Here is a 54778-nt window from a genome sequence, read left to right on the forward strand (position 1 = left end):
ATGAAGACGCTTGCCATCATTTCCCAGAAAGGCGGCGTCGGAAAAACGACGCTCGCGACCGCCCTCGCTGTCGAGGCGGGCCGTGCCGGCAAAAGCACCGTCGTCTTCGATCTTGATCCTCAGGCAAGCGCGTCGTTCTGGAAGGACACCCGCAAGGACGAACTGGTCGCCATGACCGCCATTCCGGCCGCACGCCTGGGCCATGTGATCAAGGCGGCCGATGCGGCTGGCTGTGATTTCGCCATCGTCGACACCCCGCCGTTCTCGAAGGACATCGCCTATGAGGCCGCTCAGCACGCCGACTTCGTGCTGATCCCTACTCGGCCGGCTGTGCTCGACGTGATGGCGACCAACAAGACGATCGAGCTGTTGCGCCACTACGGCAAACCATCCGCCGTGATCCTCACCTTCTGCCCGCCGATCGGCCGTGAGGTCGACGACTCCGTGGAGGCGGTCAACGCGCTTGGAGCCCGTATCTGCCCGGTGCGGATCGGCAACCGCATCGCATTCAGTCGCGCACAGCAGACCGGCCAGGTTGCCCAGGAGATTGAACCCGAGGGCAAGGCGGCGCAGGAAATCCAGCGCCTATACTCGTATGTGTGTATGCACTTAAACAACTCGGAGAGGAGCACGGCTGATGGCCGGAAACGCGTTTCAAGCCATACTGGATAAGGCGGCACGCGAGCCCGCGCCGGAACCCGAGCGTAAGCCTGCGGCGCGGCGCGCGCCCAAGCCTGCGAACCGATCGGCTGAGCCGGCCCCTGCCCCGGCTCCCGAGGCCAAGAAGTTTCATCGTCCGTCGCGGGACAACCGGCGCTTCGTGGGTGGCCACTTCGAGCCGGCCGTGGGCAAGCAGCTGCGCATGATCGCGGTCGAGGACGACACGACCGTGCAGGCTCTCCTGGAGGAGGCTTTGGACCTCCTGTTCGTGAAGAAGGGCCGGCAGAAAATCGCCGACCTGGCTCCACGCACCGATATTGGTATGTAGCCACAGGGGCATACGTGCATACACCAAAATGACGCGGCGGCAGTACATCGATCGGCAGTTTGACCTCTTCCTGCCCTACATCTCCGATCTGCCGCTGCGCGATCAGCGGGAGACGATGGAGCGGCCGTTCTTCAGCCTGTCGAAGAACAAACGGCTCAAGCCGATCGAGTACACCAGCCCAGACGGCAAGGTGTTCGTTAGCGTCTACCCGAACGAGAAGTTCGGCATGGCGACGATCTGGGATGCAGACGTGCTCATATGGGCTGCATCGACGCTCTCACGGCTCAAGAAGGCCGGGATCAACGACATTCCCCGCACGCTGCATTGCCAGCCCTACGACATTCTCAAGACCATCGGCCGCGCGACCGGCGGCCAGGAGTACAGGCTGTTGCGCGAAGCGCTCGGCCGCCTCCAATCGACGACGATCATCACCAACATCCGCGCCGAGCGTACCAAGACCAAGAAGCGGCAGTTTTCCTGGATCGAGTCCTTCACGGATCTGGTCGACGAGGAGACGCAGCAGAGCCGCGGCATGAGCATCACGCTTGCCGACTGGTTCTATGAGGGCGTGGTGATGGACGGGGGCATCCTGTCGATCGACCCGGCTTATTTCACGATCAGCGGCGGCCGTGAGCGGTGGCTTTACCGCGTCGCCCGCAAGCACGCCGGCGGCGCCAACGCCGAGGGCTTCGCGATCCCGCTGCGCACCCTGTTCGAGAAGTCCGGCGCCGAAGGCGAATACCGGCGGTTCAAGTTCGAGCTGCAGGCGATCGTTCGCCGCAACAACGTGCCCGAGTTCGTGTTCCGCCTCGAGGAGGACGAGCGGGGAGGGGAGCCGCTTCTGCGTATGGTGCGCCGCGACCTGATCGGCGACATCGCGGACATGCCCAAAGCCCCCCGGCGCCGGAAGGCGAAGACGCCGGCTACGTCCCCTGCACCTAGCGTATCCAAAGGCCATGTGGCGGCCAGCCTGCCCCTGTTCCAGGCGATCACGGACGAGACGATCGCAAGCGTGCGGCGCGATTTTCCGGGTTGGGATGTGTATGCCCTCAAGGGCGACTTCGATGCCTGGATCGCAGAGAACCCGTCAAAGCTGCCGGACGACTACAACGCGGCTTTCTATGGTTTCGTGAAACGCTACCACGCCCGCAATCGCCATCAGCTGCGCGGCTGATCCCGTTCCCGATATCCCGACAGGCGCGTCCGCCTGGGCAGCAGAACGAATCGCTAAGCGCCTGCATCCCTTACAATATTACATATTGTCATGTCTGGGGACGACGAGTCACGCACCCGCGCTATCGGGAGATCAGGAACGCTCTTCGGGAGATCAGGAACGGATCGACGGGAGATCAGGAACGCTAAGTTCGGGAGATCAGGAACAAACCGTCGGGAGATCAGGAACGAAGCGGCCGCACAAGCAGCTGTAAAATAAGGACGATTCAGCGCGAATCAGCTCCTTAACTCTTTAACTGATTCATATTTAACTCTTTAACCCGCAAACCGGGCCCAAACAGACCACGGTGCGTTCCTGATGTCCCGAGAGATGCGGAATGGCCTACGGCCATGCTCTGTCGGTGTCGCTCGCAGAGGCGAGCGACAACATTCTTCCCGACCAAGTGAAGGATGCCATCGTGCTCACTCCGGGGAAGCCCTCCCTGCGGCCACCCATCCGCTGCGCGGACGGGTCCCTGCGCCTCGGGATCGCGCTACGCGCGACAAGGGGCTTCCCCTACGCTGCGCGCGGCGGCCTGCCTGAAGGCAGGTCGGGACGAAGGAATGGTCAGATTCCCGCCTCCGGCGGGGTCGAACAAAGGAATTGGCTTGGCGGGGATGGAGCTGCCTCGCCGCTGAGCCCTACAGGAGGCCCGTGGAAGGGGTCCAACCCCTCGGAGGGGGGAGAGGACCAAAAAACGATCCAGGCGCTTCAACGGCCACGCTAAGCCCGGGAAAGGGCTATCCGGAGTGACGCCATCGTCCGACCGTGATCGGAATGTCGGAATCGTATGGCCTGCGCAAATTCAGAATCTTGGGGTCAACGCGCGGGAAAACCTTGCCCAAGTGGTAACACCAGAGTCACCATCGGCGCCTGGACGATCCACCGATGCCGCTGACACGCACATTCAAGAAAACCATTCAAGCCCGCGCCGAGCGCGATGCCGCCTTCCGCGAAAACCTTCTCACCGAAGGCGTGCAGGCGCTTGTCGCCGGCGACCTCGAGACAGGGAAATCTGTGATCCGCGACTACATCAACGCCACGATCGGCTTCGACCAGCTCGCTGCCGCGACAGGAACACCGTCCAAAAGCCTAAAGCCGTGGCCCGCTTCAGGATCTCGCGTTCCTGGCGCAACACCTCGTTCTCCCGCCGCAGCCGCTTCAGCTCGGCGGCCATGTCCTCCTGGCGGTCGGAGGGCGGCGCCTCCATCTCGCGATCGCGCTGTCCGTCGATCCAGTGGCGCAACGTCGAGAGGCCGATGCCGAGATCCTCGGCGACCTCTCGGCGGCTGCGCCCGCTCGTGTGAGCAAGGCGCACGGCTTCGGCGCGAAACTCAGGGGTGAAGCGCTTCTTCGGTTCTCGCATCGGGAACCTCCTCCCTCACGGAAAGAGCTCTCCACTTTCCCGAAGCAAGTCCAATCGGCGTCTCGCGCTGGGAGCGGTAGCCGAGCCTGTGAGCCTGACGCGACGCGAAGGTCAGGGCACCGCCCGGGAGATAAAGCTTGGCGACCCGCGCGCCGGTGCGGGGGCATATGAACCACCAGCGCCGCCCGCCGAAGGGCTGGGTCGTGGTGGTGAGCTCGATCCAGTCGTCCGAGTGGCGCTTCTCGCTGTTCGAGCGCGTGGTGGTGAAGTGCAGGCGCAGGCGGCCGTGTTCGGCGCCGAGATGGGCCTCGTAGGCGATGGAGGCGAGTTGGGCGCCGGTGCGGGTGTTGGTCCAGGTCAGGGTGCCGGCTCGGCTCTGGCCCGGTCGGCAGATACCGTCGCGCAAGAGCTTGCCGAGGGTGAGGGTCAGCCCGCTCTCGACGGTTGGCCGACCACCCCATTGTCCGCTTCCGACGCCGCCCATTTTCCGCATTCGCCTTTCTGGATTTTCCGAAATCTCGTGTGAATTTTGGTTGTTTTCAGCCGCCGGCCGGGTGGGTGGGCAGGCCCAAGCGAGAGGGCTCTTCTTGAACGGGGAGGCGCCGCCAATTACGCACTCGACCGTGTGCGGCGACCGAGGCCGATGCTCTTGGCGAGCTCGGAGCGCTGGGCGGCGTAGTTCGCCGCTACCATCGGGTAGTCCGACGGCAGACCCCACTTCACCCGGGTACTGCTCGGGCGTGAGGCCGCGCGTGTTCAGGTGGCGCCTGAGCGACTTGTAGGGCTTGCCGTCCTCCAGGCTGATGATCGCGTCCGGCGTCACCGTCTTCTCGACCTGAACCGCCCCGGTTTTTCCGGCAACTGTAATCAGGCGGCAGCTGCCCCGGCGCGGATGTCGCGCGTCGGCTTCCCGCCCGCGGGTCACGCCTCGTCGAGCCGGCAAGTCGCTCCATCGCGGCGCCCGGCGGCCGCGTCGCAGCGCGCGACGAGCTGGTCGAGTTGGAAGATGATCACCGCCCGGACTATGTCGGGCGCGGGCGCGGGCGCGGGCGCGGGCGCGAGGGCCCGGGCCGCCCGGGCGCGGGCGGCGGCCTCGCCGGTCCGGCCGACGACGAGCAGGGCCCGGGCGGCGGCCTCCGCGAGCTGCATCCGCTGGTCGGTGCGAGTCACTTCGCCGGAGGCCTCCGCCCGGGTGATCGCCGTCAGCGCCAGGGCCGCGGCAGCCGGAGGCCAGTCTGGCGCCCCCGTGCCCTGCTCGGCCGCCTCGGCCAGCATGGTGCCGAGGTGGATGAGCGGTTCGATCTGGTCCGCGACGACCGCCCCGATCAGGTGCCGCGCGTAATCCAGGGCCGCCGCATCGCGAGCGGGCAGCAGCAGCAGCGCGAACTTATGCAGACCTCGGAGCGGCTCGAGGCCGGGATCGGCCGCGAACGCGGCGTCGTAAGCCTGCAGGGCGCCGCTGCGGTCTCCCGCGGCGAGATGGCGCTCGACGGCCTCCTCCAGTCTCCAGAGCTCCCGCACCTTGTCGCGCTGCAGGACCGCCTCCTGCGCCTCCCGGGCCGCCGCGAGGTCCCAGCGCCCCTCGACCACCGCGGCGAGCGGGCCGTCGCTCTCCAGGGGATCGCCGATCCAGGCGATCCGGCCGTCGCGATCGATGATGAAGGCGGTTGGGACGTCGGTATTATAGGCCGCCTGGCACCAGGTCCGGTCCATCGTGCCCTGACGCTCGCCGGGCGAGAGCGGCAGATCGGCCGCGATCCGGTAGCCGATCGCGTCGCCGTGATCGCGCACGAAGGCCGCGAGCTCGCCGAGATCCGTCCATGTGACGGCGACGCCGATGATCGGAACCTGCGGATGCCGGACCTGCAGGGCGGTGAGATGCGAGAAGGCCACCTTGCAGGAGCCGCACCACGGTGCCCAGAACACGACCACATGGACGCAGCCTTGCGCGAGGGCCGTGATCGGCTCGCCCTTCAGGAAGGTCTGGACGCGGATCTCCGCGGCGGGGTCGCCGATCAACCGTTCTGTCTGGGGCATGGAAGATCTTCTCGTGCGAGTGTGGGTGGGAATGCCGGGCGTGTCGCAAAATTCGAGGACTGGCCCGTCGTATCGACCTGCGGCAATCGGGCTTGATTCAGATCATGGCCCGACGGCCAGCGCTCCGCGGCCTCTGGAGAGGACTGGCCCGGGAGAGCGCCGCGATGGGTGGCGCGGGCAATCCCGCGGCAAGGGCCGAGTCTATTTGTCTGGCTATTCGCAGCCACGACAACCTTGAGCGCTCCGGGTTAGGCTGCTGCAGCAGGGAGGCGCTCTCAGAGTTCAGGGGGCGCCACCCCGTCCGCCGCCGCCGCCGGGGCCACCAATCCCGCCGCGGACACCGTCACCGCCGCCGCCGCCGGGGCCACCAATCCCGCCGCGGATACCGTTACCGCCGCCGCCGCCGGGGCCACCAATCCCGCCGCGGACACCGTCACCGCCGCCGCCGCCGGGGCCACCAATCCCGCCGCGGATACCGTTACCGCCGCCGCCGCCGGGGCCACCAATCCCGCCGCGGACACCGTCACCGCCGCCGCCGCCGGGGCCACCAATCCCGCCGCGGATACCGTTACCGCCGCCGCCGCCGGGGCCACCAATCCCGCCCTGACCGACGGCGAAAGCCTGCTGAGAGATGGCGAACATGCCGACTGCTGATATGGTCATTATTATCAACTTCTTCATGGTGCTCTCCACTCTTCGTAAGCGTGAACGCCTATCTGCTTGCGGGGGGCTCACTATTTTAGACCCCAGCCGATCTTCACTTCTTTCAGGCGAGTCATTTCGACCTGAAACAGCCGCCGCACTCGATAGCCAGAGCGTCAAGACGACCGCGAGCGGCGGCCCACGCCGCTATGACGCGGGAAAGAAGATGTCCTTCGACAAACTCAGGATGAGGGGGCCGCAAGCGTCAGGCCCTGGTGGACACGGACGGCCGCGCCCTTGTGCTGGAGCCGCCGCCCGCAGACGTTCAGGATCGCGATGGCGCTGGACCGGTGCTGCGCCTGTCGCGCCGCTTGTTCCCGTTCATCGCTACGGCGTTTGCCGACACGGGCTACGCTGGTGACGCGCCGGCCAGCGCCACGATCATCACCGTCGAGATCGTGCGCAAGCCGTCTGGGCAGGTCGGTTTCGCCGTGCAGCCCCGCAGGTGGGTTGTGGAACGCTTCTTCGCCTGGATCAGCCGCAACCGGCGCCTTTGGAAGGATCCTGAGGCGCCCCTCGCCTGGACCAAGGCCTTCTTCTGCGCCACTGCTGTCATGATCCTAGTCGAGCCGGCTCCGAGAATCATATGTTTCACGCGCGTCTCATGGTGCGCCCGATACCCGTGCGTCCACATCTGCTCTTCTCTCCTTTGGATTGTTAACTATATTATAGGTTGCGCCATTTGATTGGGGTCTTGGTCTTGGTCTTCGTCTTGGTCGTAATTCCTGTACTGATTTTCGGTGTCAAAGTCTTTCTCGTACCTTAGCCTCTGGCATTTCTCGTAGTCTAGCCTCAGGCAGGAGCTACCGATCTCGCCGGTATATTCGTGTCTTGAACTATTATGCGAGCGCCCATGAAGAGTGCCCGCCATAGCTGCCGAATAGGCTATCACAGCGCTCACAGCAACAATTGAACCCAGAGCCACCTTCTTCATATCGCAGTTTTTCATCATTATGCTCCATATTTTCTCAGCACCTGTTGGCTGTAGAGCTATCAGCGTTCTGGCGACAGGATGAAATCACATGCGCAGCAACAGATTTTATTCATGCGTCAGCATGCTGGACAAATTGTTATGATGTCAAGTAGGTATAATCAGATTTTTTGGGGAATTTTCTCTATGTAAGAATTTGGCGGCGGAAATCAAAGCTTGGACAGAAGGTGTAGATTTGCCTTGTCAAAAGCAGGATGTCCCAGGACAAGAGAGCTTCACCAAGCTAACGTTGGGCCCAGGTGAAGAACGCGATCGGCGGGCGCCTCAGCGTCTCGGCGCAGAGCGTCATGCGCTGGGTCAGGGATCACGCCCGGGCATTGCCCCAAGCCGGAGCCGATCGGCCGGGCGGTCGTCGTCGAGATCGACAAGGTCTGGCTCTTCGTCAAAAAAAGACGCGCAAACTCTGGATCTGGAAGGCCCTCGAGCGCGCGACCGGCTGGAGCCCTGGGACGTGCGCCTGTTCTGCACCGACAACTATGCGCCCTACGCCGCCGCCCTGCCCGCGGGTCGGCATCACGTCGGCAAGGACCAGACGCAGCTTGTCGAGAGTAACAATGCCAGGCAACGGCACTGGTTCGCCCGCTTCCGCCGCCGCACTTGCGTCGTCTCCAAGTCGGTTGAGATGGTCGAGGCGACCATGGCGCTCTTCGCCTTCTACCACTGCAACGGGAGCGAACTCACCTCAGCATTAGTCGGGTGAAACCCTCGGACAAATGGCAGTATCCGACTACGCGTCTCGGCAATCCTGAATTTCCTCTTGCGTCGAAGGGGCGTCCACAGCGATGGGAAAGGACCTGACCAGCGCGTGGGCCGGCGAGGGCCAGGTCGCGACGTTCGTGGCCGTCCTGGCGTTCCTCGGAATCGCGAGTTCGCCCACTTTCGTGCGCGCCGCCCGAGGGCAACGGCTGCGCCGAGCGCTTCATCCGCACGCTCAAGGAGAACCTGCCCTGGGTGGAGCGCTTCGGCACGGTCGAGGAGCTCCGCCGCGCGCTTCTGGTATTTCGTGAGACCGACAACGCGACCTGGCTGATCGAGCGCCGCGGTTTCCGACCACCGGCAGCCATTCGCGCCGCACAGCATTCATCCGCCGCCCTGGCAGCGTAGGCCCCAAATCGGGGTCTCATACCGACGCGCTTATGAATTGATTTGTTGCAGGTAGGGATAGGCGCAGAGGGACTTGATGCGTCCGGTCTCTGCCGCGAGCGCATTCCAGGCCCGGCAGCACGCCTCGACCACGGCCTTGTAGTCAGCCAGGAGCCGATGAGAGAGGGAGCGCTCGCGTAGGTAGAGCCAGACGCGCTCGACCGGGTTCAACTCCGGGCTGTAAGGCGGCAGCGGCACGAAGGTGAGGTTGGGCGGGAGCGTGACCGCGCGCGGGTCGTGCCAGCCCGGCCAGCCCCTCGGCGTTGAACCGGATCACCGCGTCGCGCAGAGCTTGGCGCTCCATGCCGGCCGCCCGGGCCGCGTCGGCACGGCTCATGCCCTCCAGCGCGTTGGCCACGGCCAGGAGGCGCTGCATCGTGCGGCGGCGGGGCTCGCGCCGGGCCAAGCGACGCAACTCAGCGGGGCTCGCGAGATCGGTGCGGATCGTCAGGCCCGGTCGTGCCATCGCGGCCTCCTGCTGCACAGGCAGCAGGCCAGCACAGACGCGCCTCACAACCAACTCACGTTCGAGTCACCGACAAAGCGCGGCGGTATCACAAACCGCGGGCGGTACACTTGCGGCCTATCACCGGCCTATCACCTTCCTGTCAGCATCGGAGCCGCACCCGCTCTGCGGCGCGTCGCGCTTCACCGATTGTGCATCGACGATCGCGAGAGTTGGGCTGTCTTCTCTCCCCGCTTTTTCTCAATAGCGCATCACCAGATGATGGGTAACCCGCTCCAGGCCGCCACTATCGGTCAGTACGCGCCAGCAATCGAAAGAGATGCTCGCGGCGGAAAATCCCTTAGAATCGTATTGTAATCTCTTCAGCACCTCATGCAGCCTTTTTCCATAGAACACGCATGGGTTTCCCAGTATTCCTCTTGATAAACATCTCGCTTCAGGTCAGGGTGTACACTGACCAATCCTGATAGATGCCGGGAGCGGTCTGACACAAGGGGCATGCAATGTCGCGTGCCCCAGTCGCGAGTGGGCGCAGACCAGTCTAATCGAAACTGGTCGCGATCCTCTCCGCATGATGTCTTGGACAGCAAGTATGCCTAAAATCACGAGGATCGGCTTCAACTACGCGGAGCTTGAAAGCAGTGTGGCGAAAGAGGCGCGCGACACCGCGCATCGCCTTCGCGAGCAGGGGAATGCCTTCATCATCGAGGTTGGTCTCACTCTTCTCCGCATGAAGGGTCTCCTCGGCCACGGTGCGTTCGGCCCCTGGGTCCGCACAGAACTCCGGTGGACCGATCGCACAGCGCAGAACTATATGCGTGCGGCTGAGGTCTTCGCCGGCAAATCCGAAATCATTTCGCATTTGCCGAGCACAACAGTGTATGACCTCGCGGCCAAGAGCGTACCAAACGACCTCCGGAACGAGATCATCCGTGAGTTCCAGGAGAGCGGCTGCACCGACAAGGACGTGGCCGCCAAAAAGATCCGGGATTTCAAGCTCTCCACGAAGAAGACAGTCGCCCCGAACAAGCGGGAGAAACACCAAGCGGGAGAAACACAATGCTGTGTCTCGCACCCCACAGAGGGAGGGCGGCAGAAGACGCCGGGGGCCGCCGCGGAGGCCGCAGCGCTGATTGTCGAAGCGCTCGGGGACGGCACCGACCATCTCTTCAGATTGATGGAGAAGGCGTCCTGGAATGATATCAAAGCAGAGTTGATGGTGCTTATCAGCAAGCCGAAGCAGCCCGAGCCCCAGGCTTCCTCGCGGGTCAGCAAGCCGAAGCAGCCCGAGCCCCAGGCTTCCTCGCGGGTCAGCAAGCCGAAGCAGCCCGAGCCCCAGGCTCCCTCGCGGGTCCACTGACGCATCAGGGGGGCCCACATTGGGGCTGTGGCCTCGCTGCGCCCCGTCCTGCGCATCTGGAGGCGCACCGCCCACAGCTGCCCTGGGTGCGCAGCTTCAGGCGCTCAAACGAGCTTGCCTTGCTGAGAAGGGGGGAAGGGCACCCGTCGATTACGGTCGATGGGTGCCCTGCATCGTCGGCTTGTCTATGATCCGCCAGCCACGTGGTGGCACTTTCTTTTGTGCGTGCGAGAAAAATGGCCCAGATCTTGTCGAAAAATCTACCGCAACATAAATTAAAAGCACATGCTTTGCTATGTTCCATTATGTGGCGCATTTGTCCTGGGACATCCTGCTTTTGACAAGGCAAATCTACACCTTCTGTCCAAGCTTTGATTTCCGCCGCCAAATTCTTACATAGAGAAAATTCCCCAAAAAATCTGATTATACCTACTTGACATCATAACAATTTGTCCAGCATGCTGACGCATGAATAAAATCTGTTGCTGCGCATGTGATTTCATCCTGTCGCCAGAACGCTGATAGCTCTACAGCCAACAGGTGCTGAGAAAATATGGAGCATAATGATGAAAAACTGCGATATGAAGAAGGTGGCTCTGGGTTCAATTGTTGCTGTGAGCGCTGTGATAGCCTATTCGGCAGCTATGGCGGGCACTCTTCATGGGCGCTCGCATAATAGTTCAAGACACGAATATACCGGCGAGATCGGTAGCTCCTGCCTGAGGCTAGACTACGAGAAATGCCAGAGGCTAAGGTACGAGAAAGACTTTGACACCGAAAATCAGTACAGGAATTACGACCAAGACGAAGACCAAGACCAAGACCAAGACGAAGACCAAGACCAAGACCCCAATCAAATGGCGCAGCCTATACTATAGTTAACAATCCAAAGGAGAGAAGAGCAGATGTGGACGCACGGGTATCGGGCGCACCATGAGACGCGCGTGAAACATATGATTCTCGGAGCCGGCTCGCGAGTTCGCGAGCCCCCTGGAACGCGACGATCCACCGGCCAGCCGGGGGCGCGGCCGATGCGCCAAGTCGTAGCGGCCCTCGCCTCGCATCTGCGGGTGGGTTGGGTCCTGACGCGCCATTCCGAGGGGCATAAAGTTTACTGGCAGAGCAATCGGCGGTTTAATCCCAGTGCACTAACGCCTTCAAAACGTACAAAGCTCAGCGTGATTTCTCGCGCGCTCGCAAGCGGCTTAAGTTCTTCGTCCCATAATATGCGAAGAAGTGGCGCTTATTACCTACTTTACCTACCCATTGTTGGTCTGGGCTTCGCCGCCTCTGCGGCGGACCTGCCGCAGCTTACGCCACCCATGATGGCGTTCGCGCCACTGGTCACGCCGTCGTTCACATGGACCGGCCCCTATGCAGGCGTGTTCTTCGGCTACGGCTCGCTGGACGAGAGCGGCACCGGACGGTGCATCGGTCCGCGCTGTGTCCGGCTCCCGGCGTTGTCACCGGGCGCCCGGGCGGCCGATCTCTCGGCGGGAAGCGAGGTTGGCTACAATCTTCAAGCATCGCCGGGCTCTGGCCTCGTGATCGGTGCCGCCGTAGACTACCAGACGACCCGGCTACGCGGCTACGGCGAGAGCATACTCGTCCGCGAGGTCGACGAAAACTCTGATTTTGCTGCGTTTTATCATCTAGGCCAGCGCCTAGATACCTTCGGGGCAGTGCGCGGCAAGGCCGGATACGCTTTTGACCGCTTGTTTGTCTACGGCACCGGCGGCCTCGCCTATGGCTATGTCCGCATCGACGTTGGCACTGCCCTCACTGTCGGTGACCGCCAATTCGCGGCGCAGGGGCTCACGAGCGGATTTCGCCTCGGCTACGCGGCCGGCGGTGGCGCCGAGTACGCGATCAGCCCGCACCTGTCGGTCAAGGCGGAAGGTCTCTACTACGACCTCGGCCAGCGCACGGTCAGCATCCAGGCTGCCCTGCCCCGCTCCGTCTATGGAGGCACAATCGCCACGCACGGCTTCCTCGCCCGCGCCAGCCTGAACTATCGGTTCGGCGATGGCATCCCGGGCCTCGGCCTGCCGGAGCACATCCGCACTCTGCTGAACCCGGTCGCGTACACGCCGCTTCCGGCCTCGGATTGGGTGTTCGAAGTGGGAATACGCTACTTTTACAGCACCGGTCGGTCTAGCCTCCTGCTCGGCGACTCCGAAAACGCCGGGCATAAGAACTCGCGCGTTATCTACCACGATGTCGGCGCGCATGCGAGTGAAAACTTTGTGCGCGTCGACGACAATTCGACCGGACGGTTTGCCAAAGCTTTCGTCGGCTCCGGTATCATTACCTCCGGCCGCTTTACTGACGAGGACTTCCCTCCGAGAATGCCGCTCTACTCGCACACGATATCGAAGATCCCTGGCCGAGACATCGGCTACGCGGTCGCGGATGTCGGCTACAACGTCCTAGTCGGCGAAACGTACAGGCTCGGCGCGTTCGCCGGCTATCAGTACGTCTCGGAATTCGCCGACTCCTCCGGCTGCGCGCAGAAGGCCGACAACAGCACCTGCGGCTGGCCTTTTATACCGCGGAGTGTAGAAGTAGTCACCCACGATATGCATTGGCACGGCATGAGGATCGGTCTGGCGGGCGAGCTGCGCTACGATCGCCTGAAGCTTTCCGCCGAGGCCGCCTACCTGCCGATTGCGGATCTCTCAGGTTTCGACCATCACTGGCTGAGGCCTGACATCAACCCTTTGCCGGTGTATGGATTGGGTAACGGCTACTTTCTGCAAGGCGTGGTCTCTTACGACCTCACCCCGGAGATCAGCATCGGCGTCGGCGCCCGCTACTGGAAAATGGTAACCGACCGCGGTCACACGAAATTCCCGTATGCCGAGCCGAGCGCACTGCCGACCCCACTAAAGTACGAGAGCAGCCGTGCCGGCGTGTTCGTGCAGGCTTCCTACAAGTTCACCGACAACAGCTTCGATCTGGGCCCCTTCCTACGGTAGCCTTGAGAGTCCGTCCGATAACTCAGGCTGAGTGAGCGAGGCGTCGGACGAGGATCATGACAGCTGCCGCGTAGAGGAAGGCCTTGGCTGAGGCGAGGGCCGCCTCCGGATCCTTCCAGAGGCGGCGGTTGCGGCTGATCCAGGCGAAGAAGCGTTCGACCACCCACCTGCGGGGATGCACGGCAAAGCCGACCTGTCCGGGCGGCTTGCGCACGATCTCGACCTCGATGAGGGTCGCTGCTGCGGGCGGTACACTGGCCGGCAGCGTCCCGGCCGCGCCCATACTCCAGCCCGTGCGCGCCTTCAGCCGGGCGTAGATCCCGACGGCGGCGCTGTATGGGGTGCGCGTGGCGGGAGAGGGCTACAGGACGCGGCAGGACTACGAGAAGCAGCGCGCCGCGTGTGAACGGGGCGACTATGGCCCGGCCGGGCCTGCTGTCCCCTGTGCGCCTAAAGATCGTTAGACGGTAGCAAGTCGAGAACTTGGCTGCGGATGAGGTAGGTGAAAAACTCCTGATCCGTCATGCCGTGCGATGCGGCCACAGCTTCAAAGACTTTGCGGCCGCGCTCGCTCATCACCGGCTCAACGATACTGCCGCCGTCAGGCTCTTTGACGATGCGGATATCTCAATCTTCACGGGGCAGTCTTTTAAATACTGTGTCTAGGTCGGGCATCATGGGGCGAGTGCCGGGGGCGGTTCCTGCATCTCGCCCGGCTCCCATGCGTCCGGGTCGAACTCGCGTTCCTTCCGCTCGGTCGTGTCCATGTAGAACCGCAACAGGCCATTGATTTCCTGCGTTGTCGTTCATCGCACCGTGTCGAGTTCCTGCTTTCTACCCGGCCATAATACCATAAAAATCTAGGCGCTCATGGAAGAGCTGCCTCCCTCGAAGGCAATGGGGTGGTGCGGCCGGGTGCCGTTTCCGGCCGTTTTAAGCGGCCGTGGATGGCCTCCAGATTTCCGGGGGTAGTTGGCGTAGGGTCGGGAAGCGAGAGGCTATCAGGCGGCCCGGAAATCGGCCGCCATCCCCCTGCCCGCTTCCGGTGCTGCATGGGGGCTTCGGCACCGTTACCGGGGGCGGGTCATGCTGGCATGGGTAAGAGAGTGGTTCCGGGGCAACGCGGGCATCGGCGGCTGGTGGACGGCGGAGCGGCAGCAGCACGCGGTCGACGTGCTGGTGAAGGGCGGCGTCTCGGAGCTGGGCGCGAAAGCCCTGGTGGCGCGCTGGTCGGGCGTGTCGCAAACGTTCAACGCCCGAAAAAAATCGTCTCCGAACAAGGCGTGACGAGGCCTGCTCACCGCCTGCTGACCCCCTCCGACGAGGCTGGCGAAGCAGTTTGACGAGCCCGGTATCGGCCTGACGGACCGGTGTGCGCCTACGCGGGGAGCATAATTTTCTCCGCCAAAAATCTTTGCGACACGCCCCATAAGGACTGCGTGTCTTGTTTTCAGCGAAGGCTGACCAGCCAGGCGCGGTACGCACCCGGTACGCAGGCCCAACACACGCGACCGCGTACCTCAAATGTGGCGCCGTTCGGCCGGGACACGCATGGCGGCGGCTCTTGCGCTTCAGCGCAGCACACGTCCGGTTACAGCCGGGGTTACAGGCTGCAAGCGTAGGGAGGATGTAACCGTGGCAACCGAGATCCCGTCCGAAGCCCGCCGTCTGTGTTTTGCGTCACGGCAGTTCAAATCTGCCGCGACGCCTGGGTGGGGAGCGGACCGATATTTTCATGCTTTGAGTTTTGAAAACAATCAAAGAAAATCAAATCAGGTTCGACCCACCGGGGGCGAGTGATCCGCCTCACGGACAAGCGATTTATCAGGGCAGGTCAGGGCTTCCACTCTGCACGGCTCGGCGCCGAGCGCGCTGCGACGAGGCGCATTCTCGTGGTTGGTACATCATGAGGATGACGGTAATTCCCGCCTATGAAAAGGCTGCTCGTGCGAGATGCGATGAACGCGCGCTCGCGCTCGCTGATCAAACGGTTCCTCGATGCACCGCTCCCGCATCAGATGCGGACCCCCGAGCAGATCGAGGCGTACTGGAAGGAGCTGGGGGCGGAGATCGGCCCCGTCACCGAAACGCCGCGGTAACGCCCGAGGCCCCGCGAACGACAAAGGTCCCACCAGCGCGGGCCGGTAGGGCCTTCGTTTAGGGCCAGTCGCGTCAACGGCCGACCCCTTAGGTCCCCGAAGGAATGGTTAGTCCACCAGCTCGCGCTGGCGCGTGCGCGGACGGCCGCCGAGCTTCCCGTTCTCCCGGGAGGCTTGCGCCTTGCGCTCCGTCCGGGCGCTGCCGCCCGCGCGGCCGAGGTGCTGCGCCATCCACTTGCCCGAGCCTGTCACGCCCTCGATCAGTGCCGGCACGTACACGTCGGCGTCGAGGCGCGGGAAGTGCAGGCCGAGGCCGGCCGGCGTGACCTCGATCTCGCGCAGGTCCTCCGGCGAGGCGCCAGCCAGCCCCTCGATAATGGCGACGGGCACGCGCAGCTCGGCTCCCGTCGAGAGCCCCACGACAAGGCGCCCGCCGGCGGTCAGGTAGCGCGCAGAGGTCGCGTGCGGACCCGCCTGCCGGACGCGCTTCGCCCGAGCGGTGACCCACTCGAATGCAGCCTCATCCATGGATCTTCCTCCACTCCTCACAGAGGTGGGTGAGGTTCGCCTCAAGCTCCCGGGCGAGGGCCGCGGCGCGCTGGAGGGCGAACCCGTGGTTCTCTCGGATCTTGACCGGCCCGTCAGGGCAGTTGAGGTTGAACACCGCCTCGCAGTCCTCGCCGATGACGTGGACGTGCGCGGGGCGATGGTCGTTGGGGTAGATCACCACGCGGAGCGATTCGATCCGAAGAACCGTTGGCATGGTGATAGCAGAAACCCAACCGCTTAGGAACAGGCGAAACGTCGCGCGGTTCCCTCGCCTCAGGCGTTGGCCTCGCCGAGGAGGCGGTAGACGCTCGCCCGGCCGATGCCGAGGCGCCGGGCGATCTCGGCCGGGCCAATGCCTTCCGCCTTGAGCGCCCGGACCTGCGCCACGTCGATGGAGGCCGGGCGCCCCTTGTAGACGCCCTCCGCCTTCGCCTTGGCGATGCCCTCAAGCTGGCGCTCGCGGCGAAGGTTCGTCTCGAACTCGGCGAAGACGCCCAGCATGTCGAGGAACGCCTTGCCGGCCGCGGTGGCGGTATCAATGGGCTGTTCCGTGGCCTGGAGGGCCGCACCCTTCACCCGCAGGCTCCGCACGATGTCCTGGAGGTCCCCAATCGAGCGGGCGAGCCGGTCGATGCGGGTGACCACCAGCACGTCGCCTCGGCCGATGAAGTCGAGGATGGTGGCGAGTTCGGTCCGGCCGTTGGTGCTGGTGCCGGAGACCTTCTCGGACCGCACCACGTCACAGCCCGCGGCCTTGAGGCCGGCGAGCTGGAGGGCGAGGTCCTGGTCGGTGGAGCTGACGCGGGCGTAGCCGATGCGGGCCATGGAATGTCTCGGACGGGTCTAGACCCGGAGATTATAGCGTCTCATAAATGCGATATCAATCCATATGAGACGCCAAGAGTGTCTCACGCGGGCGTCTCGGATGGGTATACCCCAATGAGGCGGTCCTATCACGATCTCGGCAGGGTGGTGAAGGAGGCTGCCGTCATCGGCCTTCTGCAAGGCGTCGATCAATGCCACTCTGTCATCGGTTATCGGGCAGTGCTCCCGGCTTGAGTTGAAGTCCGCGAACTCCATCTTTGCCGCGCCGCCCGTCTTCTCAGAGCCTTGCCGGGGGTCAATCCAGCCCGAGCATCGCGAGGTGATGGAATGAGACGGCGCGAGTTTCTCATTTCTCTTGCGATGAGCGCGAGTGGGCTGCGCACCAGCCGGGCCGAGGCGGCAGGGGTCATCCGGGTGGGCGTTCTGAATACTGGACAAGAGAGCGCCGGTAGAAGGGCGCGTGCGGCAGCGCTTCGGCAAGGAATAGCAGAGCAGAGCCTTGCTTCTGATCGACAAATCGCTCTCGACTTCATCTGGGCTGGAGCGGAGCCTGAGGCTACACGCCTGGCAGCGAGAGCCCTTGTCGAGGCGCGAACCGAAGTGCTGGTCGGTGCGGGGACATCGGCTACTGCTGCGCTAATGCGGGAAACGCGCACTCTCCCGATAGTTTTCGTCTCCGTGTCCGACCCGATCGGTGAGGGATTTGCAGCGAGCTACTCCAAGCCTGGCGGTAACGCCACCGGACTATCTAACTTCGAGCCGTCTATGACAGCGAAGTGGTTGGAATTGCTCGAAGAGATCGCGCCGGGCACGACTCGTCCTGCGCTCCTGTTTCACCCTAAAACGGCGGCAGGGCAGGGTCAGTTCTTTTGGCGGCCCTTCAGTGCCGCGGCCGCGTCCCTCAATCTCGATCCCATTCCAGTTTCCGTGGACCGCATGGAGGACGTCGAAGCAGCGACCGTCGAACTGGCTCGACAACCCGGGACTGCTTTGGCGATCGCACCGAGCAGTTTCACAAGCCTTCACGGGCTTGAGATCGCTAGTTCAGCCAATCGCCGTGGCTTGCCCACGGTGTTTCCATTTTCTGAGTTCGCCAGGGGAGGAGGTCTGATCTCCTACGGGGCGCATGTCTTGGACTTGTTTCGACGTGCAGGAAGCTTCGTGATCAGGATCGCCAATGGGGAGCATCCAGCAGACCTCCCCGTCGAGGCACCGACGCATTTCGAACTGGTCGTGAACGCCAGAACCGCAAAGATGCTGGGCCTGGCGGTCCCGCCGCTGCTCCTCGCCCGCGCCGACGAGGTAATCGAGTAACGTCTCGGATGGCTGCTTCCGACACGTCTCAGAATTGAAGATCGGACCTCAACGGGACACATACGCCCGCTTGGGTATACCCATCGAGAACCGACGTGGCCGCATGGCTGGAGCCGGGCGGCAATCTCCGCAATGGCTCTACGATGGGGAACGACCGACACACTGCACGACAAATGTCTTAGATCTCTTCGACTATGGTTTTGTGTTTCGGTTTTGGTTGTCTATTGCTTTTCTTATAACTTTCCTAATATGTTCTCGAATTCGCGCGCTTCGCTCCGCTGAATTATCCGTCGCTTCATGGGTTTCGGGTTTGATCGGATCGCGCATCGATTGGGTTCCCGGCGCCAGAGAGCCTGCATACTCAACAAGGAGCCCAGCCTCTTAGGCAGGGCGGCATGTCGGTGTGACTACACAACCTACTCTGCCCTGAACCTGCTAGATAGTGCAGCGATCCCGAAGTCACGTAGTCATTATGCCCCACATTTGATCTTTCAGTTAATTTAACAAATATTCGGTAGGCATATTAAGCTTCCGTAAACCAAGTATGCGTATTTACTTGCTGTCGAATACGTAGGCTGCCGGACGGAGCCGCGCACTCCCGACCGCCCAGAAAAGGGTCACCTGATGCAGCGCTTCTACTTCGACCTCGCTGACGGGGTGACGACTATCCGGGATGACGTAGGGGTCGAGGCCGTAAATTTGGATGAGGCGCTGGAGGAGGCCGAAGCCGTGATCCGGGAGATGCGAGCCAATGGCGAGCTGGCGCACCTCGGAGACGGCTGGACCCTCTCCATCCGCGCGGAGGCCGAGACCGTCCTGGCGATCCTGCTCGTGGAGTAGCGGCTGGTCGCAGAGGGTGTGGTGCTCGACCTCGCGGCGATCCTGCTGGCGCGGCCCGCATAAGCCAGAACCCACGGCAAGCCCCACCACACCTCGGTGCCGTACCACCCCGTCATGCCGACCGCCGACCCGACCGCCGATCACTCCACCTTCGTCTCCGAGTGGAACCGCGGGCTCGCCTCCCTCTCGCCCGGGCAGCCGCCGTGCCCCGGCTTCCGCCCGGAGGACTGGGCCACCACCCTGGAGAACTGCCGCCGCTTCGTCGACGAGTTCGGCGCCGAGGCGGCCCGGCTCGGCTGGGACACGATCCTGCTGTTCGGCGTGCACCCGCAGGCCGGCATCATCCGGGGCGACTGGAGCGGGGTGATGATGCCGTGCTCCTACCCCGTGTTCGAGGTCACCGAGGCGTACCTGAAGAAGCACCTCTAGACGTCGTGGAAGCGCAAGCCGGGGCGCTACCGCGGCGTGCCGGTCTGGGAGTTCGGGAAGAAGACCTAAGCCCTGTTGTGGCGGCCGGACGGTGAAGCGCCAATCCGGCCGCCCACTGCGCCGCCCCGCAACCGGGTGAAGCACGACGATGCAGCGTCCGACACTGTAGGAACCAGCTACAAAGAAATCGTAGCGGGACCGCAAGCTCGGCCCTAGCCTGCACCGATTGTCAACGGGCTTCGAACCTTCCGCAATTTCGGGCGCGCAATTTTCCTCAGATCGGCGGGCTCGGCGGTCAGGCGATGCCGAGGTGAGCACCTCCATTCTTGGGCGGGCGTCCGCGCCGACGCGGAGGCGGGGCGAGCGGCGGAGCCTGCAGGGCTGCCTTCGAGCGGATGTGCTCGGGCATGAGCGCGGTGTGCTGGCGCAGCCGGTAGCTTGAGCCCTCGATCTGCACCACCACGGCGTGGTGAAGCAACCGGTCCAGCAGCGCGGTCGCCACCACCGGATCGCCGAACACCTCCCCCCACTCTGCAAAGCCGCGGTTCGAGGTCAGGACCATCGCGCCCCGCTCGTAGCGCGCGTTGACGAGCTGGAAGAACAGGTTGCCCCCGCCCGGCACCACCGGCAGGTAGCCGATCTCGTCCACGATCAGCAGCGCCGGCCGGCAGAAGTAGCGGATCTTCTCGCGCAACGTTCCTTCCCGCTCGGCCCGCGCCAGCGTTCCCACAAGGTCGGCCAGGGTGGTGAAGTACACGCTGCGGCCCGCCTTCACCGCCTCGACCCCGAGGGCCACCGCCAAGTGGCTCTTGCCGGTGCCGGGCGGGCCGAGGAAGTGCAGCACCTCGCAGCGGTCCACGAAGCCCAGCTCGGCCAGGGCCAGGATGCGGGTGCGGTCGAGCGAGGGCTGGAAGGCGAAGTCGAAGCCCGACAGCGTCTTGACCGTCGAGAGCCGCGCCATCACCAGCGCGGTCTTCACCCGCCGGCTCTCGCGTAGGCTCAGCTCCTCGCTCAGCAGGGCATCGACCGCCTCCAGCGCGCTGAGTTCGCCGCGCTCCAGCCGCCGCACGGTGGTGTCGACGATCTCCAGGGCGCGCGGCATCTTCAGCCCTACCAGCGTGGCCTTGATCCGCTCGACCAGTGGGGGGATCAGCTCGCCAGTTCCGCTCATGCCGCGTCTCCCCGGTCGGTCCTGGGCACGCCGGCTCCCGCGAGTTGGCGGGCTACGGCGTCGTAGATGGCCAGCGGGCGACGCGCGACCTGGTCGCCGGCGCGCCTGACGACCACCGGCTCGGCAGGGTCTCGTGGCTCGGGCGGGGGAGATCGCGGCCGCCGATGGGCTGGATCGACCTGCGTCAGCCCACGCCCTTCCAGGGGCAGGTGGCAGGCAACGAGCTCACCCGCCTCGTAGATGCGGATCTGATCGGCCAGCACGTGCACCTCCAGGGCGCGGCGGCGGGTGGTGTCGGGCACGCTGTAGAGATTGCCCGCCACCGAGACGAAGCCCTCGTGGGTGACGCGCCGCTCCAGGCTGAGCACGGCTTCGTAGGGCACGGGCGGCAGCGCCCGCAGCTGGCTGCGCTCCTCCGCGAAGGCGTCGGCGACGATCCGCTTGGTCGTGGCGTGCCGGCGGGCGTTGGCCACGGTGTCGAGCCAGTGCCGCAGCTGGTCGTTCAGGTCGTCGAGGTTGCGGAACGAGCGGGCGAGGAAGAAGTCCTCGCGCAGGTAGCGGAACGGGCGCTCGACCTTGCCCTTGGTCTTGGCCCGGTAGGGACGGCAGGCGCGCGGCAGGAACCCGTAGTGGCGCGCGAGATCGAGAAGGCTGCGGTTATAGATGACCAAGCCGTCGGGATCCTCGCCGATCACGGCGGTCTTCATGCGGTCGTAGAGGATCTCGCGCGGGGCGCCTCCAAGGGCCTGGAAGGCGGCGATGTGGCAGCGCAGGACCGTCTGCAGATCCTGGTGGACGACGAAGCGGGCCCAGAGATAGCGCGAGTGGCCCAGCACCATCGCGAACAGCCAGACGATGCGGGTCACGCCCGGCTCGTCGGCGAAGACGACCTCGAAGCGGGCGAGGTCGACCTGGGCCTGCTCGCCCGGCGGGGTCTCGAAGCGGCGCTCGATAGGCAGAGGAGCTGAGGGGCGAAGCAGGGCCACGGCTCGCTTCACGGCGGTGTAGGCCCCTGCGAAGCCGCGCTCCTTCAACTCGCGCCAGAGACGGACGGCCGTAAGCTGCGGGTAGGCGGCCAGGCGCTCGCGCAGGTAGGGCAGGAAGGCGTCGGTGGCCCGCGCGCGGGGGGATCGCGGTCCGTAGACGGGCGGCTCGAGGCCGCGGGCGATGTACTTGGCGACGGTCTTGCGGTCGAGGCCGAGCTGGCGGGCGATGGCGGTGACCGAGAGGCCCTGCCGGTGGAGGTCCAGGATCGTCATGAGTTCCCCGAGGCTGACCACCGCGCCGCTCCCTCCCGCCACGGGGACCAGCTTCGGTGAGACGGCCGCCGCGCGGGCATCCCGCCTCAAACAGGAGGCTCAGGGGCGGCCGGGAGGGTGGGGAAAATTGCAGGCCCACAAGTGAGGAGGATCCAACGCCCGCTCACACCGATCACAGCGTGACCGTGCCCATGCCGATCCGACCCGAGCACCGCGGCTTCTACCCGATCGACTGGCCCCAGCTCTCGGACGTGATCCGCTTCCGGCGCGCGGGCGGGCGATGCGAGGGCTGCGGTCGGCCGCACCTGCAACGGATCGCATGCTTGCCGGACGGGCGATGGTTCGACGCCGCCACCGACACGTGGCGCGACGGGTGCGGCCGGATCCTGCGCAGCCGGATGCTCCTGGAGAACCTGCTCTACACGGTGCGCTTCACCCGCGTGGTCCTGGCGACCGCGCACCGGAACCACGACACGTCCGACAACGCGCCCGGCAACCTCGCGGCGCTCTGCCAGCGCTGTCACATGATCCACGACCGGCCGGAGCACCAGCGGCGGCGCCGGTTCACCCTGTTCAGCCGTAAGGCGGCGGGCGACCTCTTCCGCGGTCCGTACCGTAAGCTTTAAGCGCAATACGATTATCCGCCGGCCCCGCCCTCAACGAGATCAATGATTGTCCGTATAGGAATAAGCATCTTTGGCGCAATATTGTCCCGAGTGTAGGGCTCAAAACCTAAACTCTCGTAGAACATGGTTGACTGTCTATCAATAGACTGTAAAGTAAGCGCATAGAGACCGGCAAGCAGGGAGACTTTATAGGCTTTATCTATAACATCCTTCAGTAAAATTGTTCCTACACCCTTTCTCTGATATTCTTTTTGCACTCCTAAGTACGCCAAATGCAGCGCCGGAAAAGCGGTATAATTCTTGGTGTGGTCGTCCGGCTTGTTCTCAAGTTCGGCCATGCTCTCGCTGCCTATCTGGAGAGCATGGAAACCGGCAACCGCATTCGTGTCTTCGTCTACAGCAATAGTAATGCGTGCTTCTGCGCGATCAGACCACTTCTTTGAGTGGTTTCTGTACCATTGATCAATACCCCTTCTGCCGCACTCGAATGTATTGCGAGAGCGGGTCCTATCAAACGGCTGTACAATAATTCTTCCGGTCAAGCGGCAGATGCTTTTTTGATAACTCTACCATCACGCTCAAGCTGGTCAGCTTTATTGTAAAGATCGCGAAGCTTTTGATTAGGTGCCCCGTTTTGATTATATATACGACGCACAAATTCGGCTGCTTCGCGCTGGCTCTTGAATTCTAGCTTCTCTGCCTTGTCGCTGGATTGGGTAAACCAGCGCAGAAATTCCCTGAAGGTATACATTCCGCGCCCCTGCCCCCAGACCTCTACCAGACTGCCGCCGATTGAGCTGTCAAGCAGTTAATCGCAGAACGGCCCATTTGTTCACATGTCGCTCCTACGCAGCGTGCGTACGCAATCGTCGCGCAACGAGCGAGGTCTACATCTCGGTGATGACCCGCCACCCGCGCCGCGCCCACGACGACCAGGGCCGCGAGATCCCGCCGCCCACGATCGGCTGGCTCCGGTCCGAGGAGGGCGACCGCACCGCCTTCGTCCACTGCAACGCGACCGGCTGCGGCCACGAGGCGACGATCAGCACCGATCCGTTTCCGGACAGCCTGCCCTTCCCCGACATCGCCTTGCGCCTGCGCTGCGCCGCCTGCGGGTCGAGGGAGGTTGGGGTCATGCGCGACGTCGTGGGGATCTACGCCCGGCTCGGACGGCGCACGGGGTGGAGCATGGGCGCGGCCGGGGCGCGGCCGGTCGCCCGAAGGGATGCGCCTGATCGCGACCGCCCCTGAAACGCAGAAAGGCCCGCCGCGGCCGGAGCCGGGCGGGCCGTGGAGATCCAACATGATCGAAAGCATCGAGAGCCTGCGCGTCAAGCGGGCGCACGGCGTGCCGCTGCCCCGGACCCGGATCTGCGGGGCCTAGCGCGGCCCCGCCTTGATCGAGCTGTCGACCTGCCGGCGCTGGGTGATCGAGACGTCCTTGAACAGATCGTCCATCGAGGCCCGGGTCGTGTCCCTGGTGGTGGTGTAGCTCGACGGGAGCGAGAGAGCCCGTCTGCGCGCCCTCCACAGCGCCGAAGCAGGCGGGATCTCTCGCGGGGTGGTCATCGGCGGTTGCCGGGTAGGGTCGGGGTGCGAGCACCAACCTCGAACCCGAGAGACCTCCGATGACCGACGAGATGATGAGCCTGCGCGGGCTGCTGGAGAAGAGCGCCGACGCCGACCTGCTGCGCGAGATGATCGGCTTTGCGGCCGAGCGGCTGATGGAACTGGAGGTGGGCGGCCTGACCGGGGCGGCCCACGGCGAGAAGAGCGCCGAGCGGCTGGTCCAGCGCAACGGCTATCGTGACCGGGATTGGCAGACGCGGGCCGGCACGGTCGAGCTGCGCATCCCCAAGCTGCGCAAGGGCTCGTACTTCCCGGCTTTCCTGGAGCCGCGCCGGATGGCCGAGAAGGCACTCACGGCGGTGATCCAGGAGGCGTACATCCAGGGCATCTCGACCCGCTCGGTGGATGACCTCGTCCAAGCCATGGGCGGCACGGGCGTGTCCAAGAGCCAGGTCAGCCGGCTCTGCCAGGAGATCGACGAGCGCGTGGGCGCGTTCCTCGACCGGCCGCTCGAGGGGGAGTGGCCCTATCTCTGGATCGATGCGACCTACGTGAAGGTGCGCCAAGCCGGGCGCATCGTCTCCGTCGCGGTGATCGTGGCGGTCGGTGTGAACAGCGATGGCCGACGCGAGGTGCTCGGCATGGACGTCGGCCCCTCCGAGGCCGAGACGTTCTGGACCGGGTTCCTGCGCAAGCTGGCGCGCCGCGGCCTGCGCGGTGTGAAGCTGGTGATTTCGGACGCCCACACGGGCCTCAAGGCGTCGGTCGCCAAGGTGATGAACGCGACTTGGCAGCGGTGCCGCGTCCACTTCATGAGGACCGTGCTCGCCCACGCTGGCCGCAGCGGGCGGCGCGTCGTGTCCGCCTTCATCGCCACCGCCTTCGCCCAGGACGACGCCGAGGCCGCCCGTCAGCAATGGCGACGCGTGGCCGACCAACTCCGACCCAAGGTGCCCAAGCTCGCAGCCCTGATGCATGAGGCGGAACCCGACGTGCTGGCCTACATGGGCTTCCCGGCCGCCCACCGGGTCAAGCTTCACAGCACGAACCCGCTGGAGCGCCTCAACGGCGAGATCAAGCGGCGCACCGAGGTGGTCGGCATCTTCCCCAATGAGGCGGCCATCACCCGCTTGGTCGGCGCGCTCCTGCTCGAACAGAACGACGAGTGGGCCGTCCAGCGCGCCCGCTACCTGACCCTGGAAAGCATCGCCCCGATCAGCGATGATCCTCTTGTCAGCCTGCCCACCCTGGCAGCCTGATCGTCCCGGCCCCGCCCGGTGACCGTGGCCGCCACGCCGCAGCTACACCACGCCTGGGGACACGACCGAGGCCCGGGCGCGCGTCCCGGTCGGGAAGCCGTCCATGGTGATGTGCAGGTGGCCCTTGCCGCTACCGGCCGAGGCGCCCGCGCTGTTGAAGCGGCGCTGCATCATGTCGTCGCCGACGCGCGACATCGCGATCTTCTGAGACGGCGGTCCGTCCTTGAGGTCGTTCACGACCTCGTCGTCGCGCAGGCGCGAGTAGCCACCGGCCTTGGACGGGTAGTAGCGGTCGCGCTTGTACCAGAGCACGTCGCCACCGCTCGCGACCTGCACCGGCTCACCCGGAGGGCCGACCTTCAGCCCCCCCATCGCCGCGGCCGTGCGGCCGGTGAACAGGTCGACGCCCGTGCGCGCGTTGTAGCCCTCCGCCCGCTCGAACATCGAAGCCCCGGTCGCGGCCTCGAACGGGGTCTTGGCGGAGTTGAGCTTCGCGAGCGCCCGGCGCTCGGTCGTGTGCAGCTCGTGCAAGGCGTGCCGGAGCTGCGCGTCGAAGTCGGTGTTGCCGCGGATCGGAGCCAGACGGTCCCGAGACAGCCACTGCGCGATCCCGAACGCGCCCGAGCGCGGGTTCACCGAGGTCGGGCCGCCGCGGGCCTCCACGGCTGACCAGCGGGGCGTGTCGCAAAGATTTTTGGCGGAGAAAATTATGCTCCCCGCGTAGGCGCACACCGGTCCGTCAGGCCGATACCGGGCTCGTCAAACTGCTTCGCCAGCCTCGTCGGAGGGGGTCAGCAGGCGGTGAGCAGGCCTCGTCACGCCTTGTTCGGAGACGATTTTTTTCGGGCGTTGAACGTTTGCGACACGCCCCCCCGCGATTACCCGATGTCCACCCCATCACGCCCGGTCGAAGCCATCCCCTCTCAATGGGACTGCACCGCCGTGTCGCCCGGAAACGGCGTCCAAAGAGCCTTGCAGTTCGGCCCGTTGACCGCCGACCACGCCGCCGCCGGGGCGCCAATCGGCGGGGTCACGCCACCCGCCATGACGATGGCCTGGGTGTTGACCACGTCCCACGTCGCGTTGTCGACGAAGCGAACGCCATCCAGCGAAACGCCCAAGGGGTGAGCGGCGTCGTACCCGTGCATGACCAGCCGACCGCCCTCTCCGGCAACTTGGCGCAGGACGATGTTGCTATACACGGGGATCTTCGTACCCTGAGCGCGTGGATCATAGCGCGTGTCGAAGTCGATCGGCCGCCGACTTCCGCGCACGCAAACGTTCTCGTAGCGGACCGCCTGCACCAAACCGCCCCGACTCGGATCGCTCTTGATTCTCAGGCCTGACACCGCGCCGTCGATGGTGACGTTTCGGACGAGGACGTCGCTGACGCCACTGTTCGTCTCACTGCCAATCGAGAGCCCGTGCCCCGAATAGATGTGGATGTCCAAGATGGAGACGTGGCGGGTCGCTCCGTTGTCGCCGGCCTTGATGGCGATGTCGTCGTCGCCGGTGCTGATGAAGGTGCGGGCGATGGTCACGTCCATCGCCGCGCCTGGATCAATCCCGTCCGTGTTTCGGGCATCGGCCGGGGTGTTGATGGTGACGCCCCACACCGTCACGCCCTGGACCTTGTTCATGGCGATGTGTACGTTCGGCGCGTTGCGCAGCGTGATCCGGTATACGGTGATGTTGTTCGAGCTGTCGATCTGCACCAGCCGGGGGACGTTCTGCTCCCTACCCTCGACCTGAGCGCGACTGGCCAGGGCCCACCAGGTCTCCGCCTTGCCGATCATGACCGCCCCGCCCTGGCCGTCGATCGTGCCGTCGCCCATCAGGCCCGCGCCGTTGGCCTTGTGAAAATTGAGGAAAGGCCGGCATCCCCCCCCCGCGTTATTGATCAGTCCGCAACGGCCGTCGCCGAGGTCGTAGAGGCGAGGATCGGGCTCGGCGGCGAGCACGGCCCCGGCGTCGAGCCAGAGAACCACGCCGGCCCGCATCTCGATCGGCCCGCTCGCGAACACCGCCTTCGTCCTGCTGGGCGTGAGCCGCACCGCTTGGCCCGTCCGGCAGCCGTCCAGGGCGGCCTGCAATTTCGCTTGTCCGACCTTGGCCGACGGAGCGTCGTCCGCACTCAGGACTGCGCAGACCTGCGTCGGCGGAACCGGCTCCTGGACGTTTCGCCTGTCCTGGGACTGTGCCGAATGAGTGGCGCCGACGGTCATCAAGCCTGCCGTTGCAACCAGAACGGCGCGTGCGGTAAGAACTTTCATTGCGAGCCGTGCTCGCCCTGGTGCCCCCGGACCATCCGGACCGCCCCGCTCGCGGATCTCAGGCGAGAGGGGGGGTATGCTTCCTCATGGCTCCATCCTCTCAAGAGTTGGAGCCTCCTGTCTGTCGGGATTGACCTACTCTGCGCTCGCGGACGGCATCCCGCGAGCCTCCGGAAATCCCGGGGCGGTTCAATCTTGTTCTTGAGCGCCACGGTCGTTCGTCCCTTACTCGCGCCCAGTCAACCACTCGGCGATGCCGGTCCCAAGCAGGCTCTGCGCCCTCCCGCCGACGAATACGCCGACGTGCCCGCCTGGGAGCGGCAGCTCGGTATAGTCCGACGTGCCTACGAATTGCTTGAGTGCCCGCGATGTTGCCGGTGGAATAATATGATCATATTTTGCGTAGATGTTCAAGACTGGGCATTTGATGTTGCCAAGATCGACGGTTCTGCCGGCTAGCTGGAACGAGTTTTGCACCAGCTTGTTGTCCTGATACAGATTTTTCAGCCACTGCTTGGCGGCCTCACCGGGATGGTGCGGCCGATCGGAAATCCACTTTTCCATACGCAAGAAGTTCATAAACCTTTTCTTATTGTCGATTACGTCAAGAAGATCAAGGTTGTACTTGGTCATCGTGCGCATCGGCGTCATCAGCGCGAACACCGAGCCCATGAATTCACCCGGCAACGTGCCGTGCGCCTCGATGAGGCGGTCAATGTCATCAGGCTCAAGGCTGCGCGTCCACATGTTGATGAAGCCGTGACCTTTGCGGTTCTCGACAGTGTCGGCGTGGAAGTCGATCGGCGTGATCGTCAGCACCATCGCGTTGACGTCCTCGGGGTGCAGCGCCGCGTAGCAAGTCGTGAAGGTCCCACCCTCGCAAATCCCGAGTAGATTGATCTTCGCCCCCCCCCCCCCCCCGCCTCGGAGATGACGTTCACGCATTCAGCGAGATAGCCGTCGATGTAGTCATCAAGCGTCACGAAGCGGTCGGCTCGGCTCGGATTGCCCCAGTCCACTACGTAGAGGTCAACACCGAGCTTCAGCAGATTGCGAACGAGCGAGCGATCCTCCTGCAGGTCGGCTATCGTGTGGCGACCGATAAGCCCATAGACGATGAGGACGGGTGTCCTGACCTTCTGCTCGGCAAGAGATCGGTAGCGGTACAGTGTGACCTTATCCTGCTGCCAGATTACAACTTTCTCGCTCGTCGCAATCTGAACGTCCTCGTCGCGGACCTCCTGGAAGAGCTTGGCTCCTTCCGCGAGCCGCTTTCCAAGCGCTGCCGCCTCCGCGACGGGGTCAAGCGCGGCTTTGGATTTGGCAGAGCGGCTCATGTCGGCTCTCCTTCTGATTTTCCGCTGGTCCGCCTCTGGCGACTGAGCGCCCTGACTTCCCGGCGCAGCTGCGTGAGGCTCTGATGCACGTCGTCGAGTTCGGCGCGGGTCGGGTAGCCGAACATCTGGCTGTAGAACTCAGCGATATCCTGCTGAGCAAGCCGCAAATCCGTCGAGGCTTTCAGCGTCTCGCGCTGGCTCTTGAGAAACTCCTCCGACCGCTGCGCCTCCAGCAGAACGTCGTTGGCAGTCTCGACCCAGAGCGCCATCAGCTCGCGGCTCGACGCGATCCCCTGCTCGTTCTTGGACCGTTCATTGACCACGGCGGAGAAGGCTGCCGTCGCCTTCTTCCAGACCTCCATCATCAGGGCGTTGTGTTCGAGGTTGCGCCGGTGCAGCGCCACCCAGGCCGTGAACACGGCCGCGAACTTGCGCTCGACGTTCCAGAGATCGGCGAGGCGCGGTCCTTCGGCCATCCGTTTCAGCGCTTCATCGACCGCGCCCGTGATGCAGATCCATCCGTGCGGGTCGAAGATCTTGGCCAGGACATCGGCCGCGATTGGATCTCGCACCTCGCCTCCGCCCTTCAGGCTCTTGGCAAAGGTCGCCGAGACCGCCTGAGCGGCCTCCCAGCCCTGCTGATACGAGTGTTGGGCCTGTTCCAGGGCTTCCCAGTCCGGGATGAGGGGAAGGCTCGGCTTGCCATCCTTGTCCAAGGCCGTCGTCATGGCCCCGTACATGTTGCGCTGAGCTTCGAGAAAGCACTGGGTGCCTTTGCCCCAGAGCTCTCCCATTGCCTTAAAGGTATCGAATAGATCCATGGCTTGAGCTCCTCAAGCGACTCAAGCAACGGTTCTGAGCTTGCCGTCGAGTGCCTCGGAGTAGATCGCGAAGGCGTCCGGGTAGGTGACCTCGCGTGGGTTGTTCACGAGAAGTCGCGTCTGCTTCATGGCATCGGTTGCGAGGCGCGCGAGATCCTCCTCGCGAACACCGACCTCGGCGAGTGAGGCGGGCGCACCGCAGTCCCGGCAGATGGCCGCGAGGCTGTCGACGAATCGGGTGGCAGCCTCGGCGGCCGGGAGACTGGCTGCCTGCGGATCGAAGATCGGGGCGAGTTCCGCGTAGAGGGCCTCCGCTTGCGGGAGGTTGAAGCGCATCACGCCCGTCAGCACGAGGGCGTTCGACACCCCGTGCGTCACGTGGAAGACGGCGCCGATCGGATAGGCCAGCGCATGGACCGCGGCGACGGGAGCGTTGGCAAAGGCCATGCCCGCGAGCATGGAGCCGAGCAGCATGTTGGAGCGCGCCTCGACGTTGCGGCCGTCGCTGCAGGCCGTGCGAATGCTGCCTGCGAGCAGCGCCAAGGCCTTCCGGGCGAGCTGGTCCGAGATCGGGTTCTTCTTGTGACGGCTGGTGTAGGCCTCGATCGCGTGCACCATCGCGTCGATGCCGGTCGCGGCCGTCACGTGGGCCGGCAGTCCGAGGGTCAGATCGGGATCAAGGACCGCGCAGTCCGGCAGCAGCCGGGGCGAGACCACGCCCTTCTTCTCGCCCGTCGGCGTCGTCACGATCGAGATCGGCGTCACCTCGGAGCCGGTCCCGGCCGTGGTCGGCATCAGGATGAGCGGCAAGCGCTGGCCCTGGGCGAGGCCGACCCCGTAGATGCGGTCGAGCTGATCGCCGCTGCGCGCGAGGTACGCCACGAGCTTGGCAGTGTCGAGAGTGGAGCCGCCCCCAATCGCGAGCACAAGGTCCACTGTCTGCTGCTGGGCAAGTTGCGCTGCAGTCTCGATGACGTGCGAGGGCGGGTCGGCCACGACGTCCTCGAAGACGGTGACCTGAAGGCCCGCCGAGGCCAGGGCAGCCTCCGCAGCGCGGGTCAGACCCGCGCCGCGAACATTTTTGCCGGTCACCAGCATGATCCGTTGAGCGCGGAAGCTCGCCACGAGGTCGGGCAGCTTCGCCGAGGCGCCGGGCTCGAACAGAATATTGGGGCAGGTTTGGAACGTGAATGGGGTCATGATGAGCTCCGGGAGCACGTCGGTGAGCTAGAACTTATTCTTCCGGCTCGATATTGCTGGCCTTATGGTGATGTTCTTGGATCAGGACCCGCTTGTTCTCGGAGTCGTCGATCGGTACCGCCACGAGGTGAACCCCACCGGCCTTGAAGGCGGCCTCGAGCGTCGGAGCCAGGTCGCGGACCGCGGTGACGCAGTGGCCCGTCGCCCCATAGGAATTGGCGTACGCGACGAAATCCGGGTTGGTGAACGTCGTGCCGTATTCGGCGAAGCCCCCCTCCCTCTGCTTCCTGCGGATCATGCCGTATGCCGAGTTGTCCAGGATCAGCGCCACGAGGTTGAGCCTGAGCCGGACAGCTGTCTCCATCTCTTGGCTGTTCATCATGAAGCCACCATCGCCGCACACCGCCAACACGCGACGTTCTGGATAGAGCTCCGCCGCCATCATGGCGGAGGGCAGCCCCGCTCCCATCGTGGCAAGCGCGTTGTCGAGCAGCAGCGTGTTGGGAGCGTACGTCAGGTAGTAGCGCGCAAACTCGATCTTGTACTCGCCGTTGTCGAGGCAGACGAAGCCGTCCTCCGGCATTACCGTACGAACGGCATGCACGATGCGCCGCACCGTCATTGAAGAAGTGGCCTCTTCGGTCCCATCGTTGATGCCGTTGATGCGCTCCAGGAGCGACTGGCGCAGCTCGAGCATGCCGGGATCCGGCTCGAGCCGCCCGCCGAGCCGGTCGGCGAGCGCCGTCACCGTCGAACTGATATCGCCCACCACCTCGGCATCCGGGTGAAAGACCTGCTCGACGCTCGCCGGAGTGTAACCGATGTGGATGACCTTGAGGCCGCCCGCGATCTTCTCGTACAGGAAGGGGGGTTTCTCGACCGCGTCGTGCCCGATCGAGATGATCAGGTCCGCCCGGTCTATCGCCGCATGCACGTAATCCCGCTCGGAGAGCGCCGCGGTGCCGAGATAGAGGCTCGAGGCGCCCGTGACCGCGCCCTTGCCCATCTGCGTGTCGCAGAAGGGAATCTGGGTCCGCCGCACAAACTCGGAGAGCGGCTCGCCCAGCCCCGGCCGGTTGCCGGCCGCGCCGATCATGATCAGCGGGCTTTGCGCACTCAGGATCATCGCAGCCGCGTGCTCGATGGCGGCTTCCGCCGCCACTGGCCGGTCGATCGGGTGAGAGGGCGCCAGGGCGACTTCGGCCATTTCGGTAGCAACGTCTTCGGTAGCAACGTCCTTGGGCACTTCGAGATGAACCGCGCCCCGGCGCTCGTCGGTGGCGACCCGGAAGGCCTCGCGCACCAGCGTCGGGATCGAGGCCGCCGAGACGATCTGGCGCGTCATCTTGGTGAGCGGGCGCATCACCGAGACGGTATCGATGAGCTGGAAGCGGGACTGGGGTGGGGCGCTGATCGGCTTCTGGCCGGTGATTATCAACACCGGCATGGCGCCGAGCTGCGCGTAGGCCACGCCTGTCACCAAGTTCAGCGCGCCCGGGCCGCAGGTCGCGAGGCAGACGCCCGGCCGGCCGGTCAGCCGCCCGTGCGTGGCGGCCATCATGACGGCCGCCTGCTCGTGGCGGACGGGGATGAACCTGATCTTCGAGTTGTGCAAGCTCTCGATGATTTCGAGGATCTCCTCCCCGGGTATGCCGATGACGTAGTCGACGCCCATGTTCTCGAGGGCTTTGACTATGAGATCAGAACCCTTAATTTTAGACGATGCTCCCACGTTCTCATCCTCGCAAGCTGGCATTAAGCAACCCGCCCGACTGTCGTCGGGCTCTGGCTGTCGTCGAGCTCTTGCTCCGCCCAGGCGGCGACATCGCTCCCCACGTCACGGCCAGCAGCGACTTCCGCCGCCGTCGCACCCTCGTTGCGCAAGCGATGTGCCAGCGCCGCCCGACGAACTTTTCGCAATTATTGCAATGCTTTATGGCTGCCGTGGGGGATTGGCGCAGACGCCACCGGGCTGTCGGGAGCCCGACAAAGTCCGACAGGCCATGGAGGCGCGGCGGGCCGGATGGGGTGTAGCCGGGCGGTAGCGCCCTGTACGAGGCCGGCAAGCCGTCCGGAGGGCTAGGGCCTGAACCGAACCAAGGTGTTGCAGGGTCTATGGTTTTGTGATTCAGGGCGGCCGCTTGCAGCACGGAGGCGGCCATGGCGGACCTGTTCTGGCTCTCGGACGCGCAGTGGGCGGTGATCGCGCCGTTCATGCCGCGCAACCAGCCCGGCCCCGAGCGCAAGGACGATCGCCAGATCATCTCCGGCATCCTGCACGTGCTGACCTCCGGCTGCCGCTGGCGCGATGGCCCGTCCGCGTATGGACACCGCACCACGGTCTACAACCGCTTCAACAGGTGGTCGCGGCGTGGCTTCTGGACGGCGATGCTGGCGGCCCTGGCCAAAGCTGGATGGTCGGGCGAGGCGGCTGCCATCGACAGCACCTACGTGCGGGTCCATCGCTCGGCTCACGGGGGCAAAGGGGGGCGACAGCGCAGGCGATCGGCCCGTCGCGGGGTGGCCAGACGACCAAGATCCACGCCCTCGTCGACGTGCTTGGCCGCCCCGGTGTCCTCCTGCTGACACCCGGCAACGCCAGCGACGTGCGCACCGCCCCGGCGGTGCTGGCCGAGGCTCCCGGCCGGATCCGCCGCCTGATCGCCGACAAGGGCTACGACGCCGATTGGCTGCGGGCTGATCTGCGGGAGAAGGGCATCACCCCGGTCATCCCCGGCACCCGCGCCCGCAAGCGCAGGCTGCGCCACGACAAGCGCCGCTCCCGGAAACGCTGGCGCATCGAGGCCGCCTTTTGTCGTCTCAAGGACTTCCGCCGGATCGCCACCCGCTACGACAAGCTGGCCCGCAACTACGCCTCCGCTCTCGCCCTGGCCGCCGTGATCGCGTTCTGGTGCTGATTGAGTCCTGACCCCAATCCTCCGGCGGCACGCAGGTTTTCACGAAGGTGGTCCGGGCCCCGCCCCTGAGCCGCTTCTCGGCGGCGTGCCGGCGGCACTGGGCGAGGAGGGCCGGGTCGACTTCCGCCATGTCGTCCTCGGCCGGCGCGGGGGCCGGCTTGGCCGCCTGCGGGGCGTGACGGGGCACCTGCGCCGCCGCCGACCCGGCGAGGCCCGCCGCCAGGATCAGCGCGCAGGCGGCAGGGAGGTGTCTCATGGGCTCGGAGCCCCGGTTCTCCGGCCGCTTCGTGGCGAGGGGAGGGCGAGCTCCGACGGGGCGGCCGCGGCTCTTACTTCAGCAGCACCTCACGAAGGAAGCCGACCACCGCCGCCCGCGCCGCCTCGGTCGAGGCCGGGTTGTGGCCCACATGGGCGCCGACGGCGACGCAGGGGTCTGTCCGCAGGCTGTAGGGCCGGCCCGTCGCGGCGTCGAGGATCGTGCCGCCCGGCCCCTCTTTCAGTCGGCAGTCGCGCGTGCTCTGCGCCTTCGGGATCGAGACCAGCGGCGGGCTCGTCGGCGTGTCAAAGCTGTGCTGCGTGTCGGGATACTCGGTCAGCATCACGTCCGCGCCGGCCTGCTTCAGCCGGGCGACGTAGTCCCGGCAGGGCAAGACGCTGACGTAGTCGTCGCTGGTGCCGTGGAACAGCCGGATCGGCGCCGGGCCGACCTTGTCGTCTTCCCGATAGGTCACGTTGCAGGGCGTGTAGAGGCCGATATGGGCGGCGAAGCGGTTCGGGCCGCCATAGGCCGCGTGGAACCGCTCCGCCGCCGAGTAGACCGACGCGACCGCCCCCTTGGAGAAGCCCATCACGGCGATGCGGTCCGCCCGCACCCGCGGGTGCGCCGCGAGCGCGTCGAGGGCGCGGTAGGCGTCGACCATCATGGCGAGGGAGTTGAGCTGCTCCTGGTCCTCGATCGTGCTGACAATGCCGCGGCCCGTGAAGGCGTCGAGGATGAAGGCGCCGATCCCCGCTTCGTTGAGCACCCGCGCCCAGGCGTCCGGGCCGGCGCTGATCCCGCCCGAGCCGTGGACAAGCACCACCACCGGCACCTTCGGCGGCGCGCCGACGGGCAGGCGCAACTCGCCGCCGAGCACCACCTCGCGCCCCGGCGCGTCGCCGCGCAGGAACTCTTCCCCGGTCAGGGTCCGGCTCTTCACCGCGTGGATCTCGATGCGGCCGGGCAGGGGGGAGGCGGCCTCGGCGGCCGGTGCGGCGATGCCGAGGGCGACGAGCGTGGCGGCCAGGATGCGCATGGTTCCTCCCGAGGATGCGTTGCCCCCACCCTCGACCGGGCGCCGCCCGTGTCAACGGCGGATCTCCCGCCGCGGAAGGCTTCAGGCCTCGACCGGCGCCTCGCGCAGCCAGCACAGCATGTGAGGGAAGGGCGGCACGCCCCGCGCCGCGGCCGCGCGCGCATCGAGGGTCAGGCCCATCCATTGCAGCAGCGGCAGCCCGGGATACTGGCCCTCAAAGAAGACCCTGATGTGGAACGGCGAGGCGCCGCGGTCTTTTGACCGCAGCCGCGCCCGAGGCGCCGGCCGCGTCCGGCGAAGCCGCCGGACAACATACGGCCATACGACATTACGACGATAGCAGCGTACGGTGCTAACGCGGTACGGAAAGGTGTCACGGGGTGCGGCTCTCTAGTTGTCTGGATGCGAGACCTCCTTGGCGTCTGCGACCACCTTGAGCGCTGCGGGGAGCGCGTCCGGATCAGGCGGCCTAGTGACGGGCTTGGCCAGCTCCGGCTTCGCCTTCAGCCGCTCACGCAGGACCCTGTCCGGTGAGCGGCTGAAGGCGAAGCCGGAGCTGGCCAAGCCCGTCACTAGGCCGCCTGATCCGGACGCGCTCCCCGCAGCGCTCAAGGTGGTCGCAGACGCCAAGGAGGTCTCGCATCCAGACAACTAGTGCAGTGACTCAGACGGATGGTGCAGCCTGGCTGTTGAGGATAGCGGCCGCGGGCTTGGTCCAGACGAAGGGCCTGGGCTGCTCGTTGTTCTCGGCGATGTAGCGCTTGATCGCCGCTTGCAGGTCCACGATCCCGGTGAACGTCCCGCGCCGCAGCCGCCGAGGGGCTATGGTCGGCCATCGGGAGGCTCGTCGACACCATCACGCCCGACGAGTGTGCCCACTTCTTCGCCGCTGCAGGCTACGATCCAGATTAAACCGAAAACGCTCTAGACGGTCCAGAAGATCGGCGTCGATCGTCAGTGTCACCTCAAGCCGCGGCGGGACTGGTGCAGCGGCAATATCAAATTCAGCGGATGGCCTTTCCAGTACATCGACCATGGCAGGCCTATTATACTACGAGATCGATTTAAAAACTGCTTAAGCCTCGTGCTGGCAGGTCATCGCTTTGGCGCCTGCTCCAGGAGGTCGCGCGGTGCATCCAGCTTTCCGGCCTGTAAGGCTTCGCGCAGCACCTTTTCTATGCGGGGGACATGACCACGGCCCGTCGCTTTGATTGCCTTTGCCTGATCGGCGGGGAGGTACAGCGTGCGCCGTCCGGTCATGCCAGCTCCAGCCGCACTTTGCGGCCAACGACGGCGGCGGCACGCTTCACAGTGTCGAGCTGCACCTTGTCATTCTCCGGGTCCAGCAGGCGGTCGAGCTGGGCGCGGCTGGTGTGCATGCGCTTCGCCATGACGCTTTTTGTGATGCCCTGCTCCTTCATGGCCTGCTCGATCTGCCAGGCCAGGACGCGCTTGGTCGCCTGTTCGTTGACCTCCTCGCGGGTGCCTTCCTCTTCGAGGAAGCTGTCGAACGACGATCCGATATGTTTATTTGTCATTTTTCTCCACCTTCTTCTGTCGTTTGCGGGCTTTGGTCAGTTCGGCATCGGGCGTCTTCTGCGTTTTCTTAATGAAGGCGTGCAGCAGAACCATATGACCGTGGGCAATGCAGAACAGGACGCGCGAAATCCGCCCGTCCGAAAGGTCGCTGCGCACCTCCCACAGGCCTGCGCCCATGGGCCGGCACGTCGGCATGCCGACCGGCCAGCCGAATTCGACCGTGGCAATGTCCTGGCCGATGACCTTGCGATCGTCCGGGGTCTGGTCCTTCAACCATTCCCTGACCGGCTCCTTGCCGCTGTCGGTGGCGTAGAACGCCGCCGGCAGCTTTTTCAGCTCCTGCTCCATCCGCACCTTCTACGGTACATCGTACCTTAAAAGATACAGGGTTTGCCAGCAGAAAAGCGATTTTCTCCATAAAGCCCCTCGGATGCCGTTCCCCCCTCGCCAAGCCCCTTACGCTGGCGCCGCCTGGCGCGATTTCCGGCTCCGTGGCTGCGGTGTGATGCTTCGAGGGTGTCGGAGTAGGGTCAGAAGACCAGAGGCCCACAGGCGGCGATTTTTGAGCCGCCACGCCGCCGCCGCGCTTCCAGTGCTCAATGGCCAGCCGGGAGGTCGCCATGCTGTTACGCGTGATCCAGGGGCCTGTCGCAAACGCGAACGGGCTCGCGTTCATGGGTCGTTAGCCATACCCGCCCAGCTTGCCGCTCCGCCTCGGAGCCGGCCCATGATCCTGAACGCCCTCGCCCTCAAGCTGAAGAGAGAGGCCCGCGGCGACTTCACGGGCCGGCACTTCGAAGCCACTCTCATCGTCCAGGCCGTCTCCTGGTACCTGCGCTACGCGCTCAGCTACCGCGACATCGAGGAGATGCTGCTGGAGCGGGGTATGGGGGTGGACCACTCCACCATCAACCGCTGGGTGCTGGCCTACGCGCCCGCCATCGAGCGGCGCCTGCGCCGGTTCCGCAAGCCGCATTGCGGGTCCGTGAGGGTGGACGAGACCTATATCAAGGTGCGTGGCCAGTGGCGCTATCTGTACCGGGCCATCGACAAGCATGGCGAGGCGGTCGACTTCCTGCTCACCGCCAACCGCGACCTGGAAGCGGCCAAGCGCTTCTTCCGCAAGATGCTACAGGATCAGCCGCTTCTCGCGCCCGACCGCATCGGCACCGATGGTGCTGGCCCTTACCCGCCGGCGATCGCCGAGAGCCGCAAGGAGGGCCTGCTGCCACGCGCGCCCATCCACCACGTCACCAAGCACTTGCAGCAAGGGATTGAGAGCGACCACTTCCGGGTCAAGCGGCCGATGCCACGGGTCGGGGGCTTCCGCGCGTTCCACACGGCGCGGCGGACGATCCAGGGCTTCGAGGCCATGCTTTGGCTGCGCAAGGGTTTCGGGTTCTCAGGGGCGTGGACGGTCCGGGAGCAGAACCGACTGCTCGCGCAGTGCTTCGGACTTCCCGTGGCGAACAAAGCGTGAAAGCGGGACGGCAGAGACCCTTCTGCGGCCTGGACCCCAGTTTGCGACAGGCCCGGGCGTAGCGCAGGTACCAGGAGACGGCCTGGACGATGAGGGTGGCTTCGAAGTGCCGGCCCCGGAAGTCGCCACGGGCCTCTCTCTTCAGCGCGAGGGCGAGGGCGTTCAGGATCATGGGCCGGCTCCGAGGCGGAGGCGGCAAACTGGGCAGGTATGGCTAACGATCGGTGAATGCCGGCCCGTTCGCGTTTGCGACAGGCCCGACGCGCCTCCATGGCTTGTCGGACTTTGTCGGGCTCCCAACAGCCCGGTGGCGTCTGCGCCAATCCCCCACGGCAGCCATAAAGCATTGCAATAATTGCGAAAAGTTCGTCGGGCGGCGCTGGCACATCGCTTGCGCAACGAGGGTGCGACGGCAGCGGAAGTCGCTGCCGGCCGTGACGTGGGGAGCGATGTCGCTACCAACCACGCGCGGTTCGACCGAGGGTAGGAAGGCGCCACCCTGGGACGACTGCGGCAATCAGTGGAGAGCTGATATGAATACGTTCAGTGAAGACGATGCTGTGAAGAGCTGGATCCATAATGCTCCTCAGTATCACGATTATTTCTTGTTCGCCGACAACGTCGCGGCGACGGCGGGCGGGACGTTTCTCGGTGAGAACACTGCCGATCCGAATGCGACCGGCACGGCGATCTACACGGAACTCAGCAACCTTCCGACCGCCGTCTCCAGCATCCTCAAGCACAGCCAGAAGCGCGCCAATTTCCACCCGGCCACGACCAGCCCGGAGGTGCTGGCGGCAGCGTTCAACGGCTACGTGACCGAGATCGACAACAACCCTTTCTTGGCCCTCTCGAGGAATACCGCCACCAAGATGGCCTATGAAGACAAAAATTACAACGCCCTCTTCGATCAAATCTGCAGCCTGTACGCAGGACTTTCGGAGGATGACCTGAGAAATATTGAGAAAACCATCTCTGATATGGCGAAATCTGTCTCCAGCGAGAACCATTCAGAAGAATGGAAGAATTTGTTCTCTCAATCTACCATCAACATGAGGGACCCATCGCAGCCTAAGCTCTATTTGTACTACACTGCACTGTACATGTCCCACGACAAGAGTAAAAAGAAGGAGGTTGCGCGGCAGGGCTTTGAGGTGCGTTGCACCGAGTTCTCTATCCTGACTCTGAAAATCAAGGCCAGCGCCGGCAAGCTTGTGGCGCTCGATACGACGAACGTCACCGACTGGCTGCGCGACTCCACGAGTCCCACGGACCCCAACGTCAAGCTCTGCTTCCAGGCGTAACCCGTCCGGGGCCGGCCCGCCCGCCGACGAGCGAGGGCCGGCACCACGGATCGTCGGCTCCCCCCCGCTCGCCGGGGTTCGCGAGCCGGGCGACCTCGGCGAGGCGTTGTGGCGGATCGGTGCTCATGGGTCACCTTGCCCGCAGCTCTAGGGGGAGAATGGACATGACAGAAACCGAGAGGCTTTATGAGACCCTGTCCAAGATCGCCGAGGCGGCCAACACCGCCGTCAGGCATTGGCACGACTGGGAAGCCCTGGAACAGGCCCAACACTCGTATCAGCAGGGCTGGGAGGCCGCTCAGGCGGTCTCGGCGACCTTTGCCAAGAGCCTGAAGGGCGGAGGCGAGGTGCGAGATCCAATCGCGGCCGATGTCCTGGCCAAGATCTTCGACCCGCACGGATGGATCTGCATCACGGGCGCGGTCGATGAAGCGCTGAAACGGATGGCCGAAGGACCGCGCCTCGCCGATCTCTGGAACGTCGAGCGCAAGTTCGCGGCCGTGTTCACGGCCTGGGTGGCGCTGCACCGGCGCAATCTCGAACACAACGCCCTGATGATGGAGGTCTGGAAGAAGGCGACGGCGGCCTTCTCCGCCGTGGTCAATGAACGGTCCAAGAACGAGCAGGGGATCGCGTCGAGCCGCGAGCTGATGGCGCTCTTCGCCATCTGCTGGTTTTGTTCCGGTTGGTCTGGCGGTTCCAATCCTTCGCTAGTGCACAGATGCCGACGAACGCATCACACGCTCGGTCATCAACTTCTTGCTGAAACACGAGAAATCACGCTGAGCTTTAGAGCTCGCGCCTAGATCGCAGGAGGCATCCTCATGACTGCCAAGACCATCTACGACCATGGCCTCGACCGGAACCCGGCCAATTTCCAGCCGCTGACGCCCCTCACCTTCCTGGAGCGCACCGCGACGGTCTTCCCGGACCATGTCGCGGTCATCTACGGTTCTCTGCGGCGCAGCTACCGCGACTTCTATGCCCGCACGCGGCGTCTCGCCTCGGCCCTCGCGGCCCGCGGGATCGGGCGCGGCGACACGGTGGCGGTCATGCTCCCCAACACGCCCGCCTTGATCGAGTGCCACTACGGCGTGCCGATGACCGGCGCCGTGCTCAACACCCTCAACACCCGTCTGGACGCGGCGATGATCGCCTCCTTCCTCGATCATGGCGAAGCCAAGGTGCTGATCACCGACCGGGAATTCGCGCGGGTGATCAAGCCGGCGCTCGCGCACGCGAAGGTCAGACCCCTCGTCATCGACTACGACGACCCGGAATTCAGCGGTGAGGGCGAGCGCCTGGGCAGCCTGGACTACGAGGCGTTCCTGGCCTCCGGCGACCCCGCCCATGCCTGGTCCCTGCCCGGCGACGAGCGGGACGCGATCACGCTCAACTACACGTCCGGGACCACGGGCGATCCCAAGGGGGTGGTCTACGATCACCGCGGCGCCTGTCTGCAAGCGGTTGGCAACGTCGTGACCACCGGCCTCGGCAAGCACCCGGTCTATCTCTGGACGCTGCCGATGTTCCACTGCAACGGCTGGTGCTTTCCCTGGACGCTGTCGGTGGTGGCGGGCACGCATGTCTGCCTGCGGCAGGTGCGGGCCAAGGCGGTGTACGACGCGATCGCGGACCACGGCGTCACGCATCTCTGCGGCGCCCCGGTCGTGATGCAGCAGCTGCTGAACGCGCCTGCGGCGGAGCGCCGGGCACTGCCGCACCCGGTGTCGTTCGTCGTCGGCGGCGCGCCCCCGCCCGAGGCGGGCTTGGCCGGAATGGCGGAGGCGGGCTTCGACGTGACCCACGTCTACGGCCTCACCGAGACCTACGGGCCGGCCGTGGTCAACGAGTGGCACGCGGATTGGGACGCGCTGACCACGCCCGAGCAGGCGGCCCGCAAGGCGCGCCAGGGCGTGCGCTACCCGCCCCTCGAGGCGCTCGACGTGCTCGATCCCAAGACGATGCGGCCAGTGCCGGCGGACGGCCAGACCGTCGGCGAGGTGATGTTCCGCGGCAACGTGGTGATGCGCGGCTACCTCAAGAACCCGAAGGCCACCGAGGAGGCATTCCGGGGCGGCTGGTTCCATTCGGGCGACCTCGGCGTGAAGCACCCGGACGGCTACCTCCAGCTCAAGGACCGCTCGAAGGACATCATCATCTCGGGGGGCGAGAACATCTGGTCGATCGAGGTCGAGGAGGCGTTGTTCAAGCACCCGGCGGTCGCGGACGCCGGGGTGGTCGGCAAGCCGGACGAGAAGTGGGGCGAGGCGGTCTGCGCCTTCGTTGAGCGGAAGAACGGCTTCGAGATGGTCTCGGCCGAGGAGCTGATCGACTGGTGCCGCCAGTCGCTCGCCAGCTACAAGGTGCCCAAGCACGTCTTCTTCACCGAGCTTCCGAAGAACTCGACCGGCAAGACCAACAAGGTCCAACTTCGGGAAATGGGCAAGGCACTGTGAGGGCAAGTGGCCGTCGGCACAACTGGAGAGGCGACGGCCCGAGAGGGCCGGGGATGAACCCTGCCGTTTGACGAGCCGCTCGCGCCGGCTGACGCTGTTCGGTCGCAAGGCGTCGGGCGACCTCTTCCGGGACCTTACCAGTCCTGATGCTCAGGCGGTTTGCCGGGGCGTGTCGCAAACGTTCAACGCCCGAAAAAATCGTCTCCGAACAGGGCGTGACGAGGCCTGCTCACCGCCTGCTGACCCCCTCCGACGAGGCTGGCGAAGCAGTTTGACGAGCCCGGTATCGGCCTGACGGACCGGTGTGCGCCTACGCGGGGAGCATAATTTTCTCCGCCAAAAATCTTTGCGACACGCCCGGATGAAGCGCCAGGGCGCCGCCTAGCACGGCAGCAGCACGCACAACCTAAAGTCACCAACCCGATTTGCGAGAGCAGATCCGGGAACAGGAAACCTATGTTCAAATCAAACGACGGAAGACCCGGCGGTTTGGTTGGCTCCCGGCCGCCGGGTCTGAAGTGTAGGAGTAAATATGCAAGGAAAATCTCTACACGAGCGCGCTGCCTCTGGCAAGCGTGACGATGAAGCCGCGGCCAAGCGCGCGGAAGAGTACCTGCGGCAACATTTCCCCGGCTTCAGCGGCTGGGCTCCCTGTGACGACCCGACCGGCCACATCAGCCACGGCACGCCCGAGATGCTGGCCGTGTTCGCAATCGGGTGCTTGGAGGGCTTGATCGCTCACGCGGACATGGCAATCCGCTGCCTGCAGCGGCACGACCAGCCCGGCATGCGGGCGCACATCCGCAGCCACATCCGCGCCGAGCGCGAGTTCGAGCGGACTGGCGTCGAGATCATCGGCATGCTGTTCGAGCCGAAGATGCAGGCCAAAGCCGCAATCGCCGGGGTGGCCGCATGACGGCGAACGTGCGCCCCATCCGCCGCCCCGCTCCGCCCGACAACGATCCGGTGCTCACCGAGAGCAGCATCGCGGCCCTGGTCGTGGAGCGATTTCGCGACCAGCTCCTCTACGACCACGGCCAGGCCTTATGGTTCGAGTGGGCCGGCACCTGCTGGGTGCCGGACACCACCGGGGGCGTCTTCGACCGCTGCCACACCGTGGTGCAGGAGCAGATGCGCCTCCTCTCCCCCAAGAAGCAGGTGCGGCTTGGCACGGCCAAGTTCGTGTCCGGCGTCGAGAAGCTGTGCCGTCATGCCCGGACCTTCGTCGCGCAGAGCGAGGATTGGGACGGCGACCCGATGGTGCTCGGCACGCCCGGCGGCGTCGTGGACCTCACCACCGGCAAGATGCGTCGGGCCGAGCCGGGCGACCGGATCACGAAGCAGACGGCGGTGGCGCCGGCCGACACGGCGGATTGCCCGCGCTTCCTGCGCTTCCTCAACGAGGCGACCGGCTCAGACCTGGGGCTGATGCGGTTCCTTCAACAGTGGGCCGGATACAGCCTCACCGGCCGCACCACCGAGCACGCCGTCGTCTTCGTGTTCGGCGGCGGCGGCAACGGCAAGTCGGTCTACCTGAAGGTGCTCGCGACCGCGCTGGCGTCCTACGCCGCGACGGCGACCATGGACGCGTTCGTTGCCAGCAAGCACGCCCAGCACACGACCGACCTCGCGATGCTCAAAGGCGCCCGGTTCGTGTCCGCGTCCGAGACGCAGGAAGGCCGAGCGTGGGATGAGGCCCGGCTGAAGTCGTTCACGGGCGGCGACGCGATCACCGCGCGCTTCATGCATAGGGACAACATGACCTTCGTGCCGACGTGCAAGATCACGATCGTTGGGAACCACAAGCCCAAGATCCGCACCGTGGACGAGGCGATGCGGCGCCGCCTCAACATCGTGCCGTTCATCCGCAAGCCCGCCGAGCCCGATCCCGATCTGGAGCGCAAGCTGCTGGCCGAGTTGCCCGGCATCCTGCGGTGGCCCATCGACGGCTGCCTGGACTGGCAGGAGCACGGTCTCATCCGGCCCGACGCCGTCCTGGCCGCGACGGATGAGTACTTGGCCGACGAGGACCTGTTCGGTCAGTGGGTCGAGGACCGGTGCAAGGTGGATCCCGGCAATCGGCAGATGCGAACGCCGAACCAGGACCTCTACGCCTCGTGGTGCGACTTCGCCGAACGGGTCGGGGCGCGGCACGGCACGCTGCACGAGCTGGGCGAGAAGCTGAGCAAGCTCGGGCTCGCGCGCTACAAGTCGGGCGGCGTCCGCGGCTTCGAAGGCATCTACGTGACGAGCACGGGCGCGTAGGCCCAGAGGCCAGGGACACCTTGGGACGGCATTGGGACGCGGGCCTCGGTCTGCGTCCTTTTTCGTTCGCGAACCGTTCGGCGGCCTGCCGATCGATTGGGACACCTGCCCTGGATTTGGGACACGTCAGGGACGCCTGCTCCGACCGGTGTCCCAACCTCCTGCCCTAAAATTGATAGGCCATGAAAGGGCTTAAGCCACGTCTTGGGGCATTTGGGACGCTTGGGACACCGAAATCGGGTATCTCAGAGATACCGCGCACACACAGGCGCACGATCAGGGATTTGCCGCTTTTGGTGTCCCAGGTGTCCCAGTGTCCCAACCTCCCAGCCGCTTCGCGTGAGAGAACCGTCGCAGGCTGCCGGGGGATCAGTGCTTCCCGTGGCCACCGACACGACGTTCTGAGGATGGATCGCGGGATGCTGTGTCTCCCGGTAGCCCTACGACGGTGCCGACGCTCTGATGCTCAAAGGATGCCAGACAGTCGCCAGCGCAACGGTTCGGTGAAGGCGAGGGGTCAGGAGAGCAGTTCTGGCGGGGCTCGGGGACGGCACATGAGAGGCCGGATCCTTATGGATCAAAGACTTGGCCTGAATGACGCGAATCGAAGTACGGTGGAATGGTCAGCCGCACAGCCAAACCTCGACGGCGACCGTAACCTGCCCCTCGTAACGTGACGCAGCGTCATAGATTAGCAGGTCAGCTGTTCTAGCCGTAAACCTCTCTTGATGGCTTTACAGACGGGTCGGAATAATGTAAGCCTGATGCAGCAGTTTAGTGGTTTACAGTCATGGCGACCTACGGCTATCAGCGGGTGTCGAGCGAGGGCCAGGAGGACGGCACGTCGCTCGACGAGCAGGGCAAGCGCATCCGCGGCCTGTGCATGATGCAGGGCCTCGACGAGCCGGTGTTCTTCCGGGACGTATGCCAGGGCAAGATCCCGCTCGGGGACCGCCCAGGCGGTTGCCGCCTCCTTCACGCGCTGAAGCCGGGCGACAACCTCGTCGTCTTGAAGCTCGACCGCATCTTCCGCAACGCGACCGACGCACTCACGCAGGCGGACGCCTTCAAGGCCAAGGGCGTGAACCTCTATCTCATCGACATGGGCACCGAGCCGGTGACGAACAACGGCACGAGCCGCATGTTCTTCGGCATGCTGGCTTTGATGGCCGAGTTCGAGCGCGAGCGGATCCGGGAGCGCACGCAGGACGGCAAGGCGGCCAAGGCAGCCAGGGGCGGCTACATCGGGGGGTCGAGGCCCTTCGGGTACGACGTCGTCGGCACCGGCAAGGACGCCGTCCTGAGGCCCCGTGAGAGCGAGCACGAGTACGTCCAGCAGATCGTAGCGCGACGCGAGGCCGGCGAATCCCTGCGCAGCATCAGCGCGTGGCTGGCGACCCGGGGCGTGAAACTCTCGCATGTCGGTGTCGCCAACGTGCGAGAGCGCGATGCGAACCCCAATTGAATGGTGGCGAGCGTTGTTGCTATCTTGAAAATGAAGTAACAAGCATAAACAAAACAAAGAAGAATAATATAGATCCGCCAATCATGAGTGGCATGGCAAAATCTTTTCCTTCCGGATCATGTCTCTCTGTCTCTGACATATTGAATCCCCTCTCTTTATGGTCGGACCTACGTAGCGCGCCGGCATGCGGCCAGCCAAGCTGAGCCGAAGATCTTAAAGTGTGCCTGAGGGTGGCGGCCCGGCTGAGGCCCGTCTGCAACACCTCGTCTCCGCTTCGACGCGCACGTTCCAGACCGGCTCGGTTTGCTGTAGTCTAGATACCGGGCCCCGAAGGTCCGCGCCGGTGCCCGCGTGATGCGGGGTACCGGTCCGCTGGTAGATCCAGCACCGGGACGTTGCGCACGCCTGCGCATGACGCCGTGGTCCACATGGACCGCACCCTCAGGCCGCTCAGTGGAGCGCCCCATTGCTTCCCCCGACCTCACCCACCGCCTCGACGCGGCACGATTTTCATCTCGACATCGACATCGCCCCGCCCCGGGTGAATCCCTGCCCCTTCGACCGCCTACGCAACCGCGGCGAGCTTGACATGGACCGCGTCCGCAACAACGCGCTCTACGCCGCCGGCAGTCGCCTGCGCGAGCACGCGCAGCACGCCGCCCTCGACGGCCTCGCCCGCGCTCGCCTGGACGGCACGCCCGGCAGCGGCCCGGGATCCCGCTGCCCGATCACGGAGACCGTCGAGCGCCACCGCCACACGCTCTTGCTCGCGAAGCAATCGATGCAGTCCCATGAATGGCAGATCGTGATTGCCGTTGTGATCGACGAGGCGACCCTTGAGCAGGCGGGCCGGTCCGCAGGCTACGGCAACAAGGCCGGTGCAACTGCCGTTGCGCTCGACCGCCTCCGGCACGGCCTCGCAGCCCTGGTCATGGCCTGGCGTCTGCTCCCGCCCGGTGAACACCCGCTGTCCGTCGCGTGATACATTTCGTCATATTTTGAGCCTGACGTATTCTTCTTGACAGGGTGGACGCCAGTCGGTTAGGTTTGGGTACCTTCCGCAACTGCGTCCAAATCCTGCCCCGCACTCGTGCGGGCGGTGACGCGTTCGCCTGCGGCGGGTTCTTTGAGCGTGTTAGCCAAACTCACGGCCGTCCCTTCCGGGGCGGCCTTTTTCTTATCGAGAGGAGTCCACATGTCTCCCCAAGATGATCGCCTTGATCTGCTGACCGGCTTCCAGACCATCGGCGATTATCTCGGCTGGTCTTATCGTAAAACACAGTATCGATCGTCAATCGGCGATCTTCCGACCTTCAAGGTTGGTCAACATGTCTGCGCCCGTCGCTCAACTTTGCGCGATTGGGCCATGAAGATGGAGGCGAAAGCTTCCCGAGAAGGCAAGCTCGCCGATGTCGCGCCATAATGCAGCCGCGCGAGCCCGACACGTCGAAGCCCAACGCCGGTACGCCAAGCGATGGCCCGAGAAGATCAGGGCGCAGCGCAAGGCACAGTACGCCCGCAAGCGCGGCAAGATCATCTTCGGATCGTGCGCTCACTGCGGCGAGACCGACCGTCTCGAAGCTCATCACGAAGATTACGACGCGCCGCTCGCTGTGATCGTGGTCTGCGGACCGTGCCATCGGGAGATCCACGCCCGCATCCGGCTCCGCACCCTTGCTGAGCGCGCAATGGCCAAGCTGAGAACCCTGGAGGCACTGCCAGCGGCCAAGATGCCTCGTTGGCTACGGCACCCACTCCGAAACCGCGAACGGCCGTCCTGGGCCATCCTGGAGCCCCTAAAGCTATGCCGCGCAAGCCCGCATCCAATGCCGTGGCGAAGTCCGCGGTCAGCAACGGCACGAGCCTGTTCCTGGTCGATGAGGTCGATCGCCGGTCAGCTCCGGCCCGCCGCTTCCGAGATATCGTCGGCGACGTCACCTCCGATCTCGGCGGCCGAGACGAGGTGACGGCTGTCCAGCAGCAGCTGATCCGCCGCTTCGCCACGCTCGCCCTGACCCTGGAACTCCAGGAGGCCGCGATCGTGGAGGGCGGGCAAGTCGACCTGGATCTCTACGGCCGCCTGTCCGGCCAGATGAACCGGCTCGCCTCGACCCTCGGGCTCAAGCGGGTAATGCGCGACGCCAACGAACTCGACCTCAAAGCGTACATGGCGCGGAAAGCGGGGGTGTTGTCGTGACGATCATCGACGCGCTCACCGACCCGCATCTGTTCGGCTCGGCCATCCGCGACCCGGCGACCTTCACGGCGTGGCGGGTCTTCCTGAAAGCGTTCTTCGGCCTGTCCATGAACGAGGCCGAGTTGGAGATCTTCCGGGCCTGTACCGGCCGCGAGGTGCCGCCCACCACCCCGATGGCCGAGGCCCATCTGCCGACCGGGCGGAGAGCCGGGAAGTCGTTCGTCCTCGCCCTGATCGCGGTCTACCTCGCGGCCTTCCGTGAGTACCGCGGTTACCTCGCCCCGGGCGAGCGCGCCACCGTGATGGTCCTCGCCGCCGATCGTCGGCAGGCGCGTGTCATCTTCCGCTACTGCAAAGGTCTGCTCGCCGGCTCACCGCTCCTCGCCAACCTGATCGAACGCGAGACGGCCGAGGCGCTGGACCTCGCGAACGGCGTCACGATCGAGATCGGCACCGCCTCGGTGAAGACGACGCGCGGCTACAGTCTAGCGGCGGTGCTGTGCGACGAGATCGCGTTCTGGGAGACCAGTGAGGACAGCGCGTCGCCGGACTACGAGATCCTGAACGCGCTGCGCCCCGGTATGGCGACGATCCCGGGCTCGGTGCTGCTCTGCGCCTCGTCTCCCTACGCCCGCAAAGGCGCGCTCTGGGACGCCTTCTCGCGGCACTTCGGGCAGGACAACTCGGACGTGCTCGTGTGGCGAGCCGCTACCCGGGTGATGAACCCCACGGTGCCGGAGCGGACCATCGACGAGGCGTACCAGCGCGACCCCGCAGCCGCCGCGGCCGAGTACGGGGCCGAGTTCCGCAGCGACATCGAGTCCTTCGTTAGTCTCGACGTCGTCAAGGCGTGCATCGACTCCGGGGTCATGGAACGTCTGCGCCACGCGGGCCGGCACGTCGCGTTCGTGGATCCCTCGGGCGGCTCGGCCGACAGCATGACGCTGGCCATCGCGCACCACCAGGCGGGCAAGGCCGTGCTGGACGCCGTCCGTGAGATACGCCCGCCGTTCTCGCCCGAGCAGGTCGTCGAGGAATTCGCCGGCCTCATGAAGTCCTATGGAATCCGTGAGGTCACGGGCGACAGGTACGCGGGCGAGTGGCCGCGGGAGCGGTTCCGAGTACACGGCATCAACTACAAGGTCTCGGAGAAGTCGAAGTCCGACCTCTACCGCGACCTCCTGCCGTTGCTGAACTCGGCGAAGGTCTCGCTCCTCGACCACCCGCGCCTCGTTCAGCAGCTCGTTGCGCTCGAACGCCGGACCGCCCGCGGCGGGCGCGACTCCATCGATCACCCGCGCGGCGGACACGACGACCTGGCGAACGCCGTCGCGGGTGTCCTGGTCGGACTCGCTCGCCCCCAGAACACCTTCCAGGTGTTGCCCTTCCCGTTTTGACATCCAAACAGAACTAAGGATCCGACGACCCAATGGCTTATCCTACCAAGACCCTGCCGCTAGATGACTCCGGTAATGTCAGCGGCGCCGCCACGGCAATCACGACGCTAAGGGCTGCCGCCGGCACTCGCTATGCAAATGCCGTCACCGCTCTACACGCGGCGTTCGTTGACCTCCAAGCACTGGACGTACTCACGAACAACACGAATGTTGGCGGCAACGGCATGGCGGTCAACACCTTCACGGGTGGCGAGGCCGAATGGCGCCTGCCGCTGATGCTCCGGCACCCGGTCTACATCCCGAACATCCCGGGCAATCCGAATTGGGCCGCCGAGTCACGTGCTCGTCTCGACATTTACTTCTCGAACCTGAGCTGAGATACACGATGTCCAACAAAGGCAACATCGCCGAATTCTGGCAGCAGGCCGTCCGGCAGCAGCTCGATCAGTGTCCAGCGCTGCGGTCCGATTCCCAGACGGGCAGCCCGGTCGTGGCCGCGCTCCGCTCTGCCACGTCGCGCGCGGCGGAGATCTCCGCGGCCTTCGGTCGGATCGGCGAGCGCACCCGCCGCGATCCCCATCTCACCGAGGCTGGCAAGCGGGACAAGATCACGACCGTGGCGACCCGCGACACGCTCGGTCCGCTGAGGCGGACGCAGCGCGAGGTGGCCGAGGTGAAGGCGCAGGTCGCCGCGAAGCGTGCCGCGTGCGTCGTCCGGCGCGGCACCGACCCCGTCGAGGAGATGAGACGCCAGGAGGTCCGCGCTTTCCTTCGCAGTCTGCCCGATCCAGGCAAGCGGATCGGCGCAGCGATGCAGGATCCCGAGATCGCCCGCGCCGTCGTGGAGGCCAGCCCGATGCTGTCCGGCATGGATGCGGCGAACTACCAGCGTATCCACGATGAAGTCGTCAAGGCCGAGCATGGCGACGTGCTTGCCGAACTGGATGGGCTGAAGGAAGTCATCCAATACGCTGAGAACATCATGGCGTTCTGCCACAACTCAGTCCGTGATACGCTCGGCGAAAACCGGGAGACTGACAAGCTGATCGCGGATTTCAACAAGGAATACGACGCAAGCTAAGCGTCAGAGATCGCGCCGTCCCGTGGTGGGTGGCGGCGCGATGGAGGCCCTGGCCGCTCCGCCGTCAGCCACGCGGCGTCGAGCGGCCGGGCCGACCCTGAGTTTTTCCGGCGGCTCCCCTTCGCCGGAACGGGAAAAACCATCCATGACCGACACCGATCGCGCCAACATGGGCGCTTTATTCCGTGAGGTCGCGACGAAATTGGGCGGCTACGTGCCCGGTCGCGGCATGGTATTCAGCGACTGCGTTGCCCGCGCTCTCGGCTACTACGATGCTACTTTGCTCAGAGCGCACATGCGAGACCCCAACAATGTCGAGTGGCGCCGCCGCCTGATCGACGCGGTCGCCATGCTGAAGGCGGCGCGTCCGTGAGCGGGATCGGCCGATCCGCCGGATCCTCGCCGAGCAAGAATGGCAATGCCCACCGGGGCCCGCGTCGTCGACATTAGATCGTCTGTGGCTATCAACTGCCGCGGTGATCCTTCCGCCATGCGCTCGGCGCCATGCCAGTCCAGCGGTGGAAGGCACGCGTGAACGCGGGCGGCTCCGAGAACTCCAGGGCGGCCGAGATCCTCGCTAAGCTCAGGTTGGTGTTGGCCAGCAACTGCTTGGCCATTGCGAGTCGCGTCTGATTCGCGACGGACCGAAACGTCGTTCCCTCGGCCTTCAGGCGGCGGGCCAGTGTGCGCTGATGGATCGCCAGCGACTGCGCGACGTGAAGCCTCTCGATCCGCTTCTCGCTCACCGTCGAGCGCACGCGCCGCCGGACCTCGTCGGTCAGGCCGGACGGGATGACGGCCTCAAGCTGCTGGATGCGCCGCTCTACGGCCGCTCGAATGAGCGGGTTGGCGCCCTCGACCGGTCGCCTCAGAACCCGGGCTGGGAACACCAGCGCCGCGATCTCCTGCGAGAACCGGACCGGGGCTCGGAAGAAGCGCGTGTAGGGTGTGGTATCCTCTGGTTCCAGACGCGGTAGCAGCACCTCCTCCGGGCTCCAGTGAGGGCTGCACAGCGACCGCAACACGCTGGTCAGCGCCGCAATGGCTCTCTCGCAGTGGAGCGCCACCCCCTCGATGTCAGGCTCATACGGCGCATAGCTCACGATCGCGACCGGGCCGTCGATCGACAGCTCAATCACGGCACCGCGGTTCAGGAGATCGTGGTGCGTCCGCACGGCCTGCAAGGCGTCGCCGACCGTCTCTGAGTGACGCATCCGCGTCCCGAGCAGACCAAGCGAGGCGAGAGTGACGCGCTGACCAATGAGGAGGCCGAAGTGGGCGCACTGCGTCTGGTCGGCGGCCAGCGCCGTCAAGCGGCCCAACGACGCGAACGAGATTGCTTCGATGGTACCAAAGATCTGCGTGTCAATGCCGGCCAGCTTGAGGATCTTCTCGGGCTCGATTTTCAGCTCAACCAGAATGTCGCAGATCGCCTGTACCGCATGAACGTGAACGAAATCAATAGGAACATGTCCTGAAGGAATGACCCGCAAAGGGGTGATTTGCCCCTTGCATTTAGACAAACCTATATTTAATCCTAAGTCATAGCCTTGACCGTCGCCAGACGACGCATCAGAGTCCATGGCTGCGTCTCCAGTGTTTCTGGGTCAGCTAACTCACGTAGATCACGATCTCATCGTCTTCGCAATAGAGAAGCAAGGGGTCAAACCCGTAGCTGTAACAGCTACGGGCTTGACCCAAAGCATATCATTGGCATTGAATTGCGAACAATCGATTTGCGCTGAGGGCGTTTGAGACCTTCTCATCGTAGCCTCGACCCGCGCCACAGCGGTGTGGGCCTCAGGAAGCTCTGCTTCTTCACCGCGCGGGCCGCGCCAGCAGGATCGCCGTCCTGACTGCCATCCGCATCTCGGCCTCGGACGAGCCCCTCGCTGCCAAGACCTCACGAGCGTGAGAGCTGGCCGCCATAATCGCGCAAACATCGATCGCGATGTCCTCCGCGAGCGGGCGAGGGCCGGGCTTCGGATCGCTCAGGAAGTCCATTACGGCTGCGTCGAGTTGCTCGTCGGTGACGAGCTTGAGCTTGTAGAGGTCGCCGATTGTCAGGGTATCAGCCACGCTTGAACTCCCGGACCGCATCGGGATGCGGACTGGCCGATGCGGGTCTCGATCACGCCTTCGGTGGTGATCTGGACGTCCCCCTATCAGTCTCGCGCGTTTCTGCGACGGCGCTCGTTCACCGCCTTATGGCCGGCGGCGCGGTGGGGCGCCGCGGCGCGTGTCGCCTGGCCCGGGGGCTTGGCCTGCCCGGGGAAAGTGTCGGGGGTGCCGCCCGGGGCGCCGGCTGCGCGCTCCGCGCCGCCCACGGGACCTCCGGCTTGCGACCCCGCCTTGTTGTAAGGCGAGCCACCCTGCGCGAGGACCGCTGCGGGCAGTAGGGCCAACGACGCGGCGAGAAGAGCTGCTTTGATCACGGGCGGTATCCTCAGCACTATCCTTGTCTCTGTACGATGCCATGCTGCGGTATGCGCCACTTGACCCAGTGGGACTCCGCTGACACCAGCCGATCCTGCCAGGGCGGGCGGGCTCTTGTCGTCCAAACGGGCACCCATGCGAACGGCCGGCTTCTCGGACGCCGCACTCAGCCTGCGGAACGTCCAGACCGCGATGGGCTAGCTCAGGTGAATGCGCCGCCCCGGCGGGCGTGGTCGGGTAGCAACCTCATGCGAACCCTCGAACTGGCCCGCCCGGCGCCCCCGTCGAGGCGGGCTTCCTTCTGCAAGGCGTCACGCTCTACGGCTAAGCCGCTCGTGGCAGGAGGCAGCGCATGGCCGACGACTTCAACATCCGGGACGCGCTTGAGGCGCTCCTCCGCGAGGCCGGCCAGATCTTCGACGTATGCGACCGGGACGACAGCTGGGCCCCGACGGCGTCGTTCGTCGTCGAGATCCAGGCTCACGCCTGCTGCGAAGCGCTGAACGGCCTGGAGGGCCGCGAGCGGTATAAGGTGACGAAGCGGGCGGCCTAAGGGTCCCCTCCCGAGCCGGCGTTCCTTTGTGCGGGCCGGGTCCTTGAGGACCCAGGGAGCCCGACCCGCGGCCCGTCCGGGAGTTGGGACCTAGGAGCAGGCGCGCACAGACTAGCACAGTTTAGCCGCCCGCCCGCGACGCCCCGCCGGAGGCCGATCAACTGGCCCTCGACTGGCGCCCGGCCCGAGGCCCGCGCGAGACCTTCGGAATGCTGTCCTGAGGGCCCATAACGCGCACCATACTGCCACTTATGCGAATGGGCCGCCGTCACGCGCGTGAGGGCGAGCACAACCCTCATTCCGCTACACGCAACAGCCGGTTGTCGGTGGGATTCAGACGCTTCGTCACCTCAACCGAGGCTTTGAATTTCACGTCGCGCTTGGCCGGAACCGTGACCAGTTCTCCCGTGCGAGGGTTGCGGCTTGGCCGGGCATCTCTCGTTACCGTTTTGAACGCCCCGAAGCCGCGCAGCTCAACCCTGCTACCATCGGCCAAGCCCTCTGCGATCCTGTCCAAGACCGCGCGTACGACCGCGTTAGCCTGGCCAGAGCGGAGATGCGGGTTCAGTTCCGCGATGCGTCGGGTGAACTGCGATCTAAGCATATAGCCATGGTGGAGCGCGGCTCGACGAGGGCAACCCTGTCGATGGTTGGATCCTGCACGGCCCTTCGCGCGCGAGGCCGAGCACAACCTACATTCCAGCAGTACCAACCTGAAGCTTGGGCGCGTTCCAAGGTCGGTGGCGGTCTCAAGCGGCAGTCCGGTCTGCGGACGTCCGTTCACCCGGACCGGCTCGCCTGTCTGGGAACAGTAGACACCCCAGCCACCACCGATGCCGTCACGGAACGGGCCTCGGCCGCGAGCCGTTTAACGGTCTCATAGGAGGAGATCGCCATGGCCGACAAAGACCGCATCGAAGGGTCCGCCGATCAGATGAAGGGCTCGCTCAAACAGACCGCCGGCGACTTGACCGGTGACCAGAAATTGAAAAGCGAAGGGACGATGGACAAGGTCTCCGGCAAGATCCAGAACGCGGTCGGAGGAGCCAAAGACGCGATTCGCGACACGTTCTCGTCCGACAAGGACAAAAAGCCCACGTAACCACAACGAGGGAGCCCGCGGGCTCCCTTTCTCGTTGAACCAATCCCGTTCCTGTACAAACGGCCGGACCCCAATACGCGCCGACCCACGCCAGCCAAGCTGTCTACTCCTCCCATCGGGGGCACAGCATGGCGCAGGTTCGCGTCCTCGACCCGCTGACGGGCCGCGTCGTCTCGGTCGACCTGCCCTGCCCCCTGCTACGCGTCCCGCTCCACGCCCCGCCGAAGCTGTTCGAGAGCCGCGTCCAAGCCCGGTGCAGGGCGCGACGGCGCCGGAGAAGCCGCAGACGGTGCCGCCGACCGCCGTCCCGGCAGCTTGAGGACGGTCACCACGGGGCGTTCCGGCTTCCTAGTAGGTCTCTGACTATCTGAAGGGCGCGCATTTCTGCATCCAGGGGGCGGCGGCGCTTTAGCCAAGCCGACCATTCCCGCGAGAGCACGGTCACCCGGTTCGGCAGGTTACGGTCACCGCG

General features: G+C 65.0%; 55 protein-coding genes and 12 pseudogenes (1 of these 67 cut by a window edge). 34 read left to right on the forward strand and 33 right to left on the reverse strand.

Annotation, left to right across the window (positions count from 1 at the left end; all coding sequences use genetic code 11):
* The 4 genes and pseudogenes from QA634_RS35160 to QA634_RS35665 form a co-directional block, all read left to right on the forward strand.
* Window positions 1-672, forward strand: coding sequence for a ParA family protein (locus tag QA634_RS35160; protein WP_012290037.1), 672 nt, complete (start codon window positions 1-3; stop codon window positions 670-672).
* Window positions 638-988 (forward strand): ribbon-helix-helix domain-containing protein, encoded by a 351-nt coding sequence (locus tag QA634_RS35165; protein WP_012290038.1) that lies wholly within the window; start codon window positions 638-640, stop codon window positions 986-988. Before QA634_RS35160 ends, QA634_RS35165 begins: the two co-directional genes overlap by 35 nt.
* 28 nt (window positions 989-1016) lie before the next feature.
* A complete protein-coding gene (locus QA634_RS35170) occupies window positions 1017-2162 on the forward strand; it encodes a replication initiator protein A (protein WP_012290039.1) in 1146 nt (381 codons plus the stop codon).
* A gap of 927 nt (window positions 2163-3089) precedes the next feature.
* Window positions 3090-3296 (forward strand): annotated as a pseudogene (locus QA634_RS35665) (DNA-binding protein); the annotation flags it as partial.
* 1 nt (window position 3297) lies between these two features.
* Here QA634_RS35665 and QA634_RS35175 read toward each other — a convergent pair.
* The 5 genes and pseudogenes from QA634_RS35175 to QA634_RS35195 all read right to left on the reverse strand — a co-directional run.
* Window positions 3298-3567, reverse strand: a pseudogene (locus tag QA634_RS35175) (transposase); the annotation flags it as partial.
* Window positions 3536-4051 carry a hypothetical protein gene (locus tag QA634_RS35180; protein WP_265576688.1) on the reverse strand — a complete coding sequence of 172 codons (516 nt, stop codon included), beginning with the start codon at window positions 4049-4051 and terminating at the stop codon, window positions 3536-3538. The pseudogene QA634_RS35175 and the gene QA634_RS35180, both read right to left, overlap by 32 nt.
* Window positions 4052-4176: 125 nt before the next feature.
* A pseudogene (locus tag QA634_RS35185) lies at window positions 4177-4408 on the reverse strand (MucR family transcriptional regulator); the annotation flags it as partial.
* An 80-nt stretch (window positions 4409-4488) separates the two neighbouring features.
* Window positions 4489-5604, reverse strand: a complete 1116-nt coding sequence (locus QA634_RS35190) for a TlpA family protein disulfide reductase (protein ID WP_012290042.1) — start codon at window positions 5602-5604, stop codon at window positions 4489-4491.
* A gap of 282 nt (window positions 5605-5886) precedes the next feature.
* Window positions 5887-6285: a PE family protein gene (locus tag QA634_RS35195; RefSeq protein ID WP_168169203.1), complete on the reverse strand. Its 399-nt coding sequence runs from the start codon at window positions 6283-6285 to the stop codon at window positions 5887-5889.
* 109 nt (window positions 6286-6394) lie between these two features.
* Here QA634_RS35195 and QA634_RS35200 point away from each other — a divergent pair.
* The 3 genes and pseudogenes from QA634_RS35200 to QA634_RS35210 all read left to right on the forward strand — a co-directional run.
* Window positions 6395-6872: pseudogene (locus tag QA634_RS35200) on the forward strand (transposase); the annotation flags it as partial.
* Window positions 6873-7526: 654 nt separating this feature from the next.
* Window positions 7527-7997 carry an IS1 family transposase gene (locus QA634_RS35205; RefSeq protein ID WP_265576689.1) on the forward strand — a complete coding sequence of 157 codons (471 nt, stop codon included), beginning with the start codon at window positions 7527-7529 and terminating at the stop codon, window positions 7995-7997.
* Between the two features lie 64 nt (window positions 7998-8061).
* Window positions 8062-8401: pseudogene (locus QA634_RS35210) on the forward strand (IS3-like element ISMtsp5 family transposase); the annotation flags it as partial.
* A gap of 30 nt (window positions 8402-8431) precedes the next feature.
* Here the strand turns inward: QA634_RS35210 and QA634_RS35215 are convergent.
* A pseudogene (locus QA634_RS35215) lies at window positions 8432-8906 on the reverse strand (transposase).
* Between the two features lie 592 nt (window positions 8907-9498).
* Between QA634_RS35215 and QA634_RS35225 the strand changes: the two are divergent.
* Both QA634_RS35225 and QA634_RS35230 read left to right on the forward strand, forming a co-directional pair.
* Window positions 9499-10266, forward strand: a complete 768-nt coding sequence (locus QA634_RS35225; RefSeq protein WP_012290045.1) for a DUF3102 domain-containing protein — start codon at window positions 9499-9501, stop codon at window positions 10264-10266.
* Between the two features lie 1322 nt (window positions 10267-11588).
* Window positions 11589-13244, forward strand: coding sequence for an outer membrane beta-barrel protein (locus QA634_RS35230; RefSeq protein WP_050777595.1), 1656 nt, complete (start codon window positions 11589-11591; stop codon window positions 13242-13244).
* Window positions 13245-13266: 22 nt separating this feature from the next.
* On the opposite strand, the pseudogene QA634_RS35235 reads toward QA634_RS35230, so the two are convergent.
* Both QA634_RS35235 and QA634_RS35240 read right to left on the reverse strand, forming a co-directional pair.
* Window positions 13267-13491 (reverse strand): annotated as a pseudogene (locus QA634_RS35235) (IS5/IS1182 family transposase); the annotation flags it as partial.
* A 203-nt stretch (window positions 13492-13694) separates the two neighbouring features.
* Window positions 13695-13820 (reverse strand): hypothetical protein, encoded by a 126-nt coding sequence (locus QA634_RS35240; RefSeq protein ID WP_265576690.1) that lies wholly within the window; start codon window positions 13818-13820, stop codon window positions 13695-13697.
* A 510-nt stretch (window positions 13821-14330) separates the two neighbouring features.
* On the opposite strand from QA634_RS35240, the gene QA634_RS35245 reads away from it, so the two are divergent.
* Together QA634_RS35245 and QA634_RS35250 are read left to right on the forward strand one after the other, a co-directional pair.
* On the forward strand, window positions 14331-14531 hold the full coding sequence (locus tag QA634_RS35245; RefSeq protein ID WP_012290048.1) for a hypothetical protein: 201 nt from the start codon (window positions 14331-14333) through the stop codon (window positions 14529-14531).
* Window positions 14532-15202: 671 nt separating this feature from the next.
* Window positions 15203-15343, forward strand: coding sequence for a hypothetical protein (locus QA634_RS35250; RefSeq protein WP_168169206.1), 141 nt, complete (start codon window positions 15203-15205; stop codon window positions 15341-15343).
* Between the two features lie 108 nt (window positions 15344-15451).
* Here QA634_RS35250 and QA634_RS35255 read toward each other — a convergent pair whose 3' ends face one another.
* The 3 genes from QA634_RS35255 to QA634_RS35265 all read right to left on the reverse strand — a co-directional run bounded on the left by QA634_RS35255 (window position 15452) and on the right by QA634_RS35265 (window position 16717).
* A complete protein-coding gene (locus QA634_RS35255) occupies window positions 15452-15871 on the reverse strand; it encodes a DUF2442 domain-containing protein (RefSeq protein WP_012290050.1) in 420 nt (139 codons plus the stop codon).
* Window positions 15864-16073 (reverse strand): DUF4160 domain-containing protein, encoded by a 210-nt coding sequence (locus QA634_RS35260; protein ID WP_415926930.1) that lies wholly within the window; start codon window positions 16071-16073, stop codon window positions 15864-15866. The genes QA634_RS35255 and QA634_RS35260 overlap by 8 nt, the downstream gene beginning before the upstream one ends.
* 92 nt (window positions 16074-16165) lie before the next feature.
* Window positions 16166-16717, reverse strand: a complete 552-nt coding sequence (locus tag QA634_RS35265; protein WP_012290052.1) for a recombinase family protein — start codon at window positions 16715-16717, stop codon at window positions 16166-16168.
* A gap of 360 nt (window positions 16718-17077) precedes the next feature.
* Between QA634_RS35265 and QA634_RS35270 the strand changes: the two genes are divergently transcribed.
* From QA634_RS35270 to QA634_RS35280, 3 genes are all read left to right on the forward strand, one after another.
* Window positions 17078-18031, forward strand: coding sequence for an ABC transporter substrate-binding protein (locus QA634_RS35270; RefSeq protein WP_265576691.1), 954 nt, complete (start codon window positions 17078-17080; stop codon window positions 18029-18031).
* 624 nt (window positions 18032-18655) lie between these two features.
* On the forward strand, window positions 18656-18871 hold the full coding sequence (locus tag QA634_RS35275) for a DUF6894 family protein (protein WP_012290055.1): 216 nt from the start codon (window positions 18656-18658) through the stop codon (window positions 18869-18871).
* Window positions 18872-18967: 96 nt separating this feature from the next.
* Window positions 18968-19300, forward strand: a complete 333-nt coding sequence (locus QA634_RS35280; protein ID WP_265576686.1) for a hypothetical protein — start codon at window positions 18968-18970, stop codon at window positions 19298-19300.
* Between the two features lie 295 nt (window positions 19301-19595).
* Here QA634_RS35280 and istB read toward each other — a convergent pair whose 3' ends face one another.
* Both istB and istA read right to left on the reverse strand, forming a co-directional pair.
* On the reverse strand, window positions 19596-20471 hold the full coding sequence (gene istB, locus QA634_RS35285; RefSeq protein WP_012290057.1) for an IS21-like element ISMtsp8 family helper ATPase IstB: 876 nt from the start codon (window positions 20469-20471) through the stop codon (window positions 19596-19598).
* Entirely contained in the window at window positions 20468-21751 is a 1284-nt protein-coding gene (istA, locus tag QA634_RS35290; protein WP_012290058.1) for an IS21-like element ISMtsp8 family transposase, read from the reverse strand. Before istA ends, istB begins: the two co-directional genes overlap by 4 nt.
* A 170-nt stretch (window positions 21752-21921) precedes the next feature.
* On the opposite strand from istA, the gene QA634_RS35295 reads away from it, so the two are divergent.
* Entirely contained in the window at window positions 21922-22356 is a 435-nt protein-coding gene (locus QA634_RS35295) for a hypothetical protein (RefSeq protein ID WP_012290059.1), read from the forward strand.
* A gap of 11 nt (window positions 22357-22367) precedes the next feature.
* Here QA634_RS35295 and QA634_RS35300 read toward each other — a convergent pair whose 3' ends face one another.
* Entirely contained in the window at window positions 22368-22898 is a 531-nt protein-coding gene (locus tag QA634_RS35300) for a GNAT family N-acetyltransferase (RefSeq protein ID WP_168169207.1), read from the reverse strand.
* On the reverse strand, window positions 22895-23107 hold the full coding sequence (locus tag QA634_RS35305; protein WP_150108909.1) for a hypothetical protein: 213 nt from the start codon (window positions 23105-23107) through the stop codon (window positions 22895-22897). The genes QA634_RS35300 and QA634_RS35305 overlap by 4 nt, the downstream gene beginning before the upstream one ends.
* 149 nt (window positions 23108-23256) lie before the next feature.
* On the opposite strand from QA634_RS35305, the gene QA634_RS35310 reads away from it, so the two are divergent.
* On the forward strand, window positions 23257-23607 hold the full coding sequence (locus QA634_RS35310; protein ID WP_012290060.1) for a hypothetical protein: 351 nt from the start codon (window positions 23257-23259) through the stop codon (window positions 23605-23607).
* A 129-nt stretch (window positions 23608-23736) separates the two neighbouring features.
* Here QA634_RS35310 and QA634_RS35315 read toward each other — a convergent pair whose 3' ends face one another.
* Window positions 23737-23925, reverse strand: coding sequence for a hypothetical protein (locus tag QA634_RS35315; protein WP_012290061.1), 189 nt, complete (start codon window positions 23923-23925; stop codon window positions 23737-23739).
* Between the two features lie 59 nt (window positions 23926-23984).
* Here QA634_RS35315 and QA634_RS35320 point away from each other — a divergent pair, with 59 nt between their 5' ends.
* Window positions 23985-25184, forward strand: coding sequence for an IS256-like element ISMtsp13 family transposase (locus tag QA634_RS35320; RefSeq protein ID WP_012290062.1), 1200 nt, complete (start codon window positions 23985-23987; stop codon window positions 25182-25184).
* A gap of 42 nt (window positions 25185-25226) precedes the next feature.
* Here the strand turns inward: QA634_RS35320 and QA634_RS35325 are convergent, their stop codons facing one another.
* The 6 genes and pseudogenes from QA634_RS35325 to QA634_RS35355 form a co-directional block, all read right to left on the reverse strand.
* Window positions 25227-25916, reverse strand: coding sequence for a hypothetical protein (locus QA634_RS35325; RefSeq protein ID WP_012290063.1), 690 nt, complete (start codon window positions 25914-25916; stop codon window positions 25227-25229).
* 191 nt (window positions 25917-26107) lie between these two features.
* The gene (locus QA634_RS35330; RefSeq protein ID WP_265576687.1) at window positions 26108-27409 is read right to left on the reverse strand and encodes a glycoside hydrolase family 28 protein; all 1302 of its coding nucleotides are present in this window, start codon (window positions 27407-27409) and stop codon (window positions 26108-26110) included.
* 273 nt (window positions 27410-27682) lie between these two features.
* A pseudogene (phaC, locus tag QA634_RS36045) lies at window positions 27683-28794 on the reverse strand (class III poly(R)-hydroxyalkanoic acid synthase subunit PhaC).
* Window positions 28791-29615, reverse strand: coding sequence for a poly(R)-hydroxyalkanoic acid synthase subunit PhaE (locus QA634_RS35345; RefSeq protein WP_012290065.1), 825 nt, complete (start codon window positions 29613-29615; stop codon window positions 28791-28793). Before QA634_RS35345 ends, phaC begins: the two are co-directional and overlap by 4 nt.
* A gap of 21 nt (window positions 29616-29636) precedes the next feature.
* The gene (locus QA634_RS35350) at window positions 29637-30815 is read right to left on the reverse strand and encodes an iron-containing alcohol dehydrogenase (RefSeq protein ID WP_012290066.1); all 1179 of its coding nucleotides are present in this window, start codon (window positions 30813-30815) and stop codon (window positions 29637-29639) included.
* Window positions 30816-30849: 34 nt separating this feature from the next.
* The gene (locus tag QA634_RS35355; RefSeq protein ID WP_050777596.1) at window positions 30850-32571 is read right to left on the reverse strand and encodes an acetolactate synthase large subunit; all 1722 of its coding nucleotides are present in this window, start codon (window positions 32569-32571) and stop codon (window positions 30850-30852) included.
* A 458-nt stretch (window positions 32572-33029) separates the two neighbouring features.
* On the opposite strand from QA634_RS35355, the pseudogene QA634_RS35360 reads away from it, so the two are divergent.
* Window positions 33030-33733, forward strand: a pseudogene (locus QA634_RS35360) (IS5 family transposase).
* 329 nt (window positions 33734-34062) lie between these two features.
* Here QA634_RS35360 and QA634_RS35365 read toward each other — a convergent pair.
* The 6 genes and pseudogenes from QA634_RS35365 to QA634_RS35385 all read right to left on the reverse strand — a co-directional run bounded on the left by QA634_RS35365 (window position 34063) and on the right by QA634_RS35385 (window position 36915).
* Window positions 34063-35028 (reverse strand): dienelactone hydrolase family protein, encoded by a 966-nt coding sequence (locus tag QA634_RS35365; RefSeq protein WP_012290069.1) that lies wholly within the window; start codon window positions 35026-35028, stop codon window positions 34063-34065.
* 390 nt (window positions 35029-35418) lie between these two features.
* A pseudogene (locus tag QA634_RS36050) lies at window positions 35419-35565 on the reverse strand (IS481 family transposase); the annotation flags it as partial.
* Window positions 35566-35692: 127 nt separating this feature from the next.
* A pseudogene (locus QA634_RS35370) lies at window positions 35693-35854 on the reverse strand (IS630 family transposase); the annotation flags it as partial.
* A gap of 269 nt (window positions 35855-36123) precedes the next feature.
* Window positions 36124-36288, reverse strand: coding sequence for a hypothetical protein (locus QA634_RS35375; RefSeq protein WP_012290070.1), 165 nt, complete (start codon window positions 36286-36288; stop codon window positions 36124-36126).
* A complete protein-coding gene (locus tag QA634_RS35380) occupies window positions 36285-36566 on the reverse strand; it encodes a helix-turn-helix domain-containing protein (protein ID WP_012290071.1) in 282 nt (93 codons plus the stop codon). Before QA634_RS35380 ends, QA634_RS35375 begins: the two co-directional genes overlap by 4 nt.
* Window positions 36556-36915, reverse strand: a complete 360-nt coding sequence (locus QA634_RS35385) for a type II toxin-antitoxin system RelE/ParE family toxin (RefSeq protein ID WP_012290072.1) — start codon at window positions 36913-36915, stop codon at window positions 36556-36558. Before QA634_RS35385 ends, QA634_RS35380 begins: the two co-directional genes overlap by 11 nt.
* Window positions 36916-37294: 379 nt before the next feature.
* Here QA634_RS35385 and QA634_RS35390 point away from each other — a divergent pair, with 379 nt between their 5' ends.
* On the forward strand, window positions 37295-38047 hold the full coding sequence (locus tag QA634_RS35390; protein WP_012290073.1) for an IS6-like element ISMtsp1 family transposase: 753 nt from the start codon (window positions 37295-37297) through the stop codon (window positions 38045-38047).
* 37 nt (window positions 38048-38084) lie between these two features.
* Here the strand turns inward: QA634_RS35390 and QA634_RS35395 are convergent.
* A pseudogene (locus QA634_RS35395) lies at window positions 38085-38219 on the reverse strand (IS6 family transposase); the annotation flags it as partial.
* A 361-nt stretch (window positions 38220-38580) separates the two neighbouring features.
* Between QA634_RS35395 and QA634_RS35400 the strand changes: the two are divergent.
* The 13 genes from QA634_RS35400 to QA634_RS35460 all read left to right on the forward strand — a co-directional run bounded on the left by QA634_RS35400 (window position 38581) and on the right by QA634_RS35460 (window position 50588).
* Window positions 38581-39351: a hypothetical protein gene (locus QA634_RS35400; RefSeq protein ID WP_043703230.1), complete on the forward strand. Its 771-nt coding sequence runs from the start codon at window positions 38581-38583 to the stop codon at window positions 39349-39351.
* A 164-nt stretch (window positions 39352-39515) separates the two neighbouring features.
* Entirely contained in the window at window positions 39516-40157 is a 642-nt protein-coding gene (locus tag QA634_RS35405; protein ID WP_012290075.1) for a hypothetical protein, read from the forward strand.
* 18 nt (window positions 40158-40175) lie between these two features.
* Complete coding sequence (locus tag QA634_RS35410; RefSeq protein ID WP_012290076.1) at window positions 40176-41810, forward strand: acyl-CoA synthetase; 1635 nt, start codon at window positions 40176-40178, stop codon at window positions 41808-41810.
* A gap of 532 nt (window positions 41811-42342) precedes the next feature.
* Complete coding sequence (locus tag QA634_RS35415; RefSeq protein WP_012290077.1) at window positions 42343-42726, forward strand: hypothetical protein; 384 nt, start codon at window positions 42343-42345, stop codon at window positions 42724-42726.
* Complete coding sequence (locus QA634_RS35420; protein WP_012290078.1) at window positions 42723-44075, forward strand: phage/plasmid primase, P4 family; 1353 nt, start codon at window positions 42723-42725, stop codon at window positions 44073-44075. The genes QA634_RS35415 and QA634_RS35420 overlap by 4 nt, the downstream gene beginning before the upstream one ends.
* A 790-nt stretch (window positions 44076-44865) precedes the next feature.
* Window positions 44866-45540, forward strand: a complete 675-nt coding sequence (locus QA634_RS35425; protein ID WP_012290079.1) for a recombinase family protein — start codon at window positions 44866-44868, stop codon at window positions 45538-45540.
* A 466-nt stretch (window positions 45541-46006) separates the two neighbouring features.
* On the forward strand, window positions 46007-46522 hold the full coding sequence (locus QA634_RS35430; RefSeq protein WP_012290018.1) for a hypothetical protein: 516 nt from the start codon (window positions 46007-46009) through the stop codon (window positions 46520-46522).
* A 213-nt stretch (window positions 46523-46735) separates the two neighbouring features.
* Entirely contained in the window at window positions 46736-46963 is a 228-nt protein-coding gene (locus QA634_RS35435) for a hypothetical protein (RefSeq protein ID WP_012290019.1), read from the forward strand.
* Window positions 46964-47344: 381 nt separating this feature from the next.
* Entirely contained in the window at window positions 47345-47737 is a 393-nt protein-coding gene (locus tag QA634_RS35440; protein ID WP_012290020.1) for a hypothetical protein, read from the forward strand.
* Window positions 47734-49134 (forward strand): hypothetical protein, encoded by a 1401-nt coding sequence (locus QA634_RS35445; protein WP_012290021.1) that lies wholly within the window; start codon window positions 47734-47736, stop codon window positions 49132-49134. The genes QA634_RS35440 and QA634_RS35445 overlap by 4 nt, the downstream gene beginning before the upstream one ends.
* A 32-nt stretch (window positions 49135-49166) precedes the next feature.
* Window positions 49167-49511 (forward strand): hypothetical protein, encoded by a 345-nt coding sequence (locus QA634_RS35450; RefSeq protein WP_012290022.1) that lies wholly within the window; start codon window positions 49167-49169, stop codon window positions 49509-49511.
* Window positions 49512-49519: 8 nt separating this feature from the next.
* Entirely contained in the window at window positions 49520-50215 is a 696-nt protein-coding gene (locus QA634_RS35455) for a hypothetical protein (protein ID WP_012290023.1), read from the forward strand.
* Window positions 50216-50360: 145 nt separating this feature from the next.
* The gene (locus QA634_RS35460; protein ID WP_043703218.1) at window positions 50361-50588 is read left to right on the forward strand and encodes a hypothetical protein; all 228 of its coding nucleotides are present in this window, start codon (window positions 50361-50363) and stop codon (window positions 50586-50588) included.
* Between the two features lie 91 nt (window positions 50589-50679).
* Here the strand turns inward: QA634_RS35460 and QA634_RS35465 are convergent, their stop codons facing one another.
* Together QA634_RS35465 and QA634_RS35470 are read right to left on the reverse strand one after the other, a co-directional pair.
* The gene (locus tag QA634_RS35465; RefSeq protein ID WP_012290025.1) at window positions 50680-51798 is read right to left on the reverse strand and encodes an AraC family transcriptional regulator; all 1119 of its coding nucleotides are present in this window, start codon (window positions 51796-51798) and stop codon (window positions 50680-50682) included.
* A 235-nt stretch (window positions 51799-52033) separates the two neighbouring features.
* Window positions 52034-52294 (reverse strand): hypothetical protein, encoded by a 261-nt coding sequence (locus QA634_RS35470; protein WP_012290026.1) that lies wholly within the window; start codon window positions 52292-52294, stop codon window positions 52034-52036.
* A gap of 709 nt (window positions 52295-53003) precedes the next feature.
* Between QA634_RS35470 and QA634_RS35475 the strand changes: the two genes are divergently transcribed.
* Entirely contained in the window at window positions 53004-53204 is a 201-nt protein-coding gene (locus QA634_RS35475; protein WP_012290028.1) for a hypothetical protein, read from the forward strand.
* Window positions 53205-53499: 295 nt separating this feature from the next.
* Here the strand turns inward: QA634_RS35475 and QA634_RS35480 are convergent, their stop codons facing one another.
* Window positions 53500-53808 (reverse strand): HU family DNA-binding protein, encoded by a 309-nt coding sequence (locus QA634_RS35480; RefSeq protein WP_012290029.1) that lies wholly within the window; start codon window positions 53806-53808, stop codon window positions 53500-53502.
* A gap of 291 nt (window positions 53809-54099) precedes the next feature.
* Here QA634_RS35480 and QA634_RS35485 point away from each other — a divergent pair, with 291 nt between their 5' ends.
* Window positions 54100-54306, forward strand: coding sequence for a CsbD family protein (locus QA634_RS35485; protein WP_012290030.1), 207 nt, complete (start codon window positions 54100-54102; stop codon window positions 54304-54306).
* A gap of 325 nt (window positions 54307-54631) precedes the next feature.
* Here QA634_RS35485 and QA634_RS35490 read toward each other — a convergent pair whose 3' ends face one another.
* Window positions 54632-54778: the 3' end of a hypothetical protein gene (locus tag QA634_RS35490; protein WP_012290032.1), read on the reverse strand. 444 nt of this gene lie beyond the right edge of the window; only the last 147 of its 591 coding nucleotides appear in the window; its start codon lies beyond the right edge, outside the window; the stop codon is at window positions 54632-54634.

The sequence above is a fragment of the Methylobacterium sp. CB376 genome, from assembly GCF_029714205.1.
GTDB lineage: Bacteria > Pseudomonadota > Alphaproteobacteria > Rhizobiales > Beijerinckiaceae > Methylobacterium.

What these genes read in the sequence shown, in the direction of transcription:
- QA634_RS35180 (WP_265576688.1), bottom strand. Translation starts at nt 4,051, where the DNA reads ATGGGCGGCGTCGGAAGCGGACAATGGGGTGGTCGGCCAACCGTCGAG.
- QA634_RS35460 (WP_043703218.1), top strand. Translation starts at nt 50,361, where the DNA reads ATGACCGACACCGATCGCGCCAACATGGGCGCTTTATTCCGTGAGGTC.
- QA634_RS35320 (WP_012290062.1), top strand. Translation starts at nt 23,985, where the DNA reads ATGACCGACGAGATGATGAGCCTGCGCGGGCTGCTGGAGAAGAGCGCC.
- QA634_RS35410 (WP_012290076.1), top strand. Translation starts at nt 40,176, where the DNA reads ATGACTGCCAAGACCATCTACGACCATGGCCTCGACCGGAACCCGGCC.
- QA634_RS35365 (WP_012290069.1), bottom strand. Translation starts at nt 35,028, where the DNA reads ATGCGCATCCTGGCCGCCACGCTCGTCGCCCTCGGCATCGCCGCACCG.
- QA634_RS35485 (WP_012290030.1), top strand. Translation starts at nt 54,100, where the DNA reads ATGGCCGACAAAGACCGCATCGAAGGGTCCGCCGATCAGATGAAGGGC.
- QA634_RS35225 (WP_012290045.1), top strand. Translation starts at nt 9,499, where the DNA reads ATGCCTAAAATCACGAGGATCGGCTTCAACTACGCGGAGCTTGAAAGC.
- QA634_RS35255 (WP_012290050.1), bottom strand. Translation starts at nt 15,871, where the DNA reads ATGGATGAGGCTGCATTCGAGTGGGTCACCGCTCGGGCGAAGCGCGTC.
- QA634_RS35405 (WP_012290075.1), top strand. Translation starts at nt 39,516, where the DNA reads ATGACAGAAACCGAGAGGCTTTATGAGACCCTGTCCAAGATCGCCGAG.
- QA634_RS35400 (WP_043703230.1), top strand. Translation starts at nt 38,581, where the DNA reads ATGAATACGTTCAGTGAAGACGATGCTGTGAAGAGCTGGATCCATAAT.
- QA634_RS35165 (WP_012290038.1), top strand. Translation starts at nt 638, where the DNA reads ATGGCCGGAAACGCGTTTCAAGCCATACTGGATAAGGCGGCACGCGAG.
- QA634_RS35190 (WP_012290042.1), bottom strand. Translation starts at nt 5,604, where the DNA reads ATGCCCCAGACAGAACGGTTGATCGGCGACCCCGCCGCGGAGATCCGC.
- QA634_RS35420 (WP_012290078.1), top strand. Translation starts at nt 42,723, where the DNA reads ATGACGGCGAACGTGCGCCCCATCCGCCGCCCCGCTCCGCCCGACAAC.
- QA634_RS35415 (WP_012290077.1), top strand. Translation starts at nt 42,343, where the DNA reads ATGCAAGGAAAATCTCTACACGAGCGCGCTGCCTCTGGCAAGCGTGAC.
- QA634_RS35375 (WP_012290070.1), bottom strand. Translation starts at nt 36,288, where the DNA reads ATGACCGGACGGCGCACGCTGTACCTCCCCGCCGATCAGGCAAAGGCA.
- QA634_RS35350 (WP_012290066.1), bottom strand. Translation starts at nt 30,815, where the DNA reads ATGACCCCATTCACGTTCCAAACCTGCCCCAATATTCTGTTCGAGCCC.
- QA634_RS35230 (WP_050777595.1), top strand. Translation starts at nt 11,589, where the DNA reads ATGATGGCGTTCGCGCCACTGGTCACGCCGTCGTTCACATGGACCGGC.
- QA634_RS35315 (WP_012290061.1), bottom strand. Translation starts at nt 23,925, where the DNA reads ATGACCACCCCGCGAGAGATCCCGCCTGCTTCGGCGCTGTGGAGGGCG.
- QA634_RS35345 (WP_012290065.1), bottom strand. Translation starts at nt 29,615, where the DNA reads ATGGATCTATTCGATACCTTTAAGGCAATGGGAGAGCTCTGGGGCAAA.
- QA634_RS35170 (WP_012290039.1), top strand. Translation starts at nt 1,017, where the DNA reads ATGACGCGGCGGCAGTACATCGATCGGCAGTTTGACCTCTTCCTGCCC.
- QA634_RS35425 (WP_012290079.1), top strand. Translation starts at nt 44,866, where the DNA reads ATGGCGACCTACGGCTATCAGCGGGTGTCGAGCGAGGGCCAGGAGGAC.
- QA634_RS35435 (WP_012290019.1), top strand. Translation starts at nt 46,736, where the DNA reads ATGTCTCCCCAAGATGATCGCCTTGATCTGCTGACCGGCTTCCAGACC.
- QA634_RS35195 (WP_168169203.1), bottom strand. Translation starts at nt 6,285, where the DNA reads ATGAAGAAGTTGATAATAATGACCATATCAGCAGTCGGCATGTTCGCC.
- QA634_RS35380 (WP_012290071.1), bottom strand. Translation starts at nt 36,566, where the DNA reads ATGACAAATAAACATATCGGATCGTCGTTCGACAGCTTCCTCGAAGAG.
- QA634_RS35305 (WP_150108909.1), bottom strand. Translation starts at nt 23,107, where the DNA reads ATGTATACCTTCAGGGAATTTCTGCGCTGGTTTACCCAATCCAGCGAC.
- QA634_RS35455 (WP_012290023.1), top strand. Translation starts at nt 49,520, where the DNA reads ATGTCCAACAAAGGCAACATCGCCGAATTCTGGCAGCAGGCCGTCCGG.
- QA634_RS35475 (WP_012290028.1), top strand. Translation starts at nt 53,004, where the DNA reads ATGGCCGACGACTTCAACATCCGGGACGCGCTTGAGGCGCTCCTCCGC.
- QA634_RS35355 (WP_050777596.1), bottom strand. Translation starts at nt 32,571, where the DNA reads ATGCCAGCTTGCGAGGATGAGAACGTGGGAGCATCGTCTAAAATTAAG.
- QA634_RS35275 (WP_012290055.1), top strand. Translation starts at nt 18,656, where the DNA reads ATGCAGCGCTTCTACTTCGACCTCGCTGACGGGGTGACGACTATCCGG.
- QA634_RS35330 (WP_265576687.1), bottom strand. Translation starts at nt 27,409, where the DNA reads ATGACCGTCGGCGCCACTCATTCGGCACAGTCCCAGGACAGGCGAAAC.
- QA634_RS35310 (WP_012290060.1), top strand. Translation starts at nt 23,257, where the DNA reads ATGACCCGCCACCCGCGCCGCGCCCACGACGACCAGGGCCGCGAGATC.
- QA634_RS35465 (WP_012290025.1), bottom strand. Translation starts at nt 51,798, where the DNA reads ATGGACTCTGATGCGTCGTCTGGCGACGGTCAAGGCTATGACTTAGGA.
- QA634_RS35270 (WP_265576691.1), top strand. Translation starts at nt 17,078, where the DNA reads ATGAGCGCGAGTGGGCTGCGCACCAGCCGGGCCGAGGCGGCAGGGGTC.
- QA634_RS35265 (WP_012290052.1), bottom strand. Translation starts at nt 16,717, where the DNA reads ATGGCCCGCATCGGCTACGCCCGCGTCAGCTCCACCGACCAGGACCTC.
- QA634_RS35385 (WP_012290072.1), bottom strand. Translation starts at nt 36,915, where the DNA reads ATGGAGCAGGAGCTGAAAAAGCTGCCGGCGGCGTTCTACGCCACCGAC.
- QA634_RS35450 (WP_012290022.1), top strand. Translation starts at nt 49,167, where the DNA reads ATGGCTTATCCTACCAAGACCCTGCCGCTAGATGACTCCGGTAATGTC.
- QA634_RS35250 (WP_168169206.1), top strand. Translation starts at nt 15,203, where the DNA reads ATGAACGCGCGCTCGCGCTCGCTGATCAAACGGTTCCTCGATGCACCG.
- QA634_RS35390 (WP_012290073.1), top strand. Translation starts at nt 37,295, where the DNA reads ATGATCCTGAACGCCCTCGCCCTCAAGCTGAAGAGAGAGGCCCGCGGC.
- QA634_RS35160 (WP_012290037.1), top strand. Translation starts at nt 1, where the DNA reads ATGAAGACGCTTGCCATCATTTCCCAGAAAGGCGGCGTCGGAAAAACG.
- QA634_RS35480 (WP_012290029.1), bottom strand. Translation starts at nt 53,808, where the DNA reads ATGCTTAGATCGCAGTTCACCCGACGCATCGCGGAACTGAACCCGCAT.
- QA634_RS35295 (WP_012290059.1), top strand. Translation starts at nt 21,922, where the DNA reads ATGCCGATCCGACCCGAGCACCGCGGCTTCTACCCGATCGACTGGCCC.
- QA634_RS35440 (WP_012290020.1), top strand. Translation starts at nt 47,345, where the DNA reads ATGCCGCGCAAGCCCGCATCCAATGCCGTGGCGAAGTCCGCGGTCAGC.
- istB (WP_012290057.1), bottom strand. Translation starts at nt 20,471, where the DNA reads ATGAGCGGAACTGGCGAGCTGATCCCCCCACTGGTCGAGCGGATCAAG.
- QA634_RS35245 (WP_012290048.1), top strand. Translation starts at nt 14,331, where the DNA reads ATGCTGGCATGGGTAAGAGAGTGGTTCCGGGGCAACGCGGGCATCGGC.
- QA634_RS35240 (WP_265576690.1), bottom strand. Translation starts at nt 13,820, where the DNA reads ATGAGCGAGCGCGGCCGCAAAGTCTTTGAAGCTGTGGCCGCATCGCAC.